Genomic DNA, 57671 nt, shown 5'->3' with positions numbered 1-57671 from the left:
TTGAGTTGGTATTAACTTGATCAATTCTTTTTTTATTGACCGGCAAGAATTGCGATCCGGCATCATGTACTCATCTCCCTCTATCAAAAAATCTGTGTGACTAATCAACTTAATTTAATTACTTGTATTCGTTTGGTAGATCATCCAAGTGTGCATCGTTATACCATTCTGTATTCACTTCATCTACGGCATCGCTTGCTTCCTGGTAGTCATCGTAATTTGTAAAACTGTCTAGCCATTCGTCAACATATCCACCAGCAACAGCAGCAGCGGCTGCCTGCTTAAAAGTTGTAAATCCTCCGTCAGTATAAATACCATAATTAAACATATGTATCACCTTGCCCTTTCTTATTAGTTGTCTTCTTGATCTTCAGCCATACGGCGTTGCACGGCCCGCTCGTTTACATATAAGTAATCGGTGTTGGTCGTATTATCGATCTTTGCAACCTTTGCTTCGTTGACTGGCCCAAAGTCTGCCACACTCATTAAATCGATTAAATCATTACCTTCATTGTACTTAAACATAATTATCAGTCCTTTTCTTAAATCTTTCATTGATTTCTTTACATTATTATTATAACATAGAAGTTTTGCCCTAATTTTAGTGTATCTTCTGAATTGATCATCCTCTCACGTGCATCTTTTATAATTTGAAACTAAATCGAACAAATAACATAAATTTTAGTCTTAATAAATTCTTAATAAATTAACTAATCTCGACGTAGTGAATACAGTAACCGCACTCGTTGCCGCAACTCATATCGGAATACCGCCTTGTATTCATCACTTAAATCAGAATATTTACCTTCGTCAAGCATCCCCAAAATTTCGACCTGATTCTCAATCTCGCTAATCTCAATGTTGATCCGGTCAACGTCACCCTTGGCGATCTTGTCAAAGTCTTTATTAAAATCTGGTTGGAGATCATCAAGCAAATCATCAACGGCCATCGGTTCGTCCTGAAGAGTTTTACGCAAATCTGGGTTCTCCTCGTCGTTATCTTTGAAATATTGGTTATACTTACAAATCTTCTTCAACTTTTCAAGATGACTTGTAACAAAGATCGATGCAAAACTCATTAATAACCATTGTCCGACGTTCTTCTCAAGTCGTTCATATGGCTTACTGTTCTGAATTAATCGTGTCAACTCATCGTATGCAGCTTGCCGATTGTTAGAAGTCAAATCATTGATACATTTGATCTGAATAACATCCTCATTATTTAAGACTGACGGCCAATAGCTCTTCATGACTTGCATTAAGTCAACGTAGCAACGTGTAACGCCCAGTGCAACGCGTGTTTTCTGTTCACGTGTGAGGTCACTGTCCTTATACCACAGAGCCATCTTATTGACGATATGGCTTACAGTATCATCAGTCACCGTGTCAACAGTTAGATCCTCGTGGTCAACCACAAACCAGGTAACGTCACGGTTGAGTTGATTTTGTCGTGAGAGTGAAATCATTTCAAGAATTGTATCAGTATCTAAATCGTTGTAATAAGTCTTATCCATAATAAATTCTGTCCTTTCTATTTAATTAGTTGTTATGGTGTTCAGCGTTCTCTAAATCAAGAAGATTTAGAACATTATTGAGAACACTGTTACTACCAGCTTCAGCAATATCAATTGCGGCGGTTACAATGTTCTTTGTGTTGATACCATCGGTTAAATCTTGGTAACTGTTGATTGCTGATTCAACGTAATCAGTGAGACGGTCACGATAACTCTTGCCATCTCGTTGATTTACCAGATCAACAAAATTCCGAACGTCTTCGCGAGTCGTAAACCAAGTGTTCAACTTTGCGACTGCTAGCAACTCTAATTCAATTTCAATCTTGTTATTCATAATTAATGTCATCCTTTCATTTATTCCTTTACTTTATTACAATTATATTGTATCATAGAAATTTTACACTATTTTTATGCTTTGTTTGAATTAATCGCCCTCTTACGTTCATCTTCTATTGTTTTAAAAGAAATCAAACAAACATTTAATTATTCTCCTCGAAGTTGTTGATCAAACAGAATATCATCTCGATTACGGATAATACGCGTGATATAACGTGGGTCGCGCTGTTCACAACTTAGAAGATAAGCTCGTGTCGTATCGTCAACTCGATTCAACAACTCGTCCCGTTCAATAAGTTCTTGCTCGAGTTGTTCACTGATTGCATCCATGTCTTAGTCCTCCTCTTCATTTTCTTCTTGTCGTTCTTTTAGTCTTTCAATCAGTCCCTCGTAATAAATCTGATCGCTTGGTAACAGCTCCCTACCATTACTATTAACAATGTCTTTGAGTGCTTCAGCGAGTGCATATTCAAGTTTCTCAATGCCTCCGTCGTTACCTGATTTGAGGTATTGCTTGTAAGCATATTGAACGACTGAACAATAATCGCCTGTAACTAAATCACTGTAATGCTCAATGTTCGCGTAAATTCCGCTCAGATCGTTCTTGCGTGGCATATAACTATTGACGCTGGTTGCTGCAAAATTGAGAATTTCTTCAGTCAACACGTTTTCTGAATAATTCAAGCTCTTCAATTCTTCAGCGATTGATACAGCTGCAAGATCACGTAACAGATACTTAACAGATACAAGCAATCCTGTTCCGTAAACAACTTGATACTTGCTGCTAATCATTGCTTTCACAAATTCATCATCGACATTTGCAAGAATCTTTACTAAATCATCCGTCGTAACATTTTCATCCTTGAGCTCGTCGTGATCTTCAATTAAATCTTTAGCAAGTTCTAAAAGTTCGTCATCTGTCAAAATTTCTGTTTGATTTTCTGTCATAAAAATTTAAGTCCTTTCTATTTTTATCTTGTGAATTGTTTAACAATATATCCGATTAAAAAAGATTATGTTATGTATATTTACTATTTTATACATCATTTATTTTACATTTTCATCTATCATCCCCTCAATTAATTTACATATATAGTATACATCAGATTTTAGCGAATGCAACTACAAAACGCCGTAATGTCAACGTATACCGGACGAAAACACGTGCCAATATCGGGTATCTTTTACTGTTTAAAATTAAATCAAACAGGAAAAAATTAATATTATTTTCATGTATATTTTGTCTGGTTTTCTCTGTTTTTGTCTGTATTTACTTTGTATATTATTTCACATTATGACGTAAAGAAAAGACCAACCCGGCTAAAGGTTGGCTTGTGTGTGAATTAAGCAGCATTTTTCTTGATTGTCTTAGGCTCTGGAGCTTGCCAGTCAATTTTTGCCCGGTTAGCGTTTAGCCAAAGTTTAGCACGAACGACTGATGTAACGTATCGTGGGTGGCCTTTTCCAATACGAGGATTTATCCAGCCATTAACAGGGTCAACATCAGTCCTAATCTCTGGGAACCGATCTACTATATGGTACTCGATCCATTCAGGTGATTTTCCGTGAAATAAGGCTTTCCGAGCTTCTGAAAAAGACATAATGTGATCATTTAAGATCATCACAATCTTTTTAAGTTCGTCAAGTTCTGCTACTAATTCTTGGATATTCTGTTTTTCTGTCATTATAATTAAGTCCTTTCAAACATATTTGTTGAAAGACAGACTTCTTCGTAACAATTTACCCGACGTTATGGGTGAGACAGAAAATAGAATATTATGACTACAGCCGGAAACACTCCGGCTTCTTATATTTTACAACATTATATATAATAGTACCAATGAAAGGGATGAATACTATGGAAGTAAACAAACGTGGCAAAAAATGGCAAGCACGATATCGCTGGAGAACTCCTAGCAGTAACAAACAGCATACAATCAGTAAGACTTTTGCAAGGAAAAGTGACGCTGAATCTTGGTGGACTAAGCAAAAGATTGAACATTTGCAAGGTATGAACCAGGCTTATACCACGTTTTTATGGGTATTTGACCATTACTATAACACATATAAAAAAGATCACTTAAGAGAAAACACACAGAATAGTTGGAATTTTGCAAGACAACACATCATCGATTTCTTTGGAAAAGACAAGATGATCCAAAAATTAACAAATGACGACTACCAGCAGTTTATAAATTCGCTGAACGATTTGTCACACAGTTCAGTTGAGCTGATAAATCAGTGTTGTACGCAGGTTTTGGAATACGCCGTTCAACAAGGATATATAAACCGAAATCCATCGGCGATGGTTCATGCTGGAGGACAGAAAGCTCGTAAGGTAGAATACCTAAATCTAAAGCAAATTAAGGCGGTACTGAAATATTGTCGCAATTATCATGCAAGGAGGAGAGAACACAAGCCAGGTGCTGTTGGAACTGCTTGCCTAATCGAGGCCGCCATATTGAGTGGAGCTCGCTTAGGAGAATTAGCAGGATTAACATGGGACAGTGTGGATGATAAGAACAATATATTGCATATTACACGTCAAATTGATACACGAAGTAGGAAAGACCCAACGCCAAAATTTAGAGACACAAAAACAGACAACTCAGTCCGTGATATTCCAGTCCCGGCATATTTAATCAACGACATGAAAAAGTTACGATGCGACGGGGATGTTCTTGTGTTTTATACTCAACGAAACAAGCCTGTTAGCACTAGCTCAGCTTCTCGTTATACTCACAGAATGTTAAAAAAGTTGGGTATCAACAATAAGAATTTCCATTTTCACTCGTTCCGTCACTCTCATGTTGCCTTGTTATTGTCGAAGGGCGTTGATATATACGCTATTTCACGAAGACTAGGGCATAATAACATTAGGACAACTCTACAGATTTACTCTTACCTGTTGACAGAAAAAGAAGACGAAGAGAACAAGAAGATTCTCAATGTTCTAAATAATCTGTAGTTGTGTCTCGTGTCTCATTTGTGTCTCAGTCTTCTGTTTTCTTCTGCTTTTGTCTGCATTACCTAATAATTATTCACAAAATGTATACTGATTTTATATTATCAACGCTCAACAAACGTTGTTATATCAACGTTTATAATTGTCTTATATTAACTACAATTCACAAATTTATTATGCAATATACAGAGCTATATTAGCCGTGATTAGGCTACCGCTTCTCTTTTTTGCCTCTACGACTAAAACAACCTCACTCAAACCAGCAATAATTCTATTTCGCTCTGGGAAGTGGTAGGGCAACGGTGGTTCACCTAGACCGTATTCCGAAAGTAAAAGTCCGCACTTAGCCACTTCTTCTTGCAGGGAATAGTGGCTTTTAGGATATGCCTGATCAATCCCACAACCAATCACCCCAATGGTCTGTCCACGATACTTTAATGCTAGTTCGTGACTAAAACCATCAACGCCTTGGGCTAACCCACTTACAATTACGATTTGGCGTTTAATCAACGGCGGGAGCAATCCACGAAGGGCACTCTGTCCATAATTTGTAATTTGCCTTGTCCCAACGACCCCAATTGATGGTTGATGAAGTAAGCCCAAATTACCACGATAAAAAAGGACTAACGGCGGACAATATGTCTCTTTTAGCCCCAATGGATACAAAGGATCAGCAATCGTAATAAACGCTATTTGACCATTGGCTGCAACCGCATCATCAAGCTCTGCACTTCCCCAATTATTTTTCAAAGCTGTAGCACTCCGCAAACTCACATTAGCATGATCAATTAAATAGTCTATATTATTAAAGCACCGTGTTTGCTGTGCACACTCCCACAAGCGATACTTTGAAACTAAGCCAACGCCGCGACACAAACTCAGTCGCAATAAAAAATCTCTTACCTGTAACATAAAAAAGCCTCCTATTATTTATATACGGAAGCTTTTTGAAAATGCACTTTTTATTTTAAATACTTCGGAACAGGATTAAATGAACGACGGTGAATAGGTGTTGCACCTAAGCTTTCAAGCCCCATTAAATGTTCTTTTGTCCCATATCCCATGTTTTGGGCAAAACCATATCCAGGATAAACATAATCATAGTCACGCATTAAATGATCACGATATTCTTTAGCAACAATACTTGCGGCTGCAACACTAATACTCTTTTGATCACCTTTAATTAGGGTCGTTTGTGGAATATTAATTTTAAGCGGGACAGCGTCGACAATTAAATGATCCGGACGATGGTGAAGCTGGTTAACCGCTCGAATCATCGCATCCTGGGTTGCCGCATAAATATTTAACTTATCAATCACCGGAGCATCATTGACCGCGATGCTCACCTCTTCAGCTTCATCAACGATCTTTAAATATAAGTTTTCACGTTCATGACGCGTTAATTGTTTTGAATCCGTAACCCCTACTAAGTTAAAATCGGCATTCAAAATTACTGCACAGGTTACAACAGGGCCAGCTAAAGGACCACGACCGACTTCATCCATCCCTGCAACATATTTACAGCCACTTTGCCAATAATGATTTTCATATTTAAAGCGGTTTTTAAAAGCTGCCCGCGCCTCTTGTTGCCGTATTATGCGGCGTTTAAATTGCCCAATTGCCGTTTGAACGCCTTTTCGTGAATCAGCGCTTATTAACTGAATGTATGGATCATCAAGCTGATTAATTTTTTGTAGATGTTCTTTAATTTGACTAATCGTTTCTTTACTCATTTAGCCCATCCTCATTAAGGTCAGCAGGCACTTCAAGTGTAATCGGACCAAGTTTATTTTTTCGTAAATCGAAAATTAAGCGTTCACTAGCGCGATCATAATCATCACGAAAGCCCATTTTAGCTGTAATTGTTAAAAGTAAATCTGGATTTGAAATATTTTCAGCCAAATCATCATCTGTTAAATGGTAACGCTGTTTTAGCATTTCTGGCTGATGCTGACGTAAATAATCAAGGGCAAATAATGCCACATCATCCTTAGCGTATAAACTGTCCTTAATTGCCCCTGTTAAAGCTAGCATGGTTCCTTGCTTAGGAGTAGCAAATTTATGCCATAATACTCCTGGTGTATCTAGCAACTCCAATTCTGCTGAAGAACGAAGCCATTGCTGCCCGGTAGTTACTCCTGGACGGTTACCAGTGGCGGCCACATTTTTCTTTACTAAATGATTTAATAGCGTTGATTTTCCAACATTCGGGACACCTACACACATCGCACGAATTGGTCTTTTCTTCATTCCCTTAGCTTGTTCTTCTGCTAGTTTATCCTGCAAAATTTCTTTGCTTTTTGCTGTCACAATTTTTGCAACATTATTTTGGCGCGAATCTAAAGCTAAGACTGGTTGATCATGATTTTTAAAATATTCAATCCATTCATTTAACCGCTGGCGGTCGGCTAAGTCGGTTTTAGTCATAATCAGGAGCTTCGGTTTATCTCCTGCTGCTAATGCTACTTCGGGGTTTTGTGATGAATAAGGAACCCGTGCATCAACCAATTCAAATAAAATATCAACTAACGGCATTTGCTCACGAATTTGACGCAAAGCTTTGGCCATGTGTCCTGGAAACCATTGTATTGTTGCCATTTAAAATTCCTCCCTAATTAGCTACGACATCAAGGTACCTTTGCCATGCTTCATCAAAAATTGTCATTGATGGCAAATAATCAGCATTTTCTTCTAAATATTGCGAAATCTCGTCGAAATCCGTTGAATGTTTAGGAAAAGCAGTATCAAAAAACGCGTTATTAGCAAATTGTTGAACTTCATCAGCACTATTTGGATTTCTTTGCGTCATCAAGAACTGGTAAAAACTCATCCGCATTAAAACTTCCTCCTATCATTATTTATTATTAGTTGGTACAGTAATCAAGAACTTGAATTGGCCTTCTTTCATATTTATCTCTTGGGCCGAATACTTCAAGGAACGGTGCTTGCTATAACGATTAAGATCTAATAAAACGGTCTTCTTTTGTGGATTGATCTTCACCCATTTAGGAATATCATAATTTTTAGCAATATAGCCCATCACAAATTTTATCGGAATGTTTAATTGCCCAACTGATAATCCCTTAGCACGTAATAAGACATTCCCATCTGACAAACGTTCTGGAATAAAATTAATTGCAAAACGAACACTAGCACCAAGAAATTTGGTGTTCCCTGTCAGAGTGGCATACTTATCTCCAACAATGAAATCATAACGAACTTTCTGCCCTTTCAAGAATTCATTTAAATAATTTGCTGCAAGAGCATTAACTTGTTTTCGATTTAGTTCAACAGTAACAGAAGAGTCGCTGGGTTTAATCGGTTTAGTAACTTCTGTCTCAGGTGCCGGTGCGGTTGCTTTATTTAGCACCACCCCACAACTAACTATTATTACCGCTACCAAACAAAAGAATGCCCATTTCCACCAATTAATATTTTTGCCACTAACTTTTTTCATTGTTACCTCCGTGTAAATTCCCAACTATCATGTTTTTCCATTGACTTAAACAACTGATCCGCAATTTTTACATATCCAGCATGGTTAGGGTGAAAATTGTCTTCAGTTGAAATATATTTGTTTAAATTCTTATCTTTGTGATTCATGATTGCGATAACACGTTTTTGACTTACTTGACCTTGGTTTGCCTTTTCCTCTTCTTTTATTAGCTGCTGTTGTTGACTTTTTGTTTGATATTGACCATACGACATTAGCTTATTGATATTTACAAAATACATCGATTTATAATTATTCATTGCAGATTTTGTCGTTTGGTTCCACTTGTCAATTGATTGATTAATGATTGTCACATCAGGAAAATATGTGTAAAACGGGTTATAAATACTCATCACAAAAATCGGTGCTCGCGGATTTTCTTTTCGTACCGCCCCGAATAGTTTATTAAGTTTTTGCTGATAAACCTTTTCACCACGTTCAACACTACTCGTTACTTGACTTTCAGAACCCATGACATTTTTTTCGAGGATCTGCATCAAATCATTTCCACCAACTGTCATTGTAATTACATCAGCATCCTGTAAATCTTTTCGTAATTGTGTCTGCTGAGTTAAGCGATCAAGAATCTGGTCTGAACGGTCACCCGTTACTCCATAATTGACGGTAGTGACTTGGGTTTGCCGATACCGATGTTCAATTTTATTTTTGATGATACCAACATAACCACCATTATTAGTTTCATCACCTTCACCATGAGTAAGGGAATCACCCAATGCAACTACTTTAACATTCTTCTTTTCAACATACTTCGGCGTCTTAATTTCAGAACTATTAGACGACGATTTTGGCGCATGAACAACATACCAGCCACCTCCGCCAACACCAATAATTACCAAAATCAAAAGGAGCCACTTAATCCATTTTTTCATCTATTTTTACTCCTTTATTTCATATTTAAGAGACGGAGGCTGGGAAAAAATTTTCATTTTTTCTCAGCCTCCACTTTATTTTATCAGGATAATCTTTGTTTAACCTATTCTGTATAATACAATAAACAGCAAGCACCAATTCCCGTATGAGTTGCAATAATTGGTACGGTCTCACGAACAACAACATTAATGTTAGGATAAAGTTCTTTTAAGTTTGCTAATAAGCGATCCACTTCTTTGCCCGCATCAACATGTGAAATACCAATCCGTTTTACTTTAGGTCCGCGCGCCATCTCATCTAAAATCTTTCCCCATTCTTTATGGATCGACTTAAGACCGCGTCCCTTAGCTTCAATATGGATTTGTCCCCCATATACTTGCAACATCACTTTGATATTAAGCAAATTAGAAACCGCACCGGCAAATTTACTAATTCGCCCACCAGCAACTAAATTATCAAGATTATCAATTGCTAAATACAACTTTGACTTTGCAAGGACATCCTTCATCTTTGAAATTGCATCCTCAATACTGCCGCCATCTTCAATTACTTTAGCGGCTTCAACAATCTGAAAGGCCATTCCCTGATCCGTTGTTTGTGAATCGTATACGGTAACCTTAGTTTTAGTCATACCAGCAGCCTGTTCTGCCGCATGGACTGTCCCGCTAATTGATTCCATCATTGTAACACACAATACTTCGCTGCCATCTTCACCTAGCTTATCGAATGCATCGACAAACTTACCAATTGGTGGTTGGGATGTCTTAGGCAACGAGTTAGCATTTTTCATCATTGCAGGGAACTGGTCATTTGTAATCGTTTCACGCTCAACATATACCGTCCCGTCAATCATTACACTTAATGGTACAATTGTAATGTTATATTTTTTAATTTCTTCATCAGTTAAACCTGCTGACGAATCACAAACAATTTTTATCTTTGACATGAAACTTACCACTCTTCCTGAACAATTTGTGCTATAATTATCTAGTATTCAAAACTAGATAATTCATTTCAAGTACTATTATACTAGATTTTATTTAATTTTGTAGGATTAATTACTATTCATATAGTATACCAAAAATAATTTAAGAATTCATTGGTCTTTAGAAAGGGGTCTTTTGATGAATACACAAAATAAAGTAAAGGATCATCGTACTCTGCTTATTGAAATTGGTAATGCTATTACACATGGAATTGGCGCTGGCTTATCCATTGCCGGCTTAATACTGTTAATCGTTCGAGCAGTTCATACCGGCAGTCCAATGCGAATTGTAACTTTCACAATTTATGGAAGTGCGCTAATTCTGTTCTACCTCTCCTCAACTCTATTCCATGCATTGATATTTACTCGTGCCAAGCATGTTTTTCAGATTTTAGACCACTCGATGATCTTTGTCCTTATTGCTGCTACATATACTCCTTATTGTTTAGTAAGTATCCGTGGTTGGTTAGGCTGGACAATCTTTGGAGTCATTTGGGGATTATCAATTATCGGAATCGTCTACAAAGCTATCTGGCTTAAGCATAAAAGCAAATATTCAACTATTATTTATATTTTAATGGGGTGGCTATGCTTAGTAGCATTTGCACCATTGTGGCATGCTCTGGGACCAGTTGGATTTGGGTTGCTATTACTTGGAGGACTAGCATTTACTGTAGGTGCACTATTTTATAGTCGTCCTACAGCATATACCCATTTAATCTGGCATATATTTGTTTTAATCGGAACAATATTAATGTACTTTTCAATCCTTCTCTACGTTTAAATGCCATTTCTCAAAACGACAAATAACTTGTCCCTCTTCAACATGTTCATTCTCGTTAACTAAGTGCCAACGGTCATAATCGATCGTTGGCATTTTTGTATCACCAGCAATATCAGTATTTATGACCGTCCGCGTCAATTTAGTTGCTAACGGCAATAATTGCTGATAAATAGTTGCACCACCAATTACAAAATATTCAGCTGGATATTCTATTAAATATTTCTTTAATTCGTCTAGAGAATGGATGGCAACAACATCAGGAACATTTATTTTCTGACTAGTAATAACGATATTCTTCCGTTTCGGTAAGGGCTTATTCCCTAAGGACGCAAATGTTTTTCGCCCCATTATAATTGGATGCCCCATCGTCTGTTTACGAAAATGTTTCATATCAGCCGAAACATGCCATGGAATTGTATTATTTTTTCCAATCCAACCATTTAAATCTTCAGCCCAAATTAAATTTAATTTCGTCATCATATTATCCTCTTAAACCGCTACTGGAGCTTTAATTGCTGGCTCATGAGTATACCCTTCTAATTTAATATCACTCATTTCATATTGATCAATTGGCTTAGGTTCAGCAGGTAAGATTAACTTAGGTGCCTCATGCGGTGTCCTAGTTAACTGTTCCTTAACCTGATCAAGGTGGTTTAGGTAAATGTGAGCATCCCCAAGCGTATGAACAAACTCGCCAGGTTCTAGCCCGCATTGATGAGCAATCATATGCGTCAATAAAGCATAACTTGCAATATTAAATGGCACTCCTAAAAAGATATCAGCGCTTCGTTGATATAATTGACAGCTTAATTTGCCATCATTTACATAAAATTGAAACATCGTATGACATGGTGGGAGCGCCATTGATGGAACATCTTCTGGATTCCAGGCAGAAACAATCATCCGCCGTGAATCAGGCGTCGTTTTAATTTGGTGAATAACGTTAGCAATCTGATCAACTGTATCACCTTGACTGGTCTTCCATTTGCGCCATTGGCTTCCATAGACAAGTCCAAGGTCCCCATATTTTTGGGCAAATTTATCATCTTCTAAAATGCGCTGACAAAAGTCCTTCTTTTCCTGAAGATAAGCCTTTTTAAATTCTGGATCCCGAAGCCAGCGATGACCAAAATCAGTCATATCCGGTCCCTGGTATTCATCACTTTCTACCCACTTCTTAAACGCCCATTCATCCCAAATATGGTTTTTATGTTGAAGCAAGAAACGAATATTGGTATCTCCTCGTAAGAACCATAAAAGTTCACTCTTGATTAAACCAAATGGCACTTTTTTTGTAGTTAAGATTGGAAATCCTTTACTTAAGTCAAAGCGCATTTGGTAACCAAAAATAGACTTAGTGCCTGTTCCTGTACGATCGTCTTTTTGGTGTCCATTAGCAAGAACGTAACGAATAAGGTCTAAATACTGTTGTTCATTCACATTTGCTGCCATTCCCGATTCTCCTTTTCTTCTACTCGTCAACGTATGTACTCAAGTATTCCCAACGAGCAGTCTTTTCATCAATTTTTTTCTGAACTTCATTTAATTGTTTTTGTAATTTTGCTAGCTTAGCATAATCGCTTGCTGCTTCAGCCATTTTACTTTCTAATTGTTGATGTTCTTGATCGAGTTTATCTAACTCTTCGTCAATATGATCCCATTCAAGCTGCTCTGCATAAGTAAGTTTTGTTTTTTCTTTTTTTGCCGGCTTTTGCTTTGCAGTTTGCTTTTTAGCGGTTATTTTTTGATCTTTTTTATCTTCTTTAGCCTGTGCTGCTTGATCTCTTTTGGCCGCTAAATAATCCGTAAAACGACCGGTATAACGTTCTATATCACCATTCCCATGAAAGACTAATAAATCATCTGCAACTTTATCTAAAAAGTAACGATCATGAGAAACTGTAATGACAGTTCCAGCAAAGTTATCTAAGTAATCTTCTAAGACGGTTAAGGTGCCAATATCAAGGTCATTTGTCGGTTCGTCTAGTAATAAGACATTAGGTTGTTGCATTAAAATCTTCAAAAGATATAATCGACGTTTTTCACCCCCGGAAAGCTTTCTAATTAATGTTCCATGCATAAAACGAGGGAATAAAAACCGCTCTAGCAATTGCGTAACACTAAGTTTATTACCGTCTTTATCGGTAACATTATCTGCAATTTCAGATAAAAAGCTAATCATCCGCTTGTCATTATCAATTCCTTCTGTTTGCTGAGTATAGTAACCCAATTTAACAGTTTCACCAATTTTTAAAATCCCGCTATCTAATGGAACCCGCTGGGCAATCACATTTAATAGACTTGTCTTCCCAGCACCATTTTCACCAGTAATTCCGATCCTGTCACCAGCTTGTACTAACCAATCAAAGTCCTGCAAAATTTGGTGATCATCAAATCTTAAATTAGCATCTTTAAACTGAATGACATCTTTTCCCAATCGTTGGGACCCAAGGTTGATTGCAATATCTTCATCAGTTTTAAGGTTACCAATTTTACCTTCAAGTTCATGGAAACGATTAATTCGTCCCTTTTGCTTAGTTGATCGCGCCTTTGCACCTGTCCGCATCCATGCCAGTTCTTTTTTATAAAGCTGTTGATTTTTTCTTTCAGTATCTTTGGCTAACTCAACTCGTTCAGCCTTTTTCTCAACAAAATCTTGATAATTACCCTCACAATGATAAAGTTTACCAAACGATAATTCCCAAATATGATTGGTAATCTGGTCAAGGAAATAACGGTCATGAGTTACAACAAGAACTGCGCCTTTATAACTACGCAGAAAGTCTTGCAACCAAACAACAGAATCAAGGTCAAGGTGGTTAGTTGGCTCATCAAGCAGTAATAAGTCAGGTTGCTGAATTAATACTTGTGCCAATCCAACCCTTTTTTTCTGTCCCCCTGAAAGTTGAGCAATTTTTTGACTAACATCTTTTATTTTTAACTGGGTAAGAATTGTTTTTACCCGACTATCTGCTTCCCATGCATCTTCTTGATCCATTCTTGCCTGCATTTTTGTATAACGGTCAATTGCCTGTGAATCTTCTGGATGCTTTGTAAAACGGTCAAGTGCTAATTCATATTGCCGAATCGTTTCAAAAACCGGCTGCTTACCTTCAAAAACGGCTTCCATTATTGTTTTGCTTTCATCTAACTCGGGTTGCTGTTTTAAGTAACCGATCGAATAGTCATTCGGCTTAGTAATTTGACCGCCGCCTTCTGGATTTACTTCACCGCTAATTACATTTAACAGGCTTGTTTTCCCGCTCCCGTTAACACCAATTAATCCTATTCGATCATTTTCGTTAATAATAAATGAGATATTGTCAAATAATGTCTTTTCCCCATAGGTACTCGTAAGCCCTTCAGCACGCATCGTCTGCATATTATCCCTCTTTCACTAGTTCTTGTGCTTTACTCAATAGGGTTGTAGCGTCATTAGCTACTTCACCATTAAGCACTAATAATGTCAACTGTTGAATGATTTTCCCCATTACTGGCCCCGGTTTTATCCCTGCCTTAGTAATCAACATTTTTCCATCGATTGCTAGATCTTTAGCACTCTTAATCGGTAAACGTTGATAGGCTTTTTGTAATTCCGAATCCTCAATCGCCCAACCGTATAATTTAGCAACTTGGTTAGCATCATGGAGGGCGCTATCCCCTGTCCTAAACATTATGGATGGGGTTAGATTTCGCTGATGAATTGCATCAACTGCTGGAATAATCTTTTTTACCTGAGCAATTAAATCGTTAGCAGTTTTCCATTTCTTTAAGAATTTAGCAACCTCGCTTTGATCTAGTTGTAGCTGCAAACTAAGGACAGCCCACACTTGAGCCTCATTTTCTAAATGCCATTGATTTAATACTAATAATGTAGCTAACTGATCTTTCTTATTAGCTAAACCAGGACAATACTGATATAGGCCGGTAGCAATGAAATCTTTTAACCCGGCAACTGGATTTTGCCCTAAAAATAACTTTTCAAGCTCAACTCTAATCCGTTCGACAGCAATCTTTGCCAACAATGGTGCATTTTCCTTAATTCCCTTTAACGTTGGTGCATCGATTACAAAATCAAGCTTGCTTGCAAAACGAACCGCCCTCATCATTCGCAGAGCGTCTTCATGGAATCGTTCATTAGGATCACCTACAGCCCTGATAAGGTGTTTTTGAAGGTCCGCAAGCCCGTTAAATAAATCAATAACCTCACCATCTTCACGTAACGCTAACGCATTTATCGTAAAATCACGGCGTTGCAAATCTTCATTTAAGGAGCGCACAAATGTTACTTTGTCTGGACGGCGAAAATCTTGATAGCCTGACTCAGTTCTAAAAGTTGTTGTCTCATAACCTGTTCCATGATCAAGAATCATCACCGTGCCGTGTTCAATTCCTGTATCAACAGTGTGATTAAAGATGGCCTTAATTTCACTAGGATAAGCGCTCGTAGCAATATCTATATCATGAATTTCATCATGCAAGATAGTGTCACGGACACAACCGCCAACAAAGTAAGCCTCATAGCCAGCAGCTTCAATCTTTTGTAAGACTGGTCGTGCGGGTTCAAATATAGCCGGTAACTGTTTAATTTTCATTTAATCATGTCCTCATTTCGATAATCAAAATTGATTATAACAAATAAATTTAAGTCTAAAAAGAGACAGGAAAGATTGTGGACGGTTAATTTCCTAATCTTTCCTGTCTTCCTTAAGCTTACAAATTATTTATAATCTTCATATTGGTCATATAAATCCTGCATTTCCATATCAGTTGGAACTAAGCGTAAATAATGTTCTAGTTCGTCCATTAGTTTATCTGTTTCCCCAGCTTCACGATAATAATTAATTAATTCTTTTAAGAAAGTTGGATTTTCACTATAGGCAGGTAACGCCGCTTCATAGTATTTACCGGCTAAATCAAGCTGGTCTGTCCGTTGATAAGATCGCGCTAAGTTCCAGTATAATTGCGGATCAGTCTCATCCTCTTTGACCAATGGACGTAACAATTCGATATTTGCCGCGTCATCATGTTGATGCAATAAGAAGTTACTGTATTGAAGGGTAATGGTCATATTATCTGGAGCAAGTTCATGAGCCTTAACAAGATACTTCTTCATTAGCTTTTGATTTCCAAGATGACTCGTGATTTCAGCAGCTAGTGAATATAAGTATTCATTATACTGGTCAACACCCAATCCTTCTTGGACGACTCGCAAAGCTTGCTGATATTTATTCTCTTTCTCATAAGCTTTTGCTAGTTCAGGATAAGCAGATGCATATTGATCATCATCATTAATCAAATCCTCTAACGTTGTAATTGCCTCATCATTATCGCCTAATTGCAGTTGAGTCAATCCCTTTTGAAAACGAACATCACTAGTCTGATACTCGGGTTTAACCTGTTTAAAATACCCCAGCGCCTTCTTAAACTGACCGCTCTGTGCATAACAAATTCCCAATCTTCCCGCAATATCAACCTTCGCAAAGTCTGTATACCCATTTTTAATCAATTGAAAGTAATATTGAATCGCATCTGCGTATTGACCCACCATAAAGTAAAATTCGCCAAGAGCAAATTCAACTGCTGGTTCATTCGGAGCTATTGAGTAAGCTTCTTTAAGCTTGCCTTCTGTAACCTCAAACTCCTCTTCAGTTTGATATAAATCAGCAGCAACTAGTAAAGCTTGAACATACGCTGGTGAATCCGGCTTTATTTGTGCAAGATAAGATAGAGCTTCATCATTATGCCCTTCATCAATTGCGATTGTTGCTAAACTAGTTTTTAACTCATCTTCATCAGGATAACGATCTAATAATTTTAGGTAGATTGTTCGCGCTTGTTGTAAAAAGCCCAATGCGTATAATTCTTCAGCGAGACTAAATAACATGTCATCATCATCATTAATAAGCGCAAGTTTGAATGAATTCTGGGCTTCTTTTAACTTACCTGCTTCTAATTGATCAACCATTTGTTCTGAGTAGGTCATCTTTTGCCCTCCTTTTTACTATCACTTCTAAATATATCACAGTCATTAAGCTTACGCATCGAACACGCCCGCTTATTTAGATAGTAGATTTCTTAAAAAATTGGAATAAATAAAAGACTGGCAAAAAACTTTCGTCCTTTACCAGTCTCTTTAACATTTAGCTGTCAAATTACTTAACAGCATCCTTTAAAGCTTTACCAGGCTTGAATGCTGGTACCTTGCTTGCAGGAATGTTGATTTCTTCTCCAGTTTGTGGGTTGCGGCCCTTACGTGCAGCACGTTGACGTACTTCGAAGTTACCGAAGCCAATCAATTGAACCTTTTCACCCTTAGCTAAAGATGCTTGAATTGAACTAAAAACAGCATCTACAGCTGCAGTAGCATCCTTCTTGGTTAAGCCAGTTGCAGTAGCAACATTGCTTACTAATTCTGCTTTGTTTGCCATGTTGTTTCACCTCCCACAATCAACGAGAGTATTAAACTCGCGTCAGTGAATGTTAATTTTGAGTGGTCCAAAATTAACGAAATAACTACGAGAAGTTCGTATCATTTCATTGTTAAGATTAGCATAGAGAAAGCCTGCTGGCAAGCGGTTTTCTTAAGTTCTATGCGCATTTTTAATGTTTTTTCATTTTATTGAGAATTCTCTAACCTTTACTGTCGCTGACGCTTAATTAAGTGGATCGGCGTTCCAGAAAAATCAAACGCTTTTCGAATCTGGTTCTCTAAATAACGCTCGTAAGAAAAATGCATTAGGTCGGGGTCATTCACAAAAATAACAAATGTCGGCGGTTCCGTTGCTACTTGGGTACCATAGTAAACACGTAGACGACGACCATTTTGCGTCGGAGTAGGGTTTGCCGCAATCGCATCCATTAAAACATCATTCAATACAGACGATTGAATACGTTGACGATGATGGTCATATACTTCTTCAATTAAAGATGGTAATTGATTTAACCGTTGCTTTGTCTTAGCAGACACAAAAATAATTGGTGCATAGCTAAGATACTGGAATTCTTGACGAATCAAGTTAGTAAAATCTGTCATCGTGCGGTGATCTTTTTCTTTCAGAGTATCCCACTTATTGACGACGATAATGACACCACAACCAGCTTCATGGGCATATCCCGCAATATGTTTATCTAATTCCCGAATACCTTCTTCAGCGTTTAGCACCACTAAAACAACATCACTGCCATCAATTGCCCGCATAGAACGCATCAATGAATAACGTTCAGTGTTTTCATATATTTTTCCCTTTTTACGAATACCAGCAGTATCAACCATCGTGAATTTTTGCCCATCTGTTGTCGTAAACTGAGTATTAATCGCATCCCGCGTCGTTCCGGCCACATTAGATACAATTACCCGGTTTTCTCCTAAAATTGCATTTACTAACGAGGATTTTCCAACATTTGGACGACCAATAAAACTAAAGTGAATACTTTCATCCTTATCATTTGCGGCATTGTCTGGGAACTGTTTAACAACTGCATCTAAAAGATCACCCATTCCAATACCGTGAACACTTGAAACAGCATATGGCTCACCTAGACCAAGTGAATAGTAATCATAAATATCACTACGCCGTTCAGGATTATCAACTTTGTTAACAGCAAGGACAACCGGCTTATCAGATCGATATAGAATCCGCGCTACCTGTTCATCGGCATCAGTTACCCCGTTTTCTACGTCAACAACAAAAATAATAACATCAGCTTCATCAATAGCGATTTCAGCTTGTTGACGAATTTGTGTTAATAATGGTTGATCTGAAATTTCAATTCCACCAGTATCAATCATACTGAAGTATTTACCTAACCACTCGGCATGAGCATAAATACGGTCACGCGTAACACCTGGAGTATCCTCTACAATTGAAATTCGTTCTCCTGCAATACGATTAAACAGCGTTGATTTACCAACGTTCGGACGACCAACAACTGCTACGATTGGATTAGCCAATCATTCCACCTTCTTTCTTTATTTTTTAAATGATTAAAGAGGAAGTAACAATACTGTCACTTCCCCCTTAAAAGATAATTAATTTAAGAAACTAGTTCCGTAGGTCCTTAAGCTTGTCACCAATTAAGTCACCCATTGAGAAGCCACTTTCTTCTTCTGGAGCATTGTTCATAAAGCTCCGGTTGTTATTGTTACGACGTGAACGACGACGACCACGGTAGTTTTCACCGTTGTTATTGTTGTTTTCGTCTTCCTTTGGACGTTCTTCAAGAGCCTTCATTGATAAACCAAGACGTTGGTGTTCAGGATCAACATTGATTACCTTAACTTGAACTTCTTGACCTGGCTTAAGAACATCAGCAGGTGTAGCAATGTGCTTGTGTGAGATTTGTGAAATGTGAACTAAACCTTCAACACCAGGGAATACTTCAACAAAAGCACCAAAACTAGTCAAGCGCTTAACAGTACCAGTTAATACACTATCAACTGGAGCCTTTTCTTCAATATCATCCCATGGTCCAGGTAAGGTCTGCTTAATAGATAATGAAATCCGTTCACGTTCAGGATCAACGCTCAATACCTTAACCTTAACATCTTGACCAGCAGTCAAAACATCAGAAGGCTTGTCAACGTGATCATATGAAATTTCAGAAACGTGAACTAATCCATCAACACCACCAAGGTCAATGAAAGCACCAAAGTTAGTCATACGAGCAACTTTACCTTCAACAACATCACCTGGTTGTAATTCAGAAAATACTTTTTCTGCTGCCTTTTCGTGTTGAGCTTGAATAATTTCCTTGTGGGAAAGAATCAAACGGTTTTCACTTGGTTCAATCTCTACAATCTTAAATTCAAGTTCTTGGCCCTTAAATTGGTTAAGGTCTTCAACATAGTGATCCGTAATCATTGAAGCAGGGACGAAGCCACGAACTCCAGCATCAACGACTAATCCACCCTTAACAGCTTGAGTGACTTTTGCGGTGATGTGTTCACCTTCATCAAACTTCTTTTGAATGTCATCCCATACCTTACGGGCTTCAAGACGACGGTGAGAAAGAAGGTAGCTACCATTTTCCTTGTCGTTACCGATCTTGGAAATGACAACTAAGTCTAATTCGTCACCTACTTTTACAGCATCATTGATGTCTTCAACTGGCTTGGTTGATAATTCCTTAGCAGGGACGACACCTTCAACCCCTGCATCTTTAATTCCAACGATAGCTTGACGATCATCATCGATTGCCAAAACTTCACCCTTGACAACATCGCCCACCTTTACTTGTTCAATGCTATCAAGCGCTTCTAACATATCGTTTTTGTTTTCGTTGTTTTCAGCCATTAAAAAAAATCCTCCTTGCAACAATCAACTCTAAATGATATTTTACTAAAATTTGTTTCACATTTCCAGTATTTAGGCTAATTCATCTTGTGTTTTTTTGATTATTTGACTAATTTTATCTACAACCTCGTCAATTGTTAAATTTGTTGTATCTAACCTCACCGCATCTGCTGCCTGAGTTAGTGGTGACAGCTTTCTTGTGGAATCTTTTTTATCCCTTAATTCAATTGCTTTTTGTAACTCTTCTAAGGAAGTAGTATCAATCCCTTTTGCCTTATTTTCAACATAACGACGCCGTGCACGTTCATAAGCACTAGCTACCATAAAAATCTTTACTGGTGCATTAGGTAAAACAGTTGTTCCAATATCGCGTCCGTCCATTACAATACCGCCTTTTTCAGCAATTTGGCGCTGTTGCCTTGTCATTTCCGCACGAACTTCAGGAACAGCTGCAATAGCTGACACATTTTCAGCAACTTTCGGCAACCGAATAGCATGGGTTACTTCTTCACCATTTAAAAATACTCGCTGTTCTGACTCTCCCGGCTCAAAATCAATTTTTACTTGGCGTGCGATTTCAGCGATAGCTTTTTCATCATTGGGGTCAATTCCCTGATTTAATACTTCCAGCGTAACTGCTCGGTACATTGCCCCCGTATCACAATAAACATAATTAAATTTTTTTGCTACTAATTTTGCGACTGTACTTTTTCCTGCCGAGGCCGGACCATCAATAGCGACTTGTAACCCTTTGTTCATTCTTTGTTATTCACTCCTCTAATTTTAACCTAATACTAACTAGGATTGTTTAAGATTATCGATAATTATAGTGATTTGTATTTCCTGAATTATTATTATACCGATTATATGTCTCACCGTTATTATACCGTCGAGGTGTTTGCTGATAGTTGCTATAACGATTCTGAGTATTGCGATTTTGATAATAGCCATTATTATAACGGCTACTGCTACTATAGCGATAATAATTGCTACTGCTTTGTGGAGCACTGCTATAACTCTGGCTGGGCTGAGTTGAACTTGATTCAGTACTTGACGAAGAAGCTGAACTTTCATCGCTCACATTACTGCTCTTTTGGGATTTTTTACTAGAGGTACTTGAACTGTGAGATACTTTTTTTTTACTATTTTCAGAGCTGGTAGCTACTTGTTCAGTTCTTACAGGATGATTGAATGATTGCTTATTATTGATCCAGTAAATAAGCGGAGTAGCAGCAAGAACAATAATTAATACAATTAAAATCGTCGTGATCATCGAATTATGCGATCGCTGTTTTCGATGCTCTGTCCGTGACAAGTGGCCATCACGATCGAGGTCTTCATTGTCAGCAAACTTTTTATCCCATAACTCATCATTTGCTCGCCGGCTCTCTTTTCGTTCCTCACTCAAAGTAATCATGCCTCCTTTTTGAGAATTAACATTCTGATTGTATCGCAATCATTTAATACTTGTCTAGCAACTACACCAAACTTTAATTTTCAGTAATATTTAATAATTGTTTTAACCGTTCATGCCAGTCAAGCGTTTTGGTTATAGTTTTCCCTCCACGAGCTGGTAAAAGGAGCTTATCTTCCCACTCTGCCATCTCATTATCGCAACAAATACTTTCCTGTTTTTTTTCTGCTTCACCAAAATAGTTTAGAAGATATTTGCGCCTACAGCTGTCTGCTTTAATATATCCAAGCATTTTCTGCAGTTCTTCTTCTGTTTGATTTTTCCGGTGATTAAACATTGTAATTATTTGTTCAGGGGTCGATTGATGATTTAAATAAAATTTAAACAACGCTCCCTGGTCACCAAGAATCGTTGATGAAATTTTATCATCTTTTATTTGTTGTAAAAGACTAGCTGGCGGAACGTCAATACTCGTTAATTGTCGCTGAATCATTTCATCCCCATTAGCATATAGGAGGACGGCAAGGCTTTGTTTCCCATCTCGGCCAGCACGTCCTATTTCTTGTAAATAATTTTCTAGATTACTAGGCAAATGATAATGAATTACATAACGCACATCATTTTTATCAATCCCCATCCCAAATGCACTCGTTGCACATATAACCTGCAACTCATTATTCATAAACTGGTTTTGGATCCGAAACCGTTCAATCGTTGCAACTCCTGCATGATATGCCGCAACATTTAAATCAGTCTGTGAGCTGAGCCATTCCGCCATCTGTGAAGCTAATTTTCGACTAGCAAAATATATTATGCCTGGGCCGTTAAACTTCCGGACTAGTTGCAATAGTTCTTCATCTTTTTCTTTCTGCGTTGCCTTCTGCTGTACTGCTAAAAATATATTCGGGCGGTCAACAGATTTTATTATTTGCTGCGCGGTTTTTATTCCCAGCTTCGACAAAATATCCTGACGAATGTGAAGAGTAGCAGTTGCCGTTAACATTAAAGTAGTTGGTTTCCCTAGTTGTTGCCGAATGTTTTTTAAAAGTAAATATTCGGGACGAAAATCAGGGCCCCATTGTGAGATACAGTGAGCTTCATCAATTACTAACAAATCAACATTAATATTTTTGAGCGTTTCCAAAACATTTTGGTTGTCAAGCATTTCTGGAGAGGCAAACACGAATTTAAATGATTTTAAATTATGCAATATATTAGCCCGCTCGCGGCCGATGATTTGTCCGCTCAGCATTATCACTCTTTTTTCACCCTGCCGATGTAACCTATCAACTTGATCTTGCATCAATGAAAGCAGCGGCGAAACGATAACAACCGTTCCAGAAAGCAAATACGCCGGAAGCTGATATAAGAGAGATTTTCCGGCTCCTGTTGGTAAGACTGTTAAGGTATCTTTTCCGGACAATAACGTATCTATTGTTTCTTTCTGACCTGGGCGAAAATCATCAAAGCCAAAACGCTTCTTTAATATTTGTAATATTTTTTCATTATTTTCCATCAGTTATTCCTTGATATATCTGATATAAACGATATTCATAAAAAGTAGTTTTATCCTCGTTAAACTCCCAGCTCGTAGGATCCCCTTGATACAATTTACCAAGTGTTACTCTTTTAGCTACAGGCAGTAAAGTATCCCAATTTAACTTATTCGGAGTTAGAACAGCTGCCTCCAATAAATGCTCTTTAATCGTATTCTGCTTTAGTCGGCGTTGTTGTGCAATTTGCTCAATCGATAGTCCCTTAACGTATAAATCAAACGTTATCTGTGCACTACGATTTAATGGGCTTTCATTAAATAATGGCAAAAATAATTGCTGTAATAGTCCTGGAAAGTTACGGGCATATGCACTAACAGCCAACATCTCATCATGCCGTAAAAATTGAACATCATCAAGTCCTATATTTAACTCAGCACTTGTCTGATTAACTGTCCAGCCAGAATAATTGTGACCAATCATTACGTTAAAGAGGTCAGTTGCCAACCGTGGATCTTCATTTTCTAAAGCACTTCCTAATCGGTGTAAATCGGAATAAAGTTCATTAACAATGTTCTGACGAAAGTTTTGGCGAAACCACTGCTTTACAGCCAGCATCTCACCATAAGATATTGCTAATGGAACATACTTTCTTTGTCCATATGAATATTCAGATACAACTTGAATAGCTAAAAGTAGCCGCTGCATTATCCGCTGTGTATTTGCCAGCCAGTACCAATCATAGAAAGATGGAATATATAAGCTGCTCTCTTTCTTTTTTAATTGACTGGCCCCTTTTTCCGTTAATTTTGCCTGTAATTGATCGTCAATCACTAATAATCCATCATTTACAAGGCTATTGATCGCTTGGTCATAATCCTGTCTTGTCAAAGAACGATATGCTCCAAGCCATTCTAAGATTCCATATTGACGTGCCCAAAATAAAGTTGCAACGGTCCGCCGACTTTTTAAAGTATTTTCTATTACGCGAATTCTTCGTGGCTGATGATAACTAAAAAAACGCAATAATTTGGTCACCATTTTCACCTCCTATTATTTATATACGTAATTTATTTAAAAATACTAGTATTAAATTCAATAAATTACCAATTTATTATAAATAACTCCCCTGATTGATATAAAAGTAAACAGTGCAGTACATAAATGGCATCTAAAGCCCGGTAAAACTGAACTCTAGATGCCCTCTTTAATCTTCATATTAAATTGTCCGATGCTGATCTAGACATGCGCCTAATCGTCCCGCAATAATTACATATACAATTGTTACAACTAGGCCCTTGATAATATTAAATGGCAATACCCCAATGGCCACCAACTGTGCTACTGGTAAAGTTGACTTCCAATTCCAAACAGCCATATAAAGCGGCGTAAGCACCCACAGGTTTAATAGGGACATTAGAACAGTCAAAATCACTGTACTTAAAACAATTCCCACAAACGCTTGTCTCTTCTTAGTCCAATTACGATGACGCCATACCCACGAAAATGGGAGAAGAAGCGCTAATGAAGAAACAAAATCACTCGTAACCCCAATTAATTCCGCTGGTGAAAAGCCATGAACCATTCCGTGAATCAAACATTTTATTGCAGCGATTGCAATACCGCCTACCGGACCATATATATATCCCCCTATTAAAACCGGAACATCGGAAAAATCTAATTTTAGATAGGGTGCCATGGGTAACACAGGAAATTCAAAAAACATTAAAATAAATGCTAGAGCACTTAAACATGCTATTCCCACTAACCGTTGAATACGTTGATGCGTCATTGTCATTATTAACAACCTCCATTTGAGATTGCCTCCATTTGGCATCCTGCATTAAAAAAGCGTTACTGACTTAAAAAGTTTGTCAGCAACGCAAATAAATCATTTAAAGATTATTTAATACAGAAATCTTCTTTATACCAGACTATACTGTCGGTTCTGGAATTACACCAGCTCAACCACTACACTATGCAGCGGGTTGCGGACTATTACCGCCGGTCGGGAATTACACCACGCCTTGAAGACAAACGTTTATAATATTTACACTTACTATTTTAATGTGCTTTTCTAATTATGTCAACGCTCATGGCTTTTTCTTATCATTTATTCCATAAAACTTAGCCTATTGCTAATCAATTAAATTCTTATTTTTTCAACGCTTGAATTTCTTCAGGTTTTAGCGTCCGAAATTCACCCGGTTGTAAGCCATATAAATTAAGCGGACCATAAGTTTCTCGATGCAGCTTAATAACCGGATGACCAACTACTTTAAACATGTTCTTTACTTGATGGTTTCTGCCCTCATGAATTGTTAGTTGAACAAGACTGGTCTTTTTTGCCCGATCAACATTAATCAGTTTGGACTTTGCTGGTTTAGTTTTTCGACCATCAACAATAACACCCAACCGCAACTGCTTTAATTCATCGTTTTTGATAATACCCTCAACTTTTGCAATATATGTTTTTTCAACCTCATATTTCGGATGCATTAACTTATTGGCTAATGCCCCATCATTAGTTAATAGTAAAATTCCTGTCGTATCGTAGTCCAAGCGGCCAACCGGATAAATTCGCTCATCAATATCCTCATCATGGATAATATCAACTACCGTTCGTCGTCCTTTGTCATCATGGGCACTAGAGATTACTCCCCGTGGTTTATTTAACAAATAATAAACATGCTGTTCACGCTGGATAGGTACACCATTTACAACTATTTCATCATGCGTGCCTACTTTAGTCCCCAGCTCTTTTACTATCGTACCGTTAACAGCAACTTTTCCTTGAAGAATTAGTTTTTCTGAAGCGCGTCGTGACGCTACTCCTGCCTCAGCCATTGCTTTTTGTAATCTTTCCATTTAATTATCTTCCTTTCCTTTTTCGCGGGTTTGTAATGCCTCAAGGAAAATATCACCATTTATATCACTAACATCTAACTCATCTTGATCTGGAAGTGGTGGTAATTCATCTAAATTACTTAAGCCAAAATAGTTCAAGAATGCTGGAGTTGTTGAATATAAGAACGGTCGACCAGGCGCGTCTAACCGTCCATGAGTATCAATTAGTCCTCGTACCATTAATTTTTGCAGGGACCCGGAGCTTTTAACCCCTCGAATATCATCAATTTCTAATCGTGTAATTGGCTGACGATAAGCAACAATTGCTAACACCTCTAATAATGCCTTAGTAAGCGGAACAGTCAGCGGCACTTCAAAATAATGCTTGATTACATCAGCTAATTGCGGCTTAGTTGCTAAACGATACGTTTGGTTGCTTTCCAATAAAACAAAAGCAGATGTCCGATCATTTTCGTATTTCATTTTTAGTTCTTGAAGGATTGCTAAAATTGCCGGCTTCATAAAACCAGATATTTTTGCTAAATCACTAAGAGTAATTCCTTCATCCCCACTGATAAATAATAATCCTTCAATCTGCGCTTGATTGGTTAGTTTCATATTCGCCACTCTTAGGTCCCTCCACTAAAATTATCGGTTCAAATAACCCTGTCTGATTGATTACAATTGCTTGGTGTTTTGCTAATTCAAGGATTGCTAAAAAAGTAGTTACTAGTCCATCACGAGTATACATATCACTAAAAAGATCATCAAATCGCGCCGGGCCTTCTTGAATAAAGGCAAAAACTTGTTTCATTCGCTGGCCTACACTTATCTTTTCTGCGGCCACTGTTTCAACTAGAGGGGTTGCTAATTGCTGCCGCCGTAAAACATTGGTAAAAGCCTGCTGTAAATCTTCCAAGTTTATTCCTGGTTCAACATGTGCTTTTATCATATCGGCTGGTACTTGCATTGCTGGCCGAGTATATTCCTGTTGTCGTAAACTCTCTTTATCTTTGAGATGATCAGCCGCCTTTTTATACCGCTGATATTCAAGCAATTGGTCAACTAATTCCTGACGCGGATCAATTTCTTCTACTTCTGGCTCCATATCGATTGGCGGTGGTGAGGGCAAAAGCATCTGGCTTTTAATATCCATCAAGGTTGCGGCCATTACAAAATATTCCCCCGCAACTTCTAACTGATGATTTTGCATCTGATGCAGATATTCGAGGTATTGACTTGTAATTTGTGAAATTTGAATATCATAAATATCCATTTCAGATTGTTTTATCAAGTGTAATAACAAATCTAGCGGCCCCTCAAAATCATGAACCTTAATCACTGGTTGAAATGGTTTTTGTGGTTGCACTTGCTCACTCATTATTTCTCTCCCACATACTAATTATTGGTTGGGTTGCCAAAGTCCCTAAAAGACGCTTATCAGGATATTGGTCGTGAACGCCGTCTAACAGTGAAAATATATTATGACCAGACCGTTCGCTAGGTGTAAAGGATAGCCGGCGAACCAATACGTAATAGTCGCCGATTTCTAAAATAACAATCCCGATAAAATGACTATCATCCATGTCTCTCCATAAGAAAATTGGCCAATCATTGGCAATTGCCCAGTCCATTTCTTCCATGAATCGATTATCTTTTCGTAGGTCTGTCACTAGAGATAGTAACCCAAGAGCTATTTTTTGGTAATCTTTTCGGTAACGAACTAACATTGTATATTCCTTTCTATGCTCGTGGATGATATTTCATGTAGTTAGCAGATAGTTGTTGCGGTGATACCTTCAAATACGGCTGAATAGCTTTCATCGCATTATAACCTAAAATTTCCTGAATTAATTGGATATCAGCTCCATTTTCAATTAGGTGAACAGCAAATGAATAACGCATTGTTTGCGGAGTAACTTCTTTTTTTATCTTTGCTTCTGTAACCCATTCCTTCATTTTTTTCCAAATTCCCTGACGAGTTAATGGACATCCATGAGCATTTACAAAAACAGTCGTCTCTTGTTTATTCTTTATTAATTGCGGACGGCTATTTTTTAAATATGTTTCTATCCACTCTACTGCTGGCTGACTCAGAGGAATTATTCGCTCTTGATTATTTTTACCTGTAATCTGTAATAATTTAACATCAAGGTGGAGATCCGCAATATCTAATGCAATAATTTCGCTAACCCGCATCCCCGTCGCGTCCATCACTTCTAGGAGAGCACGATCTCGAATACCTAAAGGAGTGGATACATCTGGCACTTGAAGCAATTGCTCAATCTCTTTTTCAGTTAAAATTACCGGTGTTGCAGGCTGATTGAAAGTATACTGATGATCAATCATTTCCATCGGATTAACCGTTAAATAATGATGCCGAATCATATACTTATAAAATTGTCGTAAACTCGAAATTATACGATTGATTGTTGAATTGGCTTTATTTTGTTGGCGAAACTCATTTAAAACTTCAATCAGCATATATTGATCAACCTGCTGCCATTGTGAAATTCCGTGATCCTGAAGGTAGTCCATCGTCTGCCATAAATCACGCTGATAGCTCATAATGGTGTTATTGCTTAAGTGGCGGTCTTCTTTTAAAAAGGCTAAAAATTCAGCTACATTATCATCCATTAATCTTGATTCTCTTTTATTAGAATTAATTGGCCATCACGTTGTTCGACAATTTTTTTCTTAAGCAAATGACCTATTGCTCGCTTAAACTGCCCTTTGCTAATACCAAATACACTTCGAATAATTGATGGATCTGTCTTGTCCGTATACGGTAACCGGTGATTGATGTCGTGTTCTAACATCGTTAAAATCATCTGTGCGTCTTCGCCAATTGCTTCATATGCCCGTGGTTTTAGTGATAAGTTAAGACTGCCATGAGATGAAAGACCAATAACCCGGGCCTTTACTCGCTGTCCTAGACGTGGTTCTTGATCTCGTTCACTTGGATGAATAAATCCCAAATGATAATCATCAGTAATTGCAAAAGTCCCGCTCATTTTTAATCGATACACGGTTGCATACGTATCATGATTAAGTAAGCGCTTGTCAGGAGCAGCCGATATTGTCTGATAAATTTGATCATCCGCTAGTTTCCCCCAAAGGCGATCCTTATCATCAACTTGCAATGACATTAGCAAACGATCACCTGGCTGTGGCCATAGATGTTTTAAACTAGGTAAATCATCTAAAGAAACAACGATATCCTTATTAGGCAATCCAATATCAACAAAAACCCCTAAATCACGTCGCACATTGACGACAGTCCCGTAGTCATAGTGGTCTACTTGAATTGTTGGAATATGCTCACAAGTCATTTGCAATTGATGATTTTCATTTTCATAGACAAAGCCACGAACTTGTCCACCAATATGCAATGTTTGCGGACTTTCTTTTTTAGGCAATCGGTATGTTTGTCCGTTACGATCGGGTTGAACAAAATAATCCGTATCGTTCTCATCAATCATTACCGCGGTAACAACTTTTCCTAATGCTGAATTCATTTTACATCACTTATCCTTTTTTATTCTATATCGATTTTACACGGTGGGAGATTATTTTGCTAGTAGGATCAATTGATTTAACCTTTATACAGACTAAGTAAAAGACAATTTTTTCAACAAAAAAACTTGGAAGAATAATTCTCCCAAGTCTTTAAAATTGTCTTACTAATTTATTAAATATTAGTCGATAGTCTTAACACGCATCATGTTGGTTGCACCTGGAACACCCAAAGGAACACCAGCAACAATAATGATCTTGTCGCCCTTCTTAGCAAAGCCAAGTTCTACTGCTTTCTTAGCAGCTAAGTCGAACATCTTATCAGTGTTCTTCATTTCATCAACAACGTATGGTTGAACACCCCAGTTAATCATAAGACCGCGTTCTACACGTTCATTTGGAGTTAAGGCAACGATATCAGCGTTTGGACGGTACTTAGAAATCATCTTAGCTGTGTAACCAGAAGCAGTGTAAGCAACAATAGTATGAATATCTAAGTCCTTAGCAGCATTAGCAACAGCTGAACCAATAGTTTCGGTTACATCTGACTTGTCCCAATCAAACTTTTCAGTTCCGAATTCCCAAAGGTGGTTTTCGGCTTTGATGTCAATATTGTTCATCATTGCAACAGATTCTACTGGGTAGTCACCGTTAGCACTTTCACCAGAAAGCATAGTAGCGTCAGTACCATCAAATACAGCGTTGGCAACATCTGATACTTCGGCACGAGTTGGACGAGGGTTTTCTTGCATTGAGTCAAGCATTTGAGTAGCAGTAATAACTGGCTTACCTAATTCATTACAACGCTTGATCATGTGCTTTTGAACGATCGGCACATTTTGAGCAGGAATTTCAACACCCATGTCACCACGAGGAACCATTAAACCATCAGATACTTCAATAATTTCTTCAAAGTTGTCGATACCTTCTTGAGATTCAATCTTAGGGAAGATTTGAACATCTTCCATGTTCTTTTCTTTAAGAAGTTCACGAATGTCAAGAACATCTTGGGCCTTACGAACGAAGGAAGCTGAAATGTAGTTGATCTTGTTTTCCAAACCGAAACGAATATCACTACTATCCTTTTCAGTAATACCTGGTAAGTTGATTGATACACCAGGAGCATTAACACCCTTACGAGAACCAAGAACACCATGGTTTAATACGTGGCAGACAAGTTCCTTGTTTGCATCGTCTTTTTCATCAATGACCATGTCAATTAAGCCATCATCAAAAAGAACATGACCGCCAACATGAGTGTCATCGTATAAGCCTGGGTAGGTAACAGCAATCTTATCATGGGTACCTTCAATTGAAGGATCCATTGAAATACGAACCTTGTCACCAATTTCGAAGTTAATCTTACCTTCTTTTTGAACAGTAGTCCGAATTTCAGCACCCTTAGTATCAAGCATGATACCAACATACTTACCAGTAATTTCTTCGGCCTTGTGTACATTTTCCATTCGGCCCAAGTGTTCTGGGTGGTCACCGTGTGAGAAGTTGAAACGGAAAATATTAGCTCCCGCGTTGATCAACTTAACAATCGTATCAACATCAGTACTTGCAGGACCAAGTGTACTTACAATCTTGGTTTTCTTCATAAATGAATCTCTCCTTTTGCATCTATAGCATCAATTATCATCTGTAATTGTATGCCTCATTTGCACACTGTTATGATAGCACTTTTCAAATAATGTGTCTTTATTTTTTGTGCAAAAGGTATCAAAAAAGCGCTATCATTTTAAAATTAGCTATTTTTTCTAATTATTATCTAATTTTTAGATTATTATTACTTGCTTTTCAACTGTTGCAAGACAACGTTTTCTTGCCCCAGCACCGTAATAAGAACATCTTTCACTTTCTGAGAATCTTTTAACCATTGCTGCCGCGCAATAATTCTTTTCCTATCAGTTGCCGGATAAAACAAAATAACTGGAATATTCCCCCTATATTGATTAAAAATTTGATTTAATTTCTGGTGAATCAAATTCGTATCTAAAGGCTCAGGAATTCTTAGGACCCATCGTTTATTCGGTTGGCGGCGCTGAACATCTTTTATATCTAAAATTTGATTAGCAATTATTTGTAGTCCGCGTCCCTCGCGTTGTTCTGTTTTTCCGTGAATAACTAATATTTTATTTTGTGATAATTGGTCCTTGAATTGCTGATACTGTTTGGGAAAGACAGTAATATCAATTGAGCCGGTTTCATCAGTGGCGTTAACAAAAGCCATTTCACGGTGTTCGCGTTTCGTATATATAGTTTTAATATTATTTGTCAACACTATAAGAGTTACTTCAGTATTCGGGGACAAATTGCTAATTTTAGCAGCTCCCAATTGTTGACCCAGTTGATAATATTGGGTAACGGGATGACCAGATAGGTAAACGCCCAAGTATTCATTCTCTTTAGTCAAGCGTGTCAACAGTGAAAATTCATTACGTCGCGTAATCGCTGTTTGTAACGCAGGATCATCACTAAAGTCAGCAAAACCAGCAAACAATTCAATCCCCGAGATTAATTTAGGAAGCGCATCAATCATTTCAGCGCGATTATAGCCAAGATTATCAAAGGCCCCGCTATAAATTAACGGTTCAATCAATTCTTGCTTTCGCCATTGTTTAGGTAAGCGGACAATAAAATTGTGCAAATCAGTGAAATCACCATTTTCTTGTCGTTCTCTTATAATTGAAGCAATGAAGTCGCGCCTTACCCCCTTAATTGATGCAAGGCCAAAATAAACCACGTCATCATAAAGTAAAAAGCCGCTCCGACTTATATTAATCCGTGGACTGCTGATTTGAACGCCAAATTTCTTTGCATCGCTTACATGACGCTTTAATTTTTCAATATTAGTTTCAGCATTCATTAAAGCCGTAAAGAAAGCAGCAGGGTAATGAACCTTTAAATAAGCCATCTCAAAGGCCATCATTGAGTAGGCAACCGCATGGGAACGGTTGAACCCATAATTAGCAAAACGATCAATATATTCGAAAACCTGCTGAGCCACCCGTGATGGATAGCCTCTTTCTTCTGCACCAGCAATGAACTTAGTCTGCATCTCATCCATCGTTGCTTTTTTCTTTTTACTCATCGCTCTTCTTAGTAAATCGGCTTCCCCTAATGAAAAACCTGCCATTGCAGAAGCTAGCTGCATTACCTGTTCTTGGTAGACTAAGATTCCATATGTCGGACCTAATATTTTTTCAAGTGACGAAGCCGGAAAACTAATCTTCTCTCTCCCCATTTTTCGAGCAGTAAAGTGGGAAATATTCTCCATTGGGCCAGGACGATAAAGAGCATTCACCGCTACAATGTCCTCAAAATTTGTTGGGTGTAAACTAACTAATACGTTTCTAATCCCATTAGATTCAAATTGGAAAATGCCTCCTGTATCACCACGTTGGAACAATTTAAGGGTTAATGAATCATTAAAGTTAATTTGTTGAAGACTAAATGATGGGTCCTTTTTCCTGATCATTTGCATAGTATTGTCCATAATTGATAGGTTCTTTAATCCTAAAAAGTCCATTTTTAGTAGCCCGAGAGCTTCCACAGTATCTTTAGGAAACTGGGTCATTAATAAGCCGTCGCTACCTTCTTGAAGCGGTACTATCTCATGCAACGGCTGTTCTGAAAGTACAATTCCCGCTGCGTGAATCGAGTAATGGCGCGGTAATCCTTCTAGCTGTTGTGCAACTTTAACTAACAAGCGCATCTTAGGACTGTCATCTAATAAGTTTTTTAAACGTTGGGATTCTTTTATAGCTGTCGCCAATGTCATATGAGTACCATGTGGTAAGGCATCAATCAATCTTTGCATATCATAACGAGGAAGTCCAAACACACGGCTTACGTCACGTACAACCTGCTTTGCCGCAAGCGTTCCAAAGGTAATAATCTGTGCTACTCGTCCATGTCCGTATTTTTGGTGAACATATTTTAATACTTCATCACGCCGATTATCTGGAAGATCCAAATCAATATCTGGCATCTGTGCTCGTTCCGGATTAAGGAAACGTTCAAATAATAAATCATACTGCAAAGGATCAACTTCAGTAATCGCAAGAGCGTAAGCCACCAAAGAACCAGCTGCAGAACCCCTCCCAGGGTCAGTAGTAATTTTATGTTCATGGGCAAAATTCATTACATCCCACACAATTAAAAAGTAATCATCAAACCCCATCTCATGAATTACTCTCAATTCCATCGCTAATCGTTCTTGATATTGACGAATTGTTTTTCCTTGCGCTACTCGTCGTCGCCTTAGCCCCGCAATACATAAAGAACGTAAATATTGCTGGGAGGATATGCCGTCAGGAGTTTTAAAATGTGGTAAAACTGGGGATTTAAATTGCAATTCAACATTACACTGATCAGCAACTTCGCCCGTTTTTTGCGCCGCATTAACAATATCTTTCTCCTGGTATGCTTGAATTATTTTTTCCTGTGACTGTAGGTAATCTTCTCCTACCCTCTCAGCATCTATAGCCGGATCTTTGAGTTCTGCACCAGCACCGATTGCTTGCAAGACATGACTAGCAAAAAGGTCATTAGCATTTAAATATTCAACTGGCGAAGTCCCTACCAAGGGCAATGATAATTTCTTTGATAATTGTTGCAGTGTGGAAAGCTGAACATTATCCAGTTGTGGATTTATTCCCAGCAATAGACTATTTTCATCTGCTAGCTTAGATAATTCCGTCAAAATTGAGGTTGGCTGTGTAATAACACTAAAAACGGTACTTTGCACGGGAACAATAATAAATAAATCCCCTACCAATGGCTGAATTTGATTGATTGTTAAGACTGATTTTTTATTTTTTCTCGTTTGATAAAGCGTTGATAGGTCCATTAAATGCTGATATCCTTGTTGGTTTTTTGCTAAGAAGATTAGACTTAGCTTGGTCCCATCAATATCATTTAATGCGACAACCATCCGAAGACCAATAATTGGTTTTATACCAGCTTTTTTAGCTTCATTATAAAATTCTACCGCACCGTATAAGACGTTCTCATCTGTTAATGCTAATGCCTTATAGCCTCGCTCCTTGGCTGCCGCAACTAACTCTGTAATTCGTGTCGGACTTTTTAATAAACTATAACTACTCTTAACATCTAAGGGCGTAAAATCCACTTTGTTTCACCTCTCAATAAAATTATATCAAATCAGTTTATAAATAGAGAAATTAAGGTGGCCCTTTCAAAAACAATAATAAGTATGCTAGAATATGGTATGACTTCAAAGGGGATGACCAACATGAACTTTTTATCAAAGAATATTGTTGCCGGTATTTGGGCGCTTATTCTGGGAGAGGTTCTAGCTTACATCACAGGTCAACTAGAATCTATGACACCAAATTATACCCTTGTCGGCTGGTGTTCCGTAATCATGGGATTGATTGTTATTAATTGCGTTGATAAAATTACTGCCGATGCAAATCCCAGTGAAAAAAATAACTAAATAAAAAGGATTGAGTTTTTTATAGACTCGATCCTTTTTATTTATCTTTAAGCTATTAGTTTTCTTTAGCGGTCAGCCGGACAATCTCAAGAAGGGTATCTAACGCTTTTTCCATGGTCTGTAAGGAAACGTATTCATACCGCGAATGCATGTTTTCACCACCAGCAAAAAGGTTTGGTGTCGGTAATCCCTTATATGAAATCGTTGAACCGTCTGTTCCTCCACGAACTGGGTAAATATCAGGTTTAATGTCTAAGTTTTCCATCGCACGTTTTGCAATCTCAACAACTTCCATATGATCCTTTAGCGCATCTTTTAAATTATAGTACTGGTCATACAAGTTCATTGTTACGCGGTCAGCACCAAGTTCGTCATTCAGACCAGCGACAATCCGCTCTAATAGATGCTTTCGTTCAACAAAAGTCTCTTTATCATGATCACGAATCAAGTACGTCATAGATGCATGATCAACAGTCCCATTAAACTTGTATAGGTGATAGAACCCTTGTCGTCCATCAGTCCGTTCCGCCCGATCATGAGCCGGTAAACTATTCTGCAAATCAATGGCAACCTGGATAGCATTGATCATGGTACCCTTAGCAACCCCTGTATGAACATCTTTTCCTTGAATCTCTATTTCAGCTTGAGCGGCATTAAATGTTTCATATTCAAGTTCGCCAAGCGGTCCACCATCGACAGTATAAGCAAAATCGGCGCCAAAATCAGTAACGTCGAAATGATCAGCACCAGTACCAATTTCTTCATCAGGTCCTAAACCAATTTTTATCGTTCCATGTTTGATTTCAGGATGCGCCATTAAATAAGCAGCCATTGTAATTATTTCAGCAACTCCTGATTTATCATCTGCTCCAAGTAAGGTTGAGCCATCAGTAGTAATTAAGGTATTTCCTTGATACTTCTTTAATGACGGAAATTCAGCAGTTGTTAGGGTATACTGACCCTCTTCATCAAGTTTAATATCTGATACTCCATCATAATTCTCCACAATTTGCGGGTTAACATTATGAGCATTAAAATCAGCAGTATCCACGTGCGCAATAAAACCAACTGTTGGAACCTTCTTATCGATATTACTAGGAATGGTTGCTACCAAATATGAACTCTGTGGATTGATATGAACATCGCTTAACCCTAAAGCAACTAACTCATCCTTTAATTCGTTTAAGAATGCCGTCTCTTTGGGGTCAGAAGGAATCGTTTCTGAATCAGGGTTTGACCTGGTTTCAGTTTTAACATACTTTAAGAACCGAGGTAATAACCCTTCATATTTTTCCTCACTCATAACTAGCATCTCCTTATATTATTCATTTACAACAAATGTAAACGGTTCAGTATTAACTTTACTCTCTATTACGTCAAACTGCCAGTTATTTTGGTCACGCCATTGCGATATTAGGGCAGCTAGCTGATGGGCAGCAATTACTTCAATGTGATGTCCAGGATCAACTACCGTTAAATGGTTAGCAATCATATCATGGGCAAAATGATAACTAACGTCCCCTGTTACATAAGCATCAGCATTCATAGCAAGTGCTTGTTGATAGAAATCCTGCCCTGAGCCGCCAAGAATAGCCACTCGTTTAATTTGCTTATCCTGATCAAGCGGATTAGCTATTAATCGCAATCCCTTTACCTGAAACATGTCCATGCAGTACTGAGCAAATTCACGCGGCGTCATCCCCTTCGTTAATTCGCCAACACGCCCCATTCCAACTTCCTCACCACTAATAGGATCATTGCCAGCTGGCACTAACGGCGATAATTTTTCCAAATGCAGTTGAGCGGCTAACCAATCATTCATTCCGCCATTAGCAGTATCTAAGTTAGTATGAGCAGCATAGACGGTAATATTATTTGCTAGCAAGTTAGCATACATTTTATTTTGAGGATTACGTGTATCCAAATCTTTTGCTGGGTGAAACATAATTGGATGATGCGCAAAAATAAAATCAACTTTCCGGCTAATCGCTTCGTCAACTACTTCAGGCCGAACATCTAGTGTTGTCATCAAACGGGTAATGGGCAGGTCAGGATTACCTACCTGTAGTCCCACATGATCCCATTTTTCTGCTAGCTGTGGATTCGCATATTTTTCAAAACGCTCAATTAATTGATTACCGGTCGTCATCTGCAATCGCTTCCTTCACTTCTAATAAAACCTGGTTCAACTCATTAATTTTTTGAACTGGCGGTTGTTGTGCCTGTTGCATCTGTTTAATAACATGTGTTTCCCGCTGAATATATTCTTGCCATTTTTTCTTGAAAACCGGGCCCTTATTTTCTAAAAGGAATGGGCCAAAATCAAGTTCATACTGGCTATACCGAAATGGAACAATTGATGGTTCAGCAACAATTATTTCATAGATATGATTATCTTCTTCAATTATTCTTTCTGTCATTATTTGATAACGGTTATCCATTAACCATTTCCGTAATTGACTTTCTCCCACATTAGGCTGGAGAACTAGCCTTTTAATCCCTTTTAGCTTATCCTTACCTTTTTCTAAAATTGAAGCAATTAAACTCCCGCCCATTCCGGCGATTGTTATCGTATCAATATTATCAGCAGTTCTAATGGCTGCTAGGCCATCAGCTAAACGAGGGACAATTTTATTTTCAAGTTGGTGGGCCTTTATCTCATGAACAGCATTTTCATAAGGTCCCTTCACAACTTCACCAGCAATTGCAAAGTTAATTTTACCGTCTAATACCAATGCAGCTGGCAAGTATGCATGATCTGAACCAATATCAGCAACTCGTGCGCCCGCTGGTACAAGTGAAGCCACACAAGCTAGCCTTGCTGATAAGTGCTTTTCATCCACAAAAATCATTCCTTTATCTATTTAATATGTCAATTATAACAAAAATAGAAAGTGCGGTAGATATCGCTTTGGATTTCTATCGTCACTTTCTATTTTCTTAAGATAGGCTATTTAGGAATTCACCAATCCGTTTGATGGCTTCTTTTAGGTTTTCATCAGAGGAAGCATAGGAAAGACGAACATAGCCATCGCCACCCTTACCAAATGCGCTACCTGGAGTTACACCAACTTTTGCCTCTTTAGCAAGACGCTTTGCAAATGTAACATCATCTTTACCAAACTGAGCAGGAATTTTAGCAAAAAGATAGAATGCCCCTTCCGGCGTTAACATTTCAAAGCCAAGTTCTTTAAGACCCTTGACTAACAAATCACGCCGATGTTGATAAATCTTGCGAAATTCAACCGGATCATTTAGCCCATTTGTCAAAGCCTCAGCAGCAGCCACTTGAACATTGTTTGTTACCGTGGTGACTAAGAATGCATGCATCTTTGAGATATTAGCCATGATCTTAGCAGGTGCCGCAACATATCCCAACCGGTAGCCGGTCATTGCATGCGACTTTGATAATCCAGAGATAAAGATTGTCCGTTCTGGAATCAACGTTGCAATAGAGTAATGTTCTACCCCGTATACTAACTCACTGTAAATTTCATCAGCAATTGCATATAAGTGATGCTTTTTAATCACTTCTGCCAACCCTTCTAATACTTCCTTAGGATATTCACGTCCAGTCGGATTGCTTGGATAGTTAAGGATGACAGCTTTTACTCCCTTACCTTCTTCTTCGATAACTTTTTCAAGCCGTTCTGGAGTTAAAACAAAATTATCTGCTGAAGTATCAACCTGAACCACAGTTGCGCCGGTCATTGCGATCAACGGAAAATACAATGAAAAGACCGGCGTTGGAACGATAACTTTATCACCAGTATTAAGAAGTGAGAATAGGGCTGCATCTAAGGCTTCCGTCGCCCCGACAGTAGCAATGATCTCACTCTCCGGATCATAGTATACATCCCGAGTCTTTTGAATGTAGTTACTAATTGCTTCAAGTAATTCAGGTTTCCCCATTTGCGGAGCATAGTGCGAGTCGTCTTCTTCAATACTTTTAATAGCCGCTTGCTTAACATGTTCTGGAGTAGCCATATCAGGTTCTCCTAATGTTAATTTAATAATTCCTGGGATTTTCGATACTTCTTTATTGAATTCACGAATTCCCGATGGCTTTAACGCGTCTAATTTATGACTAACAGTTCCATATAAATCAGCAGATAATTCTGGCATTGTTCGATCTCTCCTCAATTTAATTTAATAAAATATTTCAAAAACGCTTTATAAAAATTTTACCCGAACAATGCTGCTATTTCAATAGAAAAATAAGTTTTTTCTCATTTACATTAAATAAAATTAAAAATCAGCTTAAGATAATTAAATAATTATATCTCAAACTGATTTTTAGTGTAATTTCGATTATTTTACGTATATATAATAATGAAGCACTTTATTCCAAGAAATCCTTCAATTGTTTTGAACGTGATGGGTGACGTAGTTTTCGTAATGCTTTTGCTTCAATTTGCCGAATTCGTTCACGGGTAACGCCAAATACTTTCCCCACTTCTTCAAGTGTCCGCGTCCGCCCATCATCTAAACCAAAACGAAGCCGCAAAACATTTTCTTCACGATCAGTTAATGTATCCAACACATTTTCAAGTTGCTTCTTCATCATTTCGTAAGCAGCATGATCTGCTGGACTAGTTGCATCTTGATCTTCAATAAAGTCTCCCAAGTGCGAATCATCTTCTTCACCAATCGGCGTTTCTAGTGAAACCGGTTCTTGGGCAATCTTAAGAATATTCCGTACCTTTTCAGTTGGCATATCCATTTCTGCACCAATTTCTTCTGGTAAAGGTTCACGACCAAGATCCTGTAGTAGCTGACGTTGGATTCGAATCAACTTATTAATCGTCTCAACCATATGAACCGGTATACGGATCGTCCGTGCTTGGTCAGCGATTGCTCGGGTAATTGCTTGACGAATCCACCAAGTAGCATAAGTAGAAAACTTAAATCCACGCCGATAATCAAACTTTTCAACGGCCTTCATTAGTCCCATATTACCTTCTTGAATCAAATCAAGGAATTGCATCCCCCGACCAACATAACGTTTAGCAATTGAAACAACAAGACGCAGGTTGGCTTCTGCTAGTTCCTGTTTGGCAACCTCATCACCCTTTTCAATCCGTAATGCAAGTTGGACTTCTTCATCAGCAGTTAGCAGATTTACACGACCAATTTCCTTTAAGTACATCCGAACAGGATCATTAATTTTAACACCAGTAGGAGCTGATGTATCCTTCATTGCTGATTGAGATAATTTTTCCGTTGCTTTCAATGCGCGCGGATCTGGATCACCATTTTCGTCAACAACACTGATTCCAGCATCTTCAATATTTTGAAGTAAGTTATCAATTCCCTCAGCATTCAATTCAAACGGCTTAGCAATCTTGGTTGTTAATTCATCATATTCAATTTCTTTTTGTTTCTTATAATTACGAATTAACTTACCAACTGCTGTGTCATATTCTTGTTGGTCGAAGTCGGCACTGTTAGAAATAACAACATCTTTTTTCTTACTCTTTGCCATATTAGTTAGTCTCCTCCGTTTTTAAGCGTTGTTGCTGCTTTAATAATTTTACCAGTTCAATCGTTAATTGCGTAGCTAATTCTGTATTATGCAAGGAATTAGCCTCTTTTAATTGAGCTTGCTTATCTGCAATTTGAGCAGCTAATGGCGTCTGTTCTGTAATTATATTAATACAATCATCTATTGCCCGCATGTCAACTTGTTGGTCTACATTTAAATGTTCGATCTGCCCAAGTGTTCCCTGTAAATCACTTTTATCTAAATAATCAAGGAAATCAGCAGTAGAATACGCTCCATTTTCAGAAAAATAGCTTGCGGCTAACAAATATAATGTCTGATACTTTTCATGGGCAAAATGAAAATCGTTATCCGCAGTAACATGCATCCAAACTTCACGGTCGTAAAGCATATATCTTAATAAAAGCTGCTCAGCTAGTTCAGTGCGACTTAACTTAAGCTCATCCCGTACAGGTTGTCGATATTCTTGCGACTGTGTCCGTATCTGTCGCGTGACCTGTTGACGATGATTAAAACCAAGCTCTTGTCGAAGCTGGTTAATCTGAGTTCGTAAAGTCTGCCGGTCTAAGTTGAACTCACTTGCTAACTGTTGCAGGTACATATCTTCTTCTAGGGGTGCATCAACTTTGGCAATTACTTTCAACGCCTGGTTTAAGTAACTCATCAATTCATTTTGATTATCTAGGTTTTTCCCGTTCTTCAAGAAACGCAAATAAAATTCTACTGTTGTTTCTTCTTTATTGGCGAGATACGCACTAAATTGTTTAGCACCATACTTTTGAACATATTCATCAGGATCAATCCCTGCTGGCAATTGCACAACTTTAACTTGTAATTGGTTAGACCGATGATCATCTACAAGACTGATAGCACGATCAATCGCATTTTGACCTGGCTCATCTCCGTCATAACAAATATCTAACTGAGAAGTCGCACGTCCAATAATGGCTACCTGTTCTTCAGTAAAGCTTGTCCCCATCGAAGCAATTCCATTTGTGATTCCAGCCCCAAAAGCAGAAATTACATCCATAAATCCTTCAAATAAATATAATTTTCCATCTTTTCGCGCACTTTTCCGTGCAATATCAAAATTAAATAACGTTCGGCGCTTATTAAAAATAGGCGTTTCCGGACTATTTAAATACTTGGGCAAATCCGTTTTTTCATTAGTTAACAATCGTCCCGAAAAAGCAATAACCTGCCCCTGACCATTTTTTATCGGATACATAACTCTTTCAACAAAACGATCACGTAATTTACCTTGTTGATCTTCACTAAAAAGACCGCTTTTTCTTAAAAGCTGATAATCAATCTTTTGCTGCTCAAAAAACGGCTTTAAGATTCGCTGATCAGGTGCATATCCTAACCCAAATTGATCAATGAGCTCGTCACTCATTCCTCGTTTTCTTAAATAATTAAGTGCTGATTGTCCAGCAGGAGTATTAATCAAAATATGATGATAAAGTTTGGCAGCCTTATCGTGGAGGTTAAGAAGCTGTTGCGTCTCATTATTTAATGGTTTTGGAGAAGCATTGACATATTGTTCAGGAATCTTGATGTTACTATCGTTTGCTATTTCTTTAACTGCATCAACAAAGTCAATATGTTTCAGTTCCATTAGAAATTGAAATACATTTCCGCTCCGATGACAACCAAAGCAATAGAAAAACTGCTTTTCTTCATTCACAGAAAAAGATGGTGTCTTTTCATCATGGAATGGACATAATCCAATCAAATTTTTCCCAGCTTGGTGTAATTGGACATAGCGACCAATTACGTCACCAATATCCACTGAATTCCGTACCTCATCAATTACATTACGCGGTATCTTTGCCATTGATTCACCCCACTTAGTAAGCGAACAGCAACGAAAGGTCGCAACCCAACGGAATGCGACCTCCAACTATATCCCTATTTCACTAGTATATATGATAACACAAGTTTTCGACAAAACAATCAAAACGACTTATTTCACAATTAAATTGTCTAAATTACCAATTAAAGCAGTTTGGTTAGCCAAAATGCTTAACTGTGCTAAACGGTTATTGCGAATGTCCTCGTTTTTATCCATAATCATATTTTCATCAAAGTATTCACTGATTACCGGCGCCAATGTCCGCAATGCGGTAAATGCTTCACTTACCGTCTGCTGTCCTTCTTCAAGTAATTCTGAAACAGCAGTGTACATCTTATTTTCAGATGGATTCTCAAATAAATCAGGGTTTACAGAAAGCTCACTAACTGGACGCTTATCTTTCTTAGCAATTCGCAATACACGAGTAAGTGCTTCAATATCTTCTTTAAAGCTTTCATCGTCTTTATGCTCATCAATAGTTTGCACTACATCAAGGATATTAGCAATATCATCCTGACGTGTATCAGTAGCAGCATCAATAACATCATGACGGATTTTTTGACCATGGAAAAGTTGTTTAATCCGATCTAAGAAGAAAGTACGAACCTCCGCACTATTTCTATTTAGATCAAAGTTGGTTTCAATGCTAGCAGCTTCAAAGGCTGGAATAATCTCTGATTGAATATTTAAGAGCGGAAGGTGCCAGCCACGGTCCGCAATAATCCGAACAATTCCAAAAGCTTGGCGCCGTAAAGCATATGGATCATTAGAACCGCTTGGAATCATATCAACAGCAAAGAAGCTCATAATACTATCAAGTTTATCAGCAATTGCTAAAATTGCCCCAATCTTAGTCTGTGGTAATTCGCCTTCAGCAGAAATTGGCATGTAGTGTTCCCGAATGGCAGTAGCAACATCATCTTTTTCGCCAAATAATTTTGCATAGATTTCACCCATGATTCCTTGTAATTCAGCGAATTCACCAACCATCTGCGTTGTAAGGTCAAACTTGTAAATATGAGCTGCTCGACTAAGGTCAGCTAATTCCGTATCTGTTAAGTTTAATTGCTTACCAAGAACATTAGCAATTACTGCTACTCGTTGCATCTTATCGTACATTGAACTGATTTTATCATGGAAACTTACTTTCTTTAGTCGTTCAACATACTCATCAATCGTTAACTTCTGATCCTCTTGATAGAAGAATTGCGCATCTTCCAATCGTGGAACAAGCACCCGTTCATTACCTTTGATAACATTATCAAGGTAATCGGTATTTCCATTTCGAACAGAGATAAAGTGTGACAATAATTTGCCATCGTGGTCACGAACACAGAAGAACCGTTGATTATCTTTCATTGAAGTAATCAAAACAGCATCAGGTAGCGCTAAGTACTTTTTATCAAATGATCCCGCAAAGGCAGTTGGCCATTCAACTAAGTTATTTACTTCTTCTAATAAGTCTTCATCCCAATCGACTTGCCAATTGTTTTCATTAACAATCTTTTCGATTTGGTTCTTAATTAGTTTCTTCCGCTTTGCCTGGTCTGCAATAACAAAATCATCATTTAGTAATTCTTCATAGTCATCTGCTTTTGCAATTTCTACCGGGTGGCCTAAGAAACGGTGACCCTGTGTTTCTCGACCAGCTTCAACATCAAGAATCTTAAATGGAACGACTTCTTGATTCAATAAGGATACCAGCCACCGAATTGGACGAATAAATTGTAAATTATTATAGCCCCATTTCATAAGTGTTGGGAAAGTCATTGAAGTAATTACTGTTGGCAACCCCTGGAGAACTTCAGCGACGTTTTTACCAGCAATATGCTTCTCTACAAAAACATATTCAACGCCTTTTACGTTTTTGAATTCAATATCTTCAACAGTAGCGCCTTGACCACGGGTAAAACCAATCGCAGCCTTTGTCCAATTACCATCTGCATCTTGAGCAATTTTTTTAGCAGGCCCCTTAACTGACTCATCAACATCTGGCTGCTTATCACTTAATCCATGAATCAACAATGCCATTCGCCGTGGCGTTGCAAACTCCTGAATATCATCAAAAGTAATTCGTTGTTCCTTAAGGTAATTTGCTACTCGTTGATGTAACTGCTTGATGCTAGGAGTTACAACATGGGCGGGCATTTCTTCAACACCGACTTCTAGTAAATATGTGTTTGCCATTCTACTTATCCTCCTTTTGAGCTTTCTTAGCGGCTTTCTTTGCTGCTCGTTCCTTTGCTTTTTCGGCTTTTTCCGTATATTCTTCAACTGTCTTTTGCCGAACAGCTTCGTCATGAATTAGTGGGAATCCACGCTTCCTTCGTTCTTCAACAAAGGCTTTGGCAATCGACTTTGCCATAATACGAATTCGGTGTAAATAACCTGCTCGTTCAGTAACAGAAACAGCGCCACGGGCATCTAACAGGTTAAATGTATGGCTGCACTTTAATACATAATCATATGCCGGGTGAACAAGGCCAAGCTTAATCAAGCGCTTTGCTTCCTTTTCATAATCATTAAAATCTTGAAGAAGCATATCTTGATTACTTTCTTCAAATGCATACTTAGAGTGTTCGTATTCAGGCTCTTGGAAGATATCACCATATAGAACACCATCGGCCCATTCCAAATCATAAACCGAATCAACATTTTGGATATACTCAGCCAAACGTTCAAGACCATAAGTAACTTCTGCTGCAACCGGACTCATTGGTAATTCACCAACAACTTGGAAGTAAGTAAATTGGGTAACTTCCATTCCATCAAGCCAAACTTCCCAACCAACACCAGCACATCCCATTGAAGGATTTTCCCAGTTATCTTCAACAAACCGGATATCATGTTCTAATGGGTCAATACCAAGTTTTTTTAAGCTGCCTAGGTATAGTTCTTGAATATTATCAGGAGAAGGCTTCATCAACACTTGAAACTGGTGATGCTGGTAAAGACGATTAGGATTTTCACCATAGCGTCCATCTGCCGGTCGACGTGATGGTTCAACATAGGCCACATTCCAAGGTTCAGGCCCAATAGCGCGAAGGAAAGTATAAGGACTCATTGTCCCAGCACCCTTTTCGTTATCATAAGCCTGCATTAACATACAGCCTTGATCAGCCCAATATTGTTCTAGTGTGAAGATTATGTCTTGCACAGTTAATTTATTTGTCATAGTCTTGACTTCCCCTTTCAATGAAAAAGTCCCTACAGTATCACAACGGATACTGTAGGGACGAAATTAATCGCGGTTCCACCCTACTTTTTTACATTTCTGTAAAACAGCTTAGTTTCTCAATAGCTGTTAGAGTGCCAAGGATAAATATCTACAAGGCTTTCACCGTCCCTTGATCGCTGGGTTATCTATCCGATAATCTCTGTCATTGCCGATATTCTATTAAATACGTTCTTATCATAGAAAAATATTTAGTAAATGTCAATCATTCATTGATAACTTTCCAATATTTTGTTCCCATTTATTCATTTGTTTAATAAACCGCTTTGATTTTAAATTTAATCCCACTTGATTATCGTACAGTGTATCTAACACTAACTGCAACCGTTGTTTAGTTGCCGAACTAATACGGATCGAGTTTAATTTTTGTAAATTTATTGTCGAAAATCGCTGTAAATAGTACACTGTCTTTCGATCTAAATGCATTCGATGATCATCAAGCGACCAATGATTTTGACATAGCATTCCACCATATTGTTCTGAGAAATCCAACCTGAGATCGTTACGACCGCATACAACGCAACGATCCCAAACAGGGGCAACACCAAACGCTACTAATAATTGAGTCTCAATTATATTTGTGATTACCTGCTCATCTAATCCTTTTTCAATTAGGTCTAGAGCCGCAGCAACTTGATTAAACCATGCCCCAATACTCCGGCCATCATTAAACGCACTATCGACTAATGCAAGAATATAGGTAACATACGCATTTTTATTAATGTCACTTGCAATGTTGCGGTATTGTGCTGTATCACTTGCCGTATTAATAAAGCTCAGCCCATTTTCATCAAGAGAACCGATATACGTTCCATGGGTAAACGGCAGAATATCAGCTGCCATTCGAAAGCCGCGTTTTTTGGCATTTTTCACAAAAAACATTGCTGGGCCAATTTTATCAGTAAGCATTTTTATTAATAAATCTCGTTCACGGTAATCCTGACGGTACATGATTATCCCTGTAAACTGCGTGATTACACGTGCCATGGAACTATCATCCCTTTAGTAATCTTTATTCCGATAACCGTAGTCTTTTAGCATAGCTGACTTATCCCGCCAATCTGGGACAACCTTTACCCACAATTGAAGGAAAACTTTATCCCCTAGCAGCCGTTCGATATCCTGACGGGCCATTGTGCCGATCTTCTTTAGCATTTTCCCGCCTTTACCAATAATAATACCCTTTTGACCAGGCCGTTCGACAATAATGTTAGCGGAAATATGAAGATGGTTTTCATCTTCACGTTTTACTGAAGTCACATCAACAGCCACTGAATGAGGAACTTCTTGACGAGTAAGCAAGAACACCTTTTCCCGAATCATTTCAGCGATAACAAATCGTTCGGGATGGTCGCTAACCTGATCAGCGGGATAATATTGCGGTCCATTTGGCAGGATTTCAATTAAATCATTAATTAGATTGTTGACATTATTTCCCTGAAGTGCAGAAATCGGAACAATATCCTTAAATGAAAGGGTATCTTTATACTGGTTAATTATTTCTGGGAGATCATTAGGATTAACTTGGTCAATTTTATTAACGACTAAAAAGATCGGTTGACTGACTTTCTTTAGTCGTTCAATAATAAAATCATCACCAGGGCCTCGCTTCTCAGTCGCGCTAACCACAAACAAAACAGCATCTACTTCATCCAATGCTGACATTGCTGATTTTTCCATAAAATCACCAAGTTTGGTTGACGGTTTATGTATTCCTGGAGTATCAATAAAAACAATTTGTGCTTCTGGACTAGTATAAATCCCCTGAATCTTGTTACGAGTTGTTTGCGCAACATTACTCATAATTGCGACTTTTTGACCCACAACGTAATTTAATAGCGTTGACTTACCAACGTTAGGACGACCAATTATGGCAACGAAACCTGACTTATAGTTTGGATTATCCATACTAAAAACTTCCTATCTAAAAATTATTAATAAACGAGGGATAAAAATAATTAATCCCACTAAAACAGAAAAGACTGCTGAGATAAGCACACCACCAGCAGCAACGTCTTTGGCTTTTTTTACATTCAATTCGTAATGATGATCAACAATCAAATCAGTAACTGCTTCTGTAACGGTATTAAGAAATTCAGCCGTAAAAACGACAAAAATTGCTAGTAAAATCCACAGCCACTCCATTGCTGATATTCGCAATAAAGCAGCAAGCAAAATAGCGCAACACGCTGCTAAAAGATGATAACGCATATTTCGTTCTTCACGAAGCACTTGTATAATTCCATCAATCGCATGGCGCATTGCCTGTATCAAATGATGATTTTTCTCAGTTTGATGTTTATCGCGTGAGGCCATAGTCATCTAATATCTCCCGTTGTAAATTAAACATTTTTTCCTCATCAGCAGGATCTTCATGATCATACCCATTTAAATGAAGAAAACCATGAACAGCTAAAAAGCCTAATTCACGATCAACAGAATGTCCTAAGAATTTTGCTTGTTCACCAACTTTATCAATTGAAATGAATAAGTCGCCTAAATTAGCAGGTATCTCCGCAGCCATTTCGGGATCCATAATAATTGGCGTTTCTTCCCCTGATTCTTCTGCAGCAAAGCTTAAAACATCAGTTGCACGGTCAACATTACGATATTGTGCATTTAATTTTTTTATTTCTGGATTATTAACAAACGTTAAAGACATTTCAGTGTTTTCAGCGAGGCCTAACTTAGCAGCTGCAAACTGTAATAAATCAATTACCATTTTTTGCTGTTCACTTGAAATATGGTCCGCTGTATGGTCAAAAAGTTCCAAGTCCATTACTTTTCCTCTTTATCTTTCTGCGCTAATCGCTTTGATGTTTCACCTTCATAAGCAGTAATAATGCGTGCTACCACTGGGTGACGAACTACATCTTCCGCACTAAACTTAACAAATTTAATTGATTTAATATTAGTCAAAATCCGTTCTGCATTAATAAGGCCACTACGCGTTCCGTGAGGCAAATCAATTTGTGAAACATCACCATTAATAACCATTTTTGACCCAAAGCCAAGACGAGTCAAAAACATCTTCATTTGTGCATTCGTTGTGTTTTGAGCTTCATCTAAAATTACAAATGCACTATCAAGAGTTCGTCCACGCATATAAGCAAGTGGTGCAATTTCAATAACGCCCCGGTCAATTAAACGCTGAGTATGATCCGCACCAAAAATATCATTTAGGGCATCATAGATTGGTCGCAAGTAGGGGTCAACTTTTTCTCGAAGATCACCAGGCAAGAATCCTAGACTCTCTCCTGCTTCAACAGCTGGCCGAGTTAAGATAATTCTCTCGACTTCGCCCCTCTTCAGTGCTGCCACCGCCATTGCAACAGCTAAATATGTCTTACCCGTTCCAGCAGGGCCAATTCCAAATGTAATATCATTATGCTTTATTGCATTAACATACTGTCGCTGACCAAAATTTTTGACGCGAATTGATCTTCCACGTCGATCTTTTATAATAGTTTCACTGTATAAGTCGGCAAAATATTCTAAAGTACCACGATGGGCCATCTTCATTGCGCTAACAATATCAGTACTATGAATCCGAATTCCCTGATTAAGTAAAGAAATTAAGGCTCGAAATACATCAATGGTAAGTTTTACATCTTCCTCCAACCCGGTTACTTTTAAATTTTCACCAAAAGGCCGAATTTCGACGTCCATTCCTTGCTCAATTAAGCTCACAAACTTATCTTGTGTCCCTAATAAGCCAACTTCAATTTCAGGGCTTTCGATTTGAAAAGTTTGTTCAATCTTCTGTTTTTGTTCTCCCAACTATACAATCTCCTTTAATTTAGCAGATTTTATTTACCGTTAATTATATCATAAGAATAATTACAATAAAAAACGAGAGCTTGAGAAAACCGGTCAAGTTTCTCCTTCTCCCGTCATCTATATTTACTGTATTGATTACTTATCACTTTTCAAGATGTCTTTAGCGATTTTAATTTGTTGACGAACTTGCACAAACCCTGTACCGCCATATGAATTCCGACGCTCTACTGCTACTTTAGGCTGTAAAACGGTATATACATCTTCATTAATTTTAGGAGAGATTTTTTGATACTCTTCTAATGGAATATCAACAAGATTTGTTCCGGTTTTAAGCCCTTTTAATACTAACTCACCGACAATTTCATGTGCTTTTCTAAAAGGAATGCCTTTTGTTGCAAGGTAATCCGCTAGTTCTGTTGCATTTGAGAAATCATGATGAGTCGCATGTTCCATCGCATCCTTCTTAACTTGTAAGGTTGCAATCATCCCGGTCATAATTTTAATGCTTGGTAGAATCGTCTTTATGGCGTCAAATAAACCTTCCTTATCTTCTTGCATATCCTTATTATAAGCAAGCGGCAAGCCTTTCATTGTAGTCAGCAAGCCAAATAAGTCACCGTAAACACGACCAGTTTTCCCACGAATTAATTCCGCCATATCCGGATTTTTCTTTTGTGGCATGATTGAACTACCGGTTGAATAGGAGTCTGCTAATTCTAGGTAGCCAAATTCATAGCTGCACCAATAAATCAGTTCTTCACATAAACGCGATAAATGCATCATCAGAATACTAGCATTGCTCAAAAATTCCAGCGCGAAATCACGGTCAGAAACAGCATCTAAGGAATTATGGTAAGGCTCAGTAAACCCTAAATATTTTGCACTCAGCTGACGGTCAATCGGAAAAGTAGTACCCGCTAATGCTGCGGCCCCTAGAGGTGATAAATCGGTATGCTGTTGATTGAACTCAAATCGCTCAACATCCCGTTGAAACATCTGGAAATAAGCCATCAAATAATGACCGTAAGAGATCGGCTGAGCGTGCTGCATATGAGTGTAACCGGGCATAATTGTTTCAACATTTGCCTCTGCCTTATCGACTAATTCGCCTTGCAGTTTCTTTAATTCACGAATAATAATCGGTAACCGTTTTTTTACATATAAGTGAAGATCAGTTGCAACCTGGTCATTTCTACTCCGCCCTGTATGAAGCTTACCAGCAACAGGACCAATCTCTTCTGTTAGTAATGCTTCAATATTCATATGAATATCTTCATTATCTATTGAAAATGGGAGTCCTTCGCTAGTTAATCGTTCGCGCAGCTTTTCAAGTCCAGCAGTAATTTTATCTGCGTCAGCTGCGGATAAAATTTTAGTCTCTTTTAGCATTTTCACATGAGCTAGTGAGCCTTCAATGTCTTCTGCTGCCATTTCCTGATCAAAGTTAATTGATGCGTTAAATTGGTTAACTAGTTGGTCACCAGCTTCTTCAAACCGGCCACCCCACATTCTCTTAATGGGCATCGCTTGTCTTCTCCTTTACATCCTGCTTACTCTTATTTTGTACTTGAGCATAAACTTTATCTGGTAATTCCCACAATTTGATAAATCCGGTTGCCGCTTCTTGGTCAAATTCGTCAGCTGATGTGTAAGTAGCTAGGTTCTTATCATAAAGTGAGTTTGGTGATTTCCGTCCTTCACAAATGACATTACCCTTGAATAATTTAACCCTTACAACACCGTTAACAACTTCTTGAGATTTATCAATAAAGGCTACCAAAGACTTCATCAATGGTGAGTACCAAAGGCCATTGTAGATAATTTCACTCATTTTTTGTTCAATCAATGGTTTGAAATGAGCAACTTCCCGTTCTTGAGTCAAGTCTTCCAAGTCCTTATGAGCTGCTAATAAAACGGTAGCGGCTGGACACTCATAAATTTCCCGTGACTTAATACCGACGAGCCGATTCTCAACATGATCAATTCGACCAATACCATGACTACCTGCCAATTTATCAAGCTTCATAATTAGTTGGTCTAATGGCATCTCTTCTCCATCAATGGCAGTTGGTACACCTTCATTAAAAGTGATTTCAATAGTAGTTGGCGTATCTGGTGCTTCTTCAATTGGAACTGTCCGATCATAGGCATCAGCCGGAGCAGCAGCCCATGGATCTTCCAAAATTCCACATTCATTTGCCCGTCCCCATAGGTTTTCATCGATTGAATAAGGACTAGCTTTAGTAATTGGTACCGGAATCCCATTATCTTTAGCGTACTGAATTTCTTCTTCCCGTGACCAGTGCCAATCCCGGATCGGATCTTCAATCTTCATATCAGGGGCTAAAGCATGAATTCCAGCTTCAAACCGCACTTGATCATTTCCTTTTCCAGTACAGCCATGGGCAATTGCAGTCGCACCGTATTGATTAGCAACTGCTACTAGTTTTTGCACGATTAATGGACGAGAAAGTGCTGAAACTAATGGGTACTTTTGTTCATACATCGCATGGGCTTGGAGTGCAGGTAATACAAATTGTTCAGCAAAGTCGCGCTTAGCATCAATCACTACTGATTTCCATGCACCAACTTGGAGACCTTTTTCTTTAATTGCCTCTAAGTCTTTGCCTTCACCAACGTCGATACAACATGCAATTACATCATAGCCCTTATTTTTGAGCCATGCAATTGCTACTGAAGTATCCAAACCACCAGAATAAGCTAAAACAATTTTTTCTTTTGACATAATCTCGTCCTCCATATCATTTAGAAATTGATTGTTTATAAATATACAAGGTTAATGAATAAAAATCAATAGTTTTAGCATATTTTTTCAAAAAAACTCTATTTATGCAGAAAATAAACATATAATTGCATAAATAAAGTAAAAGATGAAACTAATTTTGATGATTAATTTCTTGCTGGTTTTGAACACGATAAGTAATTAGTTCTGACGCTTCAAGATTTTCTTTATGCATATCTACAGAATTAATCTGACTATTTTCATAAGTCCGATAATAAAAGATTCCCTTTGATAGATTTGAACCATCAGAATAAATTGTATACTCATAGGTGTTTGGCGCTATCTCATCTAAGCCTTTTTGCTGTTCTACAGATTGAAGAATATGGAAATAATTAGTAATATTTTCCACTTCAGAATTGCCAACCGGTGCGTGCATCTTTGCAAATGTAGCTTTCACAAACCGGCTTTCTGAATCCATTCCGCCGGGCAGAAAATGACTGCCAAATCCGCGACTATAAACTGGCAAATCAACTTCCGGCGCAATCGTATTCTCTGGAGCTGTTGGCGAAATACCGCGATAATTGCTAAGATTTACCAATTGACGCGGAAATTCTGGATTATTTGTTAAAACGCCAACTGGATTATCATATACTTTCAAACCCTCAATAGTTGATTCAACGGCAATTGATGCACCAGTCTTATCCGCGATAATCCAGTGAAGCGGTGCAGCTTGTAATTTATCCGAGAAATTAAGATTTGCAATATTTGCATTAGCAAGCAGCTTTTTTGCCTCATTTACTGATGATGCGGTTGCGAGAATATATGGAACTAATTCAAAAGAGGCAATATTATCCTTTCCTTGCTGAACCGGAAAGTAGTGAGCAGGACCATTAAAATTAAGCCCCGCCATGCCTACACCCTTTTCATTTATCCCATCAAAGTATAGCGGGTAGTCATCACGAATAATTGACATCCCAATAATTGCATAATGATGTTCAAGATTGGGCACTTCACGAAATTCTAAATTTTTGTTGCGGGGAGTAATTACTATTCTCTGTCCTAAATCCACTTCCAAATCAAGGTTACGGCCAAAATAATAGTCACCCGCAGGATAGATAATTGATGTACACATAAAAAAGGCCCCTTTCCAGTCATATACAACTTAATTTTAAGTTATAACTATAAAAAAGTGCAGTCAAATGCATAGCAGGGTATTTGCTATCAATTTGATTGCACTTTCTATTATTTGTTTAACTGCTCTTTTACAACCTGGTTAACTAATTTTCCATCTGCCTGGCCTTGAACTTTTGGCATAACAGATTTCATTACCTGCCCAAAGTCCTTCATACTAGATGCGTTAAGTTCATTAATTACTCCCTCAACGATATTAGCAACCTCGTCTTTGGATAATTGCTTTGGCATATAACTTTCAACGATAGCCAATTCCTTCTTAGCTTGGCTAATCAGATCTTCACGTCCAGCTTTTTCAAACTCTTCAAGGGATTCCTTGCGTTGTTTATATTCCCGTGCCATTACCGCAATTTCTTCATCGGAGCTCAAATCATGCCCAAGTTCAATTTGTTCATTTTGAACAGCTGCCTTTAGCATTCGTACAACGTTCAAGGTCTCCTTATCACGTTTTTTCATTGCTGTAACCATATCTGATGTTAATTGTTGTAGTAAGCTCATTTTTATCCTTCTTTCATAGAAAAAAGCTCCCACCGAGCAACAGGTGAGAGCATACATTTTTAGTAACGACGACTGCGCTTGTTCTTACGCTTCCGTGCCGCTTCAGATTTCAACTTGCGTTTTACACTTGGCTTTTCGTAAAATTCACGTTTACGATATTCTTGCAATGTTCCGTTACGTGAAACTGAACGTTTAAAGCGTCGAAGAGCGTCGTCTAAAGATTCATTCTTACGAACGACTGTTTTTGACATGTTGATCCCTCCCTCCGAGCTTAAAGTTACGTATCGAGGTCGCAGACATACTGCTTCCCTTTCACTACAAAAAACATTTTACCCAACATGACCTACCCTGTCAACATTACTTTTAAATAAAAATTTAAATTTATTATCATTCGACAATTTGCCCATTCTATAAACTAAGAAAGCGCTTTTCTTCTTATGCAATTAATTGTATATTTATACTATTTTTATATTTTATATTGCATAAATAAGCATTTAAGTGTATATTTATAACAATTTAATTTTGCTATTCTAAAAAGGAGTTATTAATTATGAAAGGTTTTAAACATTTATTAATGCTGATAATAATTGCATTTCCTATGTTATGCACCCCTATTACTGCATTAGCCGCAAACGAAAGTAGTTCAACTAGTTCGTCAGCAACAAATTCATCGCAAGTTGCTAGTGACGATTCTCTACAAAAGATTAAACAAAAAGGTACTTTAGTTGTTGGGATGAGTGCTGACTATCCTCCATATGAATTTACAACTAAAGAGAATGGGAAAACTAAGTATGTTGGTTTTGAAGTTTCTCTTGCTAAACAATTTGCTAAAGATCTTGGCGTTCGTTTAGTCATTAAAAACATGGACTTTGACTCCTTACTGGTAGCCTTAGAGACTGGTAAGATTGATGCAATTATTTCTGGAATGAATGTTACAAATGAACGGAAAAAGAGTGTTGATTTCTCTAATACCTATTACTCAGGTGATAGTTATTTCTTAATTAACAAAGGAGATAAGGATAAATTAGTTAGCGCAAAAAGCTTTAACGGAAAGACTGTTGGTGCTCAAAATGGGACTCTCCAATCTACTCTAATCTCTAAAGAAATGCCTCAAGCAACTGGAAAAGGACTTGCAAAACTTTCTTCTTTAGTTATTGGACTTCAATCTCATAAATATGATGGGGTTTTAATGGATGCAGCTACTGCTAAAGCCTATGCAGCCAATAATTCAAACCTATATGCCTTTAATTCAAAGCTGCCAAATACGGCCGGCGGAATAGCGATGGCATTCCCTAAAGGTGATACTTCATTAGTAAATGCTGCTAATCAGACAATCAAAAAAGTTAATAAAGAACAGTTGATTAATAAAAAATGGATTCCGCAAGCATCCCAATACATGAAGAGCTATAAAAAGCAAAACACGGTTCTTAGCTACTGGCGTTACTTCGCTAAGGGGATTAAATACACCTTAATCATAACTGTAGTCTCTGTTATTTGCGGTTTTCTATTAGGAACCCTCTTTGCTTTAATGCGTCTGTCAAAGAACAAATTCTTACACTCAATCGCTGTTTGTTACATTGAATTTCTACGTGGAACCCCAATGATGGTTCAAATCATGTTTGTCTACTTTGGAATTGGTGCTATTATTCAATCGTTACCGGCCCTTCTTGCTGGGATTATTGCTGTTTCATTAAATTCCGGTGCATATGTTGCCGAAATAATTCGTTCCGGGATTCAATCAATTCCGCTTGGTCAGACTGAAGCCGCGCGGAGTCTTGGAATGAGCAAGAATGAAACATTCCGCTACGTGATCATGCCACAAGCACTTAAAAATATTTGGCCGGCATTAGGAAACGAACTGATCACTCTGTTAAAAGATAGTTCATTAGTTTCTGTTATCGGTGTTTCCGAATTAATGTACCAAACACAACTGGTGCAATCTGCAACTTATAAAGGGGTCCTACCACTATTTATTACAATGATTATCTACTTTATTCTTACATTTACATTATCCAGAGTCCTACTTTACTTTGAAGGGAGAATGAAACATGCCCACTAAAATGATTGAAATCAAAAATCTTCAAAAGAAATTTAAGAATAACATTGTCTTAAAAGACATTTCAGAACATGTTGACAAAGGACAAGTTATTTGTGTAATCGGTCCTTCAGGAGCAGGTAAAAGTACTTTCCTTCGCTGCCTAAATGCTCTTGAACAGCCAACAGGCGGTCAGGTTCTTTTTGAGGGACAAAATTTAATTGGTCTAAACGATAAAAAGCTTGATCAATTACGGGAAAAGATGGGAATGGTTTTCCAAGGGTTTAACCTCTTTCCTAATATGACTGTTCTTAAAAACATTACCATTGCACCAGTTAAAGTAAAAAATATTGATGAAGAACAAGCATCAAAAACGGCAATGAATTTATTAACAAAAGTCGGTTTAGCCGATAAAGCCCAACAATACCCTGATCAATTATCCGGTGGTCAAAAACAACGGGTTGCGATTGCCCGAGCTTTAGCAATGAGTCCGGAAGTAATGCTATTTGACGAACCAACAAGTGCCCTTGACCCTGAAATGGTCGATGAAGTATTAAAAGTAATGCGTGACTTAGCAGAATCAGGAATGACAATGGTCGTAGTTACACATGAAATGGGATTTGCCCGTGAAGTCGCCGATCAAATTTGGTTCATGGCAGATGGTTATATTCAAGAAACTGGTGATCCAGAAGAATTCTTTAGTCACCCAACCAGTCCTCGAGCCCAAGATTTCTTAAAAAAGGTTCTTAAGTCCCGAAATGTCAATTTAAATTAGAAAAATGTTGAAAGCTGTTCATCTGTGACGTGACTTAGGAATACTTCAAGTGGTGTGCGGTAGTGAAGTGACTTCCGTGGAATAGTATTTCGTTTGTGCATCAGCTGGGTGATTAGTTCATCTGGTAAATTACGGAAGTCTAATCGTTTACTGAGACCGTCACGACGTAAGATACCATTATTGTTTTCATTCAGGCCGCGTTGATTGGGCGCTCCAACCTCCGCAAAATAAGTATGAAGATCATGTTTATTGGCAATCTCACGCCAGCCCGCGAATTCCTTACCATTATCAAAGGTAATCGACTTAACGAAATGACGAGGTATTTTAGAAAGCCATTTATCCAAGTGATAGTTAACTGCTTCATCAGTTTTACGATGAACGTTAAGCACAATCATCACCTTAGATTGACGTTCCACCAAGGTCATGACCGCACCACGATGAGCTTTTCCTTGAACAGTATCAGCTTCAAAGTGACCAAACTCGTGTTGGTAGTGAGGAAAATCATGGTATCGCTGGTAAATACTCCGACCGAGATGCCCCGCCTTACCACGTCGTTCGACATAGCCATTGGGGTGTCGCTTGCCTTTCATCGGTAATTGCTGGACGGCAAAATTGTACTGTCCACGAGCAAACATCCGATAAAGTGTCCGCATACTACAGCTAATTGTCCGTTCTGCTCGACCAATGATCGTATCAGGTGTCCAGCCCGCTTTAACCTGCTCATTGATGTAGCTGATCTCATCCTTGGCTAGCTGAGCCTGCTTACGACCACAACGCTGCTTATTCCGTTGGTAAGCCTTAAGATACTGTGCAATGGTCTTACCGCTATCAAGAAATCGATAGACTCGGTAAATAGTTTCTTGGCTTCGTTTAAGCAGTTTAGCAGCTTGATAAGCCTTCGTACCTTGGTGCCAAAAATTAGCTATGAGGGTTAGTTCACGTGTGGTAAGATGTTTATAAGTCATTTGTGATGTTCCTTTACTTTTGTTTGTGGTTATTCAAAAGTCTATCACAAATGGCTTTTTTATTTTTCTAACTTAATTTTACAAACGGCG

The 57671-nt window shown here is 38.0% G+C and carries 59 protein-coding genes and 1 riboswitch; of the genes, 5 read left to right on the top strand and 54 right to left on the bottom strand.

The features are described from left to right. Positions 1 to 118: 118 nt before the first annotated feature. From H5S41_RS02145 to H5S41_RS02115, 7 genes are all read right to left on the bottom strand, one after another. Positions 119 to 328, bottom strand: a complete 210-nt coding sequence (locus H5S41_RS02145; protein WP_182602043.1) for a hypothetical protein — start codon at positions 326 to 328, stop codon at positions 119 to 121. Between the two features lie 23 nt (positions 329 to 351). Continuing rightward, on the bottom strand, positions 352 to 525 hold the full coding sequence (locus tag H5S41_RS02140; protein WP_182602041.1) for a hypothetical protein: 174 nt from the start codon (positions 523 to 525) through the stop codon (positions 352 to 354). Positions 526 to 710: 185 nt separating this feature from the next. Next, positions 711 to 1514: a hypothetical protein gene (locus tag H5S41_RS02135; RefSeq protein WP_182602039.1), complete on the bottom strand. Its 804-nt coding sequence runs from the start codon at positions 1512 to 1514 to the stop codon at positions 711 to 713. Positions 1515 to 1539: 25 nt separating this feature from the next. Continuing rightward, a complete protein-coding gene (locus H5S41_RS02130) occupies positions 1540 to 1848 on the bottom strand; it encodes a hypothetical protein (protein ID WP_182602037.1) in 309 nt (102 codons plus the stop codon). Positions 1849 to 1997: 149 nt separating this feature from the next. Continuing rightward, entirely contained in the window at positions 1998 to 2180 is a 183-nt protein-coding gene (locus H5S41_RS02125; protein WP_182602035.1) for a hypothetical protein, read from the bottom strand. Between the two features lie 3 nt (positions 2181 to 2183). Then, on the bottom strand, positions 2184 to 2798 hold the full coding sequence (locus tag H5S41_RS02120) for a hypothetical protein (protein ID WP_182602033.1): 615 nt from the start codon (positions 2796 to 2798) through the stop codon (positions 2184 to 2186). A 395-nt stretch (positions 2799 to 3193) separates the two neighbouring features. Further along, entirely contained in the window at positions 3194 to 3535 is a 342-nt protein-coding gene (locus tag H5S41_RS02115) for a hypothetical protein (RefSeq protein ID WP_182602031.1), read from the bottom strand. Between the two features lie 173 nt (positions 3536 to 3708). Here H5S41_RS02115 and H5S41_RS02110 point away from each other — a divergent pair, with 173 nt between their 5' ends. Continuing rightward, positions 3709 to 4818, top strand: a complete 1110-nt coding sequence (locus tag H5S41_RS02110; protein ID WP_182602029.1) for a tyrosine-type recombinase/integrase — start codon at positions 3709 to 3711, stop codon at positions 4816 to 4818. Between the two features lie 171 nt (positions 4819 to 4989). On the opposite strand, the gene dprA is transcribed toward H5S41_RS02110, so the two are convergent. From dprA to fakB, 7 genes are all read right to left on the bottom strand, one after another. Continuing rightward, on the bottom strand, positions 4990 to 5727 hold the full coding sequence (gene dprA / locus H5S41_RS02105; protein WP_182602027.1) for a DNA-processing protein DprA: 738 nt from the start codon (positions 5725 to 5727) through the stop codon (positions 4990 to 4992). Between the two features lie 50 nt (positions 5728 to 5777). Then, positions 5778 to 6548, bottom strand: coding sequence for a ribonuclease HII (gene rnhB / locus H5S41_RS02100; protein ID WP_182602019.1), 771 nt, complete (start codon positions 6546 to 6548; stop codon positions 5778 to 5780). Further along, positions 6541 to 7413: a ribosome biogenesis GTPase YlqF gene (gene ylqF / locus H5S41_RS02095; protein ID WP_182602017.1), complete on the bottom strand. Its 873-nt coding sequence runs from the start codon at positions 7411 to 7413 to the stop codon at positions 6541 to 6543. Before ylqF ends, rnhB begins: the two co-directional genes overlap by 8 nt. Before the next feature lie 13 nt (positions 7414 to 7426). After that, positions 7427 to 7651, bottom strand: coding sequence for a YozE family protein (locus H5S41_RS02090; protein ID WP_153709702.1), 225 nt, complete (start codon positions 7649 to 7651; stop codon positions 7427 to 7429). Positions 7652 to 7669: 18 nt separating this feature from the next. Next, the gene (locus tag H5S41_RS02085; protein ID WP_182602015.1) at positions 7670 to 8272 is read right to left on the bottom strand and encodes a YpmS family protein; all 603 of its coding nucleotides are present in this window, start codon (positions 8270 to 8272) and stop codon (positions 7670 to 7672) included. Positions 8273 to 8274: 2 nt separating this feature from the next. Next, positions 8275 to 9198: an SGNH/GDSL hydrolase family protein gene (locus tag H5S41_RS02080; RefSeq protein ID WP_182602013.1), complete on the bottom strand. Its 924-nt coding sequence runs from the start codon at positions 9196 to 9198 to the stop codon at positions 8275 to 8277. Between the two features lie 104 nt (positions 9199 to 9302). Further along, the gene (fakB, locus tag H5S41_RS02075) at positions 9303 to 10145 is read right to left on the bottom strand and encodes a fatty acid kinase binding subunit FakB (protein WP_182602011.1); all 843 of its coding nucleotides are present in this window, start codon (positions 10143 to 10145) and stop codon (positions 9303 to 9305) included. A 178-nt stretch (positions 10146 to 10323) separates the two neighbouring features. On the opposite strand from fakB, the gene trhA reads away from it, so the two are divergent. After that, positions 10324 to 10968, top strand: coding sequence for a PAQR family membrane homeostasis protein TrhA (trhA, locus tag H5S41_RS02070; protein ID WP_182599087.1), 645 nt, complete (start codon positions 10324 to 10326; stop codon positions 10966 to 10968). Here the strand turns inward: trhA and H5S41_RS02065 are convergent. From H5S41_RS02065 to dnaE, 21 genes are all read right to left on the bottom strand, one after another. Beyond that, on the bottom strand, positions 10948 to 11445 hold the full coding sequence (locus tag H5S41_RS02065; protein ID WP_182602008.1) for a dihydrofolate reductase: 498 nt from the start codon (positions 11443 to 11445) through the stop codon (positions 10948 to 10950). The genes trhA and H5S41_RS02065 overlap by 21 nt on opposite strands. A 12-nt stretch (positions 11446 to 11457) precedes the next feature. Further along, positions 11458 to 12420, bottom strand: coding sequence for a thymidylate synthase (locus H5S41_RS02060; RefSeq protein ID WP_182602006.1), 963 nt, complete (start codon positions 12418 to 12420; stop codon positions 11458 to 11460). Positions 12421 to 12439: 19 nt separating this feature from the next. Further along, positions 12440 to 14350 carry an ABC-F family ATP-binding cassette domain-containing protein gene (locus H5S41_RS02055; protein ID WP_182602004.1) on the bottom strand — a complete coding sequence of 637 codons (1911 nt, stop codon included), beginning with the start codon at positions 14348 to 14350 and terminating at the stop codon, positions 12440 to 12442. A gap of 1 nt (position 14351) precedes the next feature. Further along, positions 14352 to 15563 (bottom strand): CCA tRNA nucleotidyltransferase, encoded by a 1212-nt coding sequence (locus H5S41_RS02050; protein WP_182602002.1) that lies wholly within the window; start codon positions 15561 to 15563, stop codon positions 14352 to 14354. A gap of 125 nt (positions 15564 to 15688) precedes the next feature. Continuing rightward, positions 15689 to 16954, bottom strand: coding sequence for a tetratricopeptide repeat protein (locus H5S41_RS02045; RefSeq protein ID WP_182602000.1), 1266 nt, complete (start codon positions 16952 to 16954; stop codon positions 15689 to 15691). Positions 16955 to 17123: 169 nt separating this feature from the next. Continuing rightward, a complete protein-coding gene (gene hbs / locus H5S41_RS02040; RefSeq protein ID WP_003666054.1) occupies positions 17124 to 17399 on the bottom strand; it encodes a non-specific DNA-binding protein Hbs in 276 nt (91 codons plus the stop codon). A gap of 209 nt (positions 17400 to 17608) precedes the next feature. Next, entirely contained in the window at positions 17609 to 18922 is a 1314-nt protein-coding gene (gene der / locus H5S41_RS02035) for a ribosome biogenesis GTPase Der (protein WP_182601998.1), read from the bottom strand. 91 nt (positions 18923 to 19013) lie between these two features. Further along, entirely contained in the window at positions 19014 to 20264 is a 1251-nt protein-coding gene (gene rpsA, locus H5S41_RS02030) for a 30S ribosomal protein S1 (RefSeq protein WP_182599101.1), read from the bottom strand. A gap of 72 nt (positions 20265 to 20336) precedes the next feature. Next, positions 20337 to 21023, bottom strand: a complete 687-nt coding sequence (gene cmk / locus H5S41_RS02025; protein WP_182601996.1) for a (d)CMP kinase — start codon at positions 21021 to 21023, stop codon at positions 20337 to 20339. Between the two features lie 55 nt (positions 21024 to 21078). Beyond that, positions 21079 to 21672 carry a LysM domain-containing protein gene (locus H5S41_RS02020; RefSeq protein WP_182601994.1) on the bottom strand — a complete coding sequence of 198 codons (594 nt, stop codon included), beginning with the start codon at positions 21670 to 21672 and terminating at the stop codon, positions 21079 to 21081. An 82-nt stretch (positions 21673 to 21754) separates the two neighbouring features. Beyond that, complete coding sequence (locus tag H5S41_RS02015; protein ID WP_182601992.1) at positions 21755 to 23194, bottom strand: RecQ family ATP-dependent DNA helicase; 1440 nt, start codon at positions 23192 to 23194, stop codon at positions 21755 to 21757. Further along, positions 23184 to 24212, bottom strand: coding sequence for a helix-turn-helix domain-containing protein (locus tag H5S41_RS02010; protein WP_220483199.1), 1029 nt, complete (start codon positions 24210 to 24212; stop codon positions 23184 to 23186). Before H5S41_RS02010 ends, H5S41_RS02015 begins: the two co-directional genes overlap by 11 nt. 178 nt (positions 24213 to 24390) lie before the next feature. Beyond that, positions 24391 to 24969: an ECF transporter S component gene (locus H5S41_RS02005; RefSeq protein WP_182601990.1), complete on the bottom strand. Its 579-nt coding sequence runs from the start codon at positions 24967 to 24969 to the stop codon at positions 24391 to 24393. 115 nt (positions 24970 to 25084) lie between these two features. After that, positions 25085 to 25210, bottom strand: a riboswitch (FMN riboswitch). A gap of 115 nt (positions 25211 to 25325) precedes the next feature. Beyond that, positions 25326 to 26039: a pseudouridine synthase gene (locus H5S41_RS02000; protein WP_182601988.1), complete on the bottom strand. Its 714-nt coding sequence runs from the start codon at positions 26037 to 26039 to the stop codon at positions 25326 to 25328. Further along, entirely contained in the window at positions 26040 to 26645 is a 606-nt protein-coding gene (gene scpB / locus H5S41_RS01995) for an SMC-Scp complex subunit ScpB (protein ID WP_231793429.1), read from the bottom strand. Then, positions 26608 to 27399, bottom strand: a complete 792-nt coding sequence (locus tag H5S41_RS01990) for a segregation and condensation protein A (RefSeq protein ID WP_182599113.1) — start codon at positions 27397 to 27399, stop codon at positions 26608 to 26610. The genes scpB and H5S41_RS01990 overlap by 38 nt, the downstream gene beginning before the upstream one ends. Continuing rightward, the gene (locus H5S41_RS01985) at positions 27392 to 27748 is read right to left on the bottom strand and encodes a reductase (protein WP_182601986.1); all 357 of its coding nucleotides are present in this window, start codon (positions 27746 to 27748) and stop codon (positions 27392 to 27394) included. Before H5S41_RS01985 ends, H5S41_RS01990 begins: the two co-directional genes overlap by 8 nt. 13 nt (positions 27749 to 27761) lie before the next feature. Then, positions 27762 to 28655: a tyrosine recombinase gene (locus tag H5S41_RS01980; protein WP_182601984.1), complete on the bottom strand. Its 894-nt coding sequence runs from the start codon at positions 28653 to 28655 to the stop codon at positions 27762 to 27764. Then, complete coding sequence (locus tag H5S41_RS01975) at positions 28655 to 29536, bottom strand: CvfB family protein (RefSeq protein WP_182601976.1); 882 nt, start codon at positions 29534 to 29536, stop codon at positions 28655 to 28657. The genes H5S41_RS01980 and H5S41_RS01975 overlap by 1 nt, the downstream gene beginning before the upstream one ends. A gap of 180 nt (positions 29537 to 29716) precedes the next feature. Then, positions 29717 to 31138, bottom strand: coding sequence for a pyruvate kinase (pyk, locus tag H5S41_RS01970; protein WP_182601974.1), 1422 nt, complete (start codon positions 31136 to 31138; stop codon positions 29717 to 29719). Between the two features lie 188 nt (positions 31139 to 31326). After that, positions 31327 to 34674: a DNA polymerase III subunit alpha gene (gene dnaE, locus H5S41_RS01965; RefSeq protein ID WP_182601971.1), complete on the bottom strand. Its 3348-nt coding sequence runs from the start codon at positions 34672 to 34674 to the stop codon at positions 31327 to 31329. Between the two features lie 84 nt (positions 34675 to 34758). On the opposite strand from dnaE, the gene H5S41_RS01960 reads away from it, so the two are divergent. Next, the gene (locus H5S41_RS01960; protein WP_182602145.1) at positions 34759 to 35001 is read left to right on the top strand and encodes a YjzD family protein; all 243 of its coding nucleotides are present in this window, start codon (positions 34759 to 34761) and stop codon (positions 34999 to 35001) included. 55 nt (positions 35002 to 35056) lie between these two features. Here H5S41_RS01960 and pepT read toward each other — a convergent pair whose 3' ends face one another. From pepT to rpsU, 18 genes are all read right to left on the bottom strand, one after another. Then, positions 35057 to 36304, bottom strand: a complete 1248-nt coding sequence (gene pepT, locus H5S41_RS01955; protein WP_182601969.1) for a peptidase T — start codon at positions 36302 to 36304, stop codon at positions 35057 to 35059. An 18-nt stretch (positions 36305 to 36322) separates the two neighbouring features. After that, on the bottom strand, positions 36323 to 37150 hold the full coding sequence (locus tag H5S41_RS01950) for a Nif3-like dinuclear metal center hexameric protein (RefSeq protein ID WP_182601967.1): 828 nt from the start codon (positions 37148 to 37150) through the stop codon (positions 36323 to 36325). Next, positions 37137 to 37844, bottom strand: a complete 708-nt coding sequence (locus H5S41_RS01945) for a tRNA (adenine(22)-N(1))-methyltransferase (RefSeq protein WP_310740889.1) — start codon at positions 37842 to 37844, stop codon at positions 37137 to 37139. The genes H5S41_RS01950 and H5S41_RS01945 overlap by 14 nt, the downstream gene beginning before the upstream one ends. A gap of 97 nt (positions 37845 to 37941) precedes the next feature. Beyond that, positions 37942 to 39126 (bottom strand): aminotransferase class I/II-fold pyridoxal phosphate-dependent enzyme, encoded by a 1185-nt coding sequence (locus H5S41_RS01940; protein WP_182601955.1) that lies wholly within the window; start codon positions 39124 to 39126, stop codon positions 37942 to 37944. Between the two features lie 217 nt (positions 39127 to 39343). Then, a complete protein-coding gene (rpoD, locus tag H5S41_RS01935; protein ID WP_153709729.1) occupies positions 39344 to 40486 on the bottom strand; it encodes an RNA polymerase sigma factor RpoD in 1143 nt (380 codons plus the stop codon). 1 nt (position 40487) lies between these two features. Beyond that, positions 40488 to 42341: a DNA primase gene (dnaG, locus tag H5S41_RS01930; protein ID WP_182601954.1), complete on the bottom strand. Its 1854-nt coding sequence runs from the start codon at positions 42339 to 42341 to the stop codon at positions 40488 to 40490. A 129-nt stretch (positions 42342 to 42470) separates the two neighbouring features. Beyond that, positions 42471 to 44546 (bottom strand): glycine--tRNA ligase subunit beta, encoded by a 2076-nt coding sequence (gene glyS / locus H5S41_RS01925; RefSeq protein ID WP_182601952.1) that lies wholly within the window; start codon positions 44544 to 44546, stop codon positions 42471 to 42473. Position 44547: 1 nt separating this feature from the next. Beyond that, entirely contained in the window at positions 44548 to 45534 is a 987-nt protein-coding gene (gene glyQ / locus H5S41_RS01920; RefSeq protein WP_163704146.1) for a glycine--tRNA ligase subunit alpha, read from the bottom strand. A 261-nt stretch (positions 45535 to 45795) separates the two neighbouring features. After that, positions 45796 to 46581, bottom strand: a complete 786-nt coding sequence (gene recO, locus H5S41_RS01915) for a DNA repair protein RecO (RefSeq protein ID WP_182601950.1) — start codon at positions 46579 to 46581, stop codon at positions 45796 to 45798. Positions 46582 to 46596: 15 nt separating this feature from the next. Then, the gene (era, locus tag H5S41_RS01910) at positions 46597 to 47502 is read right to left on the bottom strand and encodes a GTPase Era (RefSeq protein ID WP_182601948.1); all 906 of its coding nucleotides are present in this window, start codon (positions 47500 to 47502) and stop codon (positions 46597 to 46599) included. A gap of 12 nt (positions 47503 to 47514) precedes the next feature. Next, positions 47515 to 47910, bottom strand: a complete 396-nt coding sequence (locus H5S41_RS01905; RefSeq protein ID WP_163704166.1) for a diacylglycerol kinase family protein — start codon at positions 47908 to 47910, stop codon at positions 47515 to 47517. Then, the gene (gene ybeY / locus H5S41_RS01900) at positions 47894 to 48373 is read right to left on the bottom strand and encodes an rRNA maturation RNase YbeY (protein WP_182601946.1); all 480 of its coding nucleotides are present in this window, start codon (positions 48371 to 48373) and stop codon (positions 47894 to 47896) included. Before ybeY ends, H5S41_RS01905 begins: the two co-directional genes overlap by 17 nt. Beyond that, positions 48373 to 49374 carry a PhoH family protein gene (locus tag H5S41_RS01895; protein WP_182601944.1) on the bottom strand — a complete coding sequence of 334 codons (1002 nt, stop codon included), beginning with the start codon at positions 49372 to 49374 and terminating at the stop codon, positions 48373 to 48375. Before H5S41_RS01895 ends, ybeY begins: the two co-directional genes overlap by 1 nt. 135 nt (positions 49375 to 49509) lie before the next feature. Then, positions 49510 to 50898, bottom strand: a complete 1389-nt coding sequence (gene argH, locus H5S41_RS01890; protein WP_182601943.1) for an argininosuccinate lyase — start codon at positions 50896 to 50898, stop codon at positions 49510 to 49512. After that, entirely contained in the window at positions 50888 to 52120 is a 1233-nt protein-coding gene (locus H5S41_RS01885; RefSeq protein WP_182599143.1) for an argininosuccinate synthase, read from the bottom strand. Before H5S41_RS01885 ends, argH begins: the two co-directional genes overlap by 11 nt. A 151-nt stretch (positions 52121 to 52271) precedes the next feature. Next, positions 52272 to 53249 (bottom strand): choloylglycine hydrolase, encoded by a 978-nt coding sequence (gene bsh, locus H5S41_RS01880; protein WP_182601941.1) that lies wholly within the window; start codon positions 53247 to 53249, stop codon positions 52272 to 52274. Between the two features lie 110 nt (positions 53250 to 53359). Beyond that, positions 53360 to 53806, bottom strand: coding sequence for a GatB/YqeY domain-containing protein (locus H5S41_RS01875; RefSeq protein ID WP_182599147.1), 447 nt, complete (start codon positions 53804 to 53806; stop codon positions 53360 to 53362). Positions 53807 to 53865: 59 nt separating this feature from the next. Then, the gene (gene rpsU / locus H5S41_RS01870; RefSeq protein ID WP_003674289.1) at positions 53866 to 54057 is read right to left on the bottom strand and encodes a 30S ribosomal protein S21; all 192 of its coding nucleotides are present in this window, start codon (positions 54055 to 54057) and stop codon (positions 53866 to 53868) included. A 299-nt stretch (positions 54058 to 54356) separates the two neighbouring features. On the opposite strand from rpsU, the gene H5S41_RS01865 reads away from it, so the two are divergent. Both H5S41_RS01865 and H5S41_RS01860 read left to right on the top strand, forming a co-directional pair. Further along, positions 54357 to 55865 (top strand): ABC transporter substrate-binding protein/permease, encoded by a 1509-nt coding sequence (locus H5S41_RS01865; protein WP_182601939.1) that lies wholly within the window; start codon positions 54357 to 54359, stop codon positions 55863 to 55865. Continuing rightward, the gene (locus tag H5S41_RS01860; RefSeq protein ID WP_310740888.1) at positions 55855 to 56616 is read left to right on the top strand and encodes an amino acid ABC transporter ATP-binding protein; all 762 of its coding nucleotides are present in this window, start codon (positions 55855 to 55857) and stop codon (positions 56614 to 56616) included. Before H5S41_RS01865 ends, H5S41_RS01860 begins: the two co-directional genes overlap by 11 nt. Here the strand turns inward: H5S41_RS01860 and H5S41_RS01855 are convergent. Beyond that, complete coding sequence (locus tag H5S41_RS01855; RefSeq protein WP_085720378.1) at positions 56613 to 57581, bottom strand: IS30 family transposase; 969 nt, start codon at positions 57579 to 57581, stop codon at positions 56613 to 56615. The two genes, H5S41_RS01860 and H5S41_RS01855, sit on opposite strands and share 4 nt — an antisense overlap. Positions 57582 to 57671: the final 90 nt, after the last annotated feature.

This window comes from Limosilactobacillus albertensis, assembly GCF_014145555.1.
GTDB classification, from domain to species: domain Bacteria; phylum Bacillota; class Bacilli; order Lactobacillales; family Lactobacillaceae; genus Limosilactobacillus; species Limosilactobacillus albertensis.
The sequence above is the reverse complement of the archived record's forward strand: the minus strand, read 5'-3'. Positions and strand labels throughout refer to the sequence as shown.

What these genes read in the sequence shown, in the direction of transcription:
- H5S41_RS02145 (WP_182602043.1), bottom strand. Translation starts at nt 328, where the DNA reads ATGTTTAATTATGGTATTTATACTGACGGAGGATTTACAACTTTTAAG.
- H5S41_RS02140 (WP_182602041.1), bottom strand. Translation starts at nt 525, where the DNA reads ATGTTTAAGTACAATGAAGGTAATGATTTAATCGATTTAATGAGTGTG.
- H5S41_RS02135 (WP_182602039.1), bottom strand. Translation starts at nt 1,514, where the DNA reads ATGGATAAGACTTATTACAACGATTTAGATACTGATACAATTCTTGAA.
- H5S41_RS02130 (WP_182602037.1), bottom strand. Translation starts at nt 1,848, where the DNA reads ATGAATAACAAGATTGAAATTGAATTAGAGTTGCTAGCAGTCGCAAAG.
- H5S41_RS02125 (WP_182602035.1), bottom strand. Translation starts at nt 2,180, where the DNA reads ATGGATGCAATCAGTGAACAACTCGAGCAAGAACTTATTGAACGGGAC.
- H5S41_RS02120 (WP_182602033.1), bottom strand. Translation starts at nt 2,798, where the DNA reads ATGACAGAAAATCAAACAGAAATTTTGACAGATGACGAACTTTTAGAA.
- H5S41_RS02115 (WP_182602031.1), bottom strand. Translation starts at nt 3,535, where the DNA reads ATGACAGAAAAACAGAATATCCAAGAATTAGTAGCAGAACTTGACGAA.
- H5S41_RS02110 (WP_182602029.1), top strand. Translation starts at nt 3,709, where the DNA reads ATGGAAGTAAACAAACGTGGCAAAAAATGGCAAGCACGATATCGCTGG.
- dprA (WP_182602027.1), bottom strand. Translation starts at nt 5,727, where the DNA reads ATGTTACAGGTAAGAGATTTTTTATTGCGACTGAGTTTGTGTCGCGGC.
- rnhB (WP_182602019.1), bottom strand. Translation starts at nt 6,548, where the DNA reads ATGAGTAAAGAAACGATTAGTCAAATTAAAGAACATCTACAAAAAATT.
- ylqF (WP_182602017.1), bottom strand. Translation starts at nt 7,413, where the DNA reads ATGGCAACAATACAATGGTTTCCAGGACACATGGCCAAAGCTTTGCGT.
- H5S41_RS02090 (WP_153709702.1), bottom strand. Translation starts at nt 7,651, where the DNA reads ATGCGGATGAGTTTTTACCAGTTCTTGATGACGCAAAGAAATCCAAAT.
- H5S41_RS02085 (WP_182602015.1), bottom strand. Translation starts at nt 8,272, where the DNA reads ATGAAAAAAGTTAGTGGCAAAAATATTAATTGGTGGAAATGGGCATTC.
- H5S41_RS02080 (WP_182602013.1), bottom strand. Translation starts at nt 9,198, where the DNA reads ATGAAAAAATGGATTAAGTGGCTCCTTTTGATTTTGGTAATTATTGGT.
- fakB (WP_182602011.1), bottom strand. Translation starts at nt 10,145, where the DNA reads ATGTCAAAGATAAAAATTGTTTGTGATTCGTCAGCAGGTTTAACTGAT.
- trhA (WP_182599087.1), top strand. Translation starts at nt 10,324, where the DNA reads ATGAATACACAAAATAAAGTAAAGGATCATCGTACTCTGCTTATTGAA.
- H5S41_RS02065 (WP_182602008.1), bottom strand. Translation starts at nt 11,445, where the DNA reads ATGACGAAATTAAATTTAATTTGGGCTGAAGATTTAAATGGTTGGATT.
- H5S41_RS02060 (WP_182602006.1), bottom strand. Translation starts at nt 12,420, where the DNA reads ATGGCAGCAAATGTGAATGAACAACAGTATTTAGACCTTATTCGTTAC.
- H5S41_RS02055 (WP_182602004.1), bottom strand. Translation starts at nt 14,350, where the DNA reads ATGCAGACGATGCGTGCTGAAGGGCTTACGAGTACCTATGGGGAAAAG.
- H5S41_RS02050 (WP_182602002.1), bottom strand. Translation starts at nt 15,563, where the DNA reads ATGAAAATTAAACAGTTACCGGCTATATTTGAACCCGCACGACCAGTC.
- H5S41_RS02045 (WP_182602000.1), bottom strand. Translation starts at nt 16,954, where the DNA reads ATGACCTACTCAGAACAAATGGTTGATCAATTAGAAGCAGGTAAGTTA.
- hbs (WP_003666054.1), bottom strand. Translation starts at nt 17,399, where the DNA reads ATGGCAAACAAAGCAGAATTAGTAAGCAATGTTGCTACTGCAACTGGC.
- rpsA (WP_182599101.1), bottom strand. Translation starts at nt 20,264, where the DNA reads ATGGCTGAAAACAACGAAAACAAAAACGATATGTTAGAAGCGCTTGAT.
- cmk (WP_182601996.1), bottom strand. Translation starts at nt 21,023, where the DNA reads ATGAACAAAGGGTTACAAGTCGCTATTGATGGTCCGGCCTCGGCAGGA.
- H5S41_RS02015 (WP_182601992.1), bottom strand. Translation starts at nt 23,194, where the DNA reads ATGGAAAATAATGAAAAAATATTACAAATATTAAAGAAGCGTTTTGGC.
- H5S41_RS02010 (WP_220483199.1), bottom strand. Translation starts at nt 24,212, where the DNA reads ATGGTGACCAAATTATTGCGTTTTTTTAGTTATCATCAGCCACGAAGA.
- H5S41_RS02005 (WP_182601990.1), bottom strand. Translation starts at nt 24,969, where the DNA reads ATGACAATGACGCATCAACGTATTCAACGGTTAGTGGGAATAGCATGT.
- H5S41_RS02000 (WP_182601988.1), bottom strand. Translation starts at nt 26,039, where the DNA reads ATGGAAAGATTACAAAAAGCAATGGCTGAGGCAGGAGTAGCGTCACGA.
- H5S41_RS01990 (WP_182599113.1), bottom strand. Translation starts at nt 27,399, where the DNA reads ATGAGTGAGCAAGTGCAACCACAAAAACCATTTCAACCAGTGATTAAG.
- H5S41_RS01985 (WP_182601986.1), bottom strand. Translation starts at nt 27,748, where the DNA reads ATGTTAGTTCGTTACCGAAAAGATTACCAAAAAATAGCTCTTGGGTTA.
- H5S41_RS01980 (WP_182601984.1), bottom strand. Translation starts at nt 28,655, where the DNA reads ATGGATGATAATGTAGCTGAATTTTTAGCCTTTTTAAAAGAAGACCGC.
- H5S41_RS01975 (WP_182601976.1), bottom strand. Translation starts at nt 29,536, where the DNA reads ATGAATTCAGCATTAGGAAAAGTTGTTACCGCGGTAATGATTGATGAG.
- pyk (WP_182601974.1), bottom strand. Translation starts at nt 31,138, where the DNA reads ATGAAGAAAACCAAGATTGTAAGTACACTTGGTCCTGCAAGTACTGAT.
- H5S41_RS01960 (WP_182602145.1), top strand. Translation starts at nt 34,759, where the DNA reads ATGCTAGAATATGGTATGACTTCAAAGGGGATGACCAACATGAACTTT.
- pepT (WP_182601969.1), bottom strand. Translation starts at nt 36,304, where the DNA reads ATGAGTGAGGAAAAATATGAAGGGTTATTACCTCGGTTCTTAAAGTAT.
- H5S41_RS01950 (WP_182601967.1), bottom strand. Translation starts at nt 37,150, where the DNA reads ATGACGACCGGTAATCAATTAATTGAGCGTTTTGAAAAATATGCGAAT.
- H5S41_RS01940 (WP_182601955.1), bottom strand. Translation starts at nt 39,126, where the DNA reads ATGCCAGAATTATCTGCTGATTTATATGGAACTGTTAGTCATAAATTA.
- rpoD (WP_153709729.1), bottom strand. Translation starts at nt 40,486, where the DNA reads ATGGCAAAGAGTAAGAAAAAAGATGTTGTTATTTCTAACAGTGCCGAC.
- dnaG (WP_182601954.1), bottom strand. Translation starts at nt 42,341, where the DNA reads ATGGCAAAGATACCGCGTAATGTAATTGATGAGGTACGGAATTCAGTG.
- glyS (WP_182601952.1), bottom strand. Translation starts at nt 44,546, where the DNA reads ATGGCAAACACATATTTACTAGAAGTCGGTGTTGAAGAAATGCCCGCC.
- glyQ (WP_163704146.1), bottom strand. Translation starts at nt 45,534, where the DNA reads ATGACAAATAAATTAACTGTGCAAGACATAATCTTCACACTAGAACAA.
- recO (WP_182601950.1), bottom strand. Translation starts at nt 46,581, where the DNA reads ATGGCACGTGTAATCACGCAGTTTACAGGGATAATCATGTACCGTCAG.
- era (WP_182601948.1), bottom strand. Translation starts at nt 47,502, where the DNA reads ATGGATAATCCAAACTATAAGTCAGGTTTCGTTGCCATAATTGGTCGT.
- H5S41_RS01905 (WP_163704166.1), bottom strand. Translation starts at nt 47,910, where the DNA reads ATGGCCTCACGCGATAAACATCAAACTGAGAAAAATCATCATTTGATA.
- ybeY (WP_182601946.1), bottom strand. Translation starts at nt 48,373, where the DNA reads ATGGACTTGGAACTTTTTGACCATACAGCGGACCATATTTCAAGTGAA.
- argH (WP_182601943.1), bottom strand. Translation starts at nt 50,898, where the DNA reads ATGCCCATTAAGAGAATGTGGGGTGGCCGGTTTGAAGAAGCTGGTGAC.
- H5S41_RS01885 (WP_182599143.1), bottom strand. Translation starts at nt 52,120, where the DNA reads ATGTCAAAAGAAAAAATTGTTTTAGCTTATTCTGGTGGTTTGGATACT.
- bsh (WP_182601941.1), bottom strand. Translation starts at nt 53,249, where the DNA reads ATGTGTACATCAATTATCTATCCTGCGGGTGACTATTATTTTGGCCGT.
- H5S41_RS01875 (WP_182599147.1), bottom strand. Translation starts at nt 53,806, where the DNA reads ATGAGCTTACTACAACAATTAACATCAGATATGGTTACAGCAATGAAA.
- rpsU (WP_003674289.1), bottom strand. Translation starts at nt 54,057, where the DNA reads ATGTCAAAAACAGTCGTTCGTAAGAATGAATCTTTAGACGACGCTCTT.
- H5S41_RS01865 (WP_182601939.1), top strand. Translation starts at nt 54,357, where the DNA reads ATGAAAGGTTTTAAACATTTATTAATGCTGATAATAATTGCATTTCCT.
- H5S41_RS01860 (WP_310740888.1), top strand. Translation starts at nt 55,855, where the DNA reads ATGCCCACTAAAATGATTGAAATCAAAAATCTTCAAAAGAAATTTAAG.
- H5S41_RS01855 (WP_085720378.1), bottom strand. Translation starts at nt 57,581, where the DNA reads ATGACTTATAAACATCTTACCACACGTGAACTAACCCTCATAGCTAAT.